Here is a 57,095-nt window from a genome sequence, read left to right as displayed (position 1 = left end):
TATGCAGCTGTTGGGTGATGCGGTTCCGCACGCGGGCGGCGAACGTCGCGGCGGTGGTCGTAGCTTCAGTGGCGAACGTCGTGAAGGCGGTCGTAATTTCAGCGGCGAACGTCGTGAAGGTGGTCGTGGTGATGGTCGTCGCTTCAGCGGCGAGCGTCGTGAAAGCCGTGGTCCGCGTCGTGATGACTCTACCGGTCGCCGTCGTTTCGGCGGTGATGCGTAACTCACGCTGACCTGCGCATTCACAGCGTAAAGTAAAATATACAGCCCCGATCGTCACAATCGGGGCTTTTTTTATTTCTTTTGTACTCGTGTACTGGTACGGTGCGGCGTATTGAGAGATAGTCACACTATAAATGACTGGAGAGAGAGCTGAATGGCAACACTTACCACCACCCAAACGTCACCTTCGCTGCTTGGCGGCGTGGTGATTATCGGCGGCACCATCATTGGCGCGGGGATGTTCTCCCTGCCGGTGGTCATGTCCGGGGCGTGGTTCTTCTGGTCGATGGCGGCGCTGGTCTTTACCTGGTTTTGTATGCTGCACTCCGGGCTGATGATTCTCGAAGCCAACCTTAACTACCGCATTGGTTCGAGTTTCGACACCATCACCAAAGATCTGTTGGGGAAAGGCTGGAACGTGGTCAACGGCATTTCTATTGCCTTTGTGCTCTACATCCTGACTTACGCCTATATCTCGGCGAGCGGCTCAATTCTGCATCATACCTTTGCTGAGATGTCGCTGAACGTTCCGGCGCGAGCGGCAGGTTTTGCCTTTGCGCTGCTGGTGGCGTTTGTCGTGTGGCTGAGTACGAAGGCGGTCAGCCGGATGACGGCGATTGTGCTGGGCGCGAAAGTGATTACTTTCTTCCTGACCTTCGGCAGCCTGTTGGGGCACGTTCAGCCTGCCACGTTGTTTAACGTGGCTGAAAGCCACGCGTCATATACGCCGTACCTGCTGATGACGCTGCCATTTTGTCTGGCCTCTTTTGGTTATCACGGTAACGTACCGAGCCTGATGAAATATTACGGCAAAGATCCGCGTACCATCGTGAAGTGCCTGATTTATGGGACGTTACTGGCGCTGGCGCTCTATTCCGTCTGGCTGCTGGGGACGATGGGCAACATCCCGCGTCCGGAATTTATCGGCATTGCGCAGAAAGGCGGCAATATTGATGTGCTGGTACAGGCGTTGAGCGGCGTGCTGAACAGCCGCAGCCTGGATCTGCTGCTGGTGGTGTTCTCTAACTTTGCGGTCGCCAGTTCCTTCCTCGGCGTGACGCTGGGGCTGTTTGACTATCTGGCGGATCTGTTTGGTTTTGATGACTCGGCAATGGGGCGTTTTAAAACCGCGCTGCTGACGTTTGTGCCGCCAATTGTCGGTGGCCTGCTGTGGCCGAACGGTTTTCTGTACGCCATTGGCTATGCAGGTTTAGCTGCAACTATCTGGGCGGCCATTGTGCCTGCGCTGTTGGCGCGCAAATCTCGCGAACGTTTCGGCAGCCCAAAATTTCGCGTCTGGGGCGGTAAACCGATGATTGCCCTGATTCTGGTCTTCGGTGTCGGCAACGCGGTTATCCATATTCTGTCGAGCTTTAATTTGCTGCCGGTGTACCAGTAACGTTATTGTGCCGGATGGCGGTTGCACCTTATCCGGCCTACTTGATGCTGTAGGCCCGGTAAGCGAAGCGTCACCGGGCAAAACAACGCACTACCCCAACAATTCCTGCTTCACATCCATCGCTAAATCAAACGAATGCAGGCGTGCCTGGTGGTCGAAAATCTGCCCGTTTACCATAATTTCATCCGCCTGGGTTTCCCGCAGAATGGACACCAGCCCGTGGCGGACTTTCGCTTTATCGCCGACCAGCGACATACTCAGCGCCTGCTGCACGCCATACTGCTCGGATGGCGACCAGAAGGTCTCCATATTCTCAATCGGCGGCGGCAGTTGGCCGGTTTCCCCACGGCGTAGCTTCACGAAAGCCTGCTGCATGGAGGTAAACAGGAATTCGGCGTCGCGGTTGCTGTCGGCGGCGATAATATTGATACACACCATCGCGTACGGTTTTTCCAGCCGCGCTGAAGGTTTGAACTGGGAACGGTACAGATGCAGCGCCTGGAACAACATATCCGGCGCGAAATGCGAAGCAAAGGCGAACGGCAGGCCAAGCTGGGCCGCCAGTTGCGCGCTATACAGGCTGGAGCCCAGTAGCCAGACCGGGATCTGCTCGCCGTAGCCGGGCACCGGGCGCACATGCGGATTAGGATCGCGAGCGTCGAACCAGTCCACCAGCTCTGCGACATCGCGTGGAAAGTTATCGATATCGCCGCTCATATGGCGACGCAGCGCGCGCATCGTCGGCTGATCGCTACCCGGCGCGCGTCCCAACCCTAAGTCGATACGCCCCGGGTAGAGCGTATTCAGCGTGCCGAACTGCTCGGCAATCACCAGCGGTGAATGGTTAGGCAGCATCACGCCGCCGGAGCCAAGATGTAATGTTGTGGTATTGGCCGCCAGATAACCAATCAATACCGAGGTCGCCGCGCTGGCGATACCGGTCATGTTGTGATGTTCCGCCAGCCAGTAGCGGTGATAGCCGCGCTTTTCAGCCAGCCGTGCGAGATCAAGCGAGTGCGTGAAGGCTTCTTTTGCCGAAGCTCCTTCAGGGATCGGCGCCAGATCCAGCACCGAGAACGGAATAGAACGGCTCACTTTGTTACCGGTTAATCTTTTAATACTGCATTAAAGATTAGCGAATGTTGTTAACAAAGTGAGCTTTATGAGACTGACGGCAAAAACAATGCCCGATGGTACTGCGCTTATCGGGCCTACGGGATCGCTATTTATAGGCCGGATAAGGTCTTTATGCCGCCATCCGGCTAGGCCTGTAGCTCCAGCCCGGCCAGCCGCTTCCAGTAGCCGTTACAGTCGCTATGGGCGGCAAGCGGTAATGGTGCGCCGCCGTTTTCGTTAGCGCGAAAGGCATCAAGCATGGCAAATGTCTCCGTACCCAACGGCGACAGCCGCACGATATCGACCAATCCCTGCATCGACGTCAGTTCGTTGCCAAGGTTATAGACATAGCCGCTCATGGTCTGAATACCGTTAAGCACAAACACCTGCTGATTCTCTTGCGAGAACACGTCACGACCGTTTGGATACTTGATACAGCAGGTTTCGCACTCATCTTTCGGGCGGTCTTCCGAACGGGCGGTAAAGCAGCGAGCGGAGTAGGCCAGCGGCAGATGCCCGTAGCTCAACACTTCCACTTCAAACTGATTGCGGATGCCCAGTTCATCGCACTGATTAAGCAAATTCACCAGCCAGTCGCGGGACAGCTCCACTGGCATACACCAGCGTACCATGCCTTCTTTCAGCAACCGGCGCAGCGTGACCGCGTTGTAGCAGTTCAGCGCATGGCCGGCGACAAACGGCAGTTTGCGCTCGGCGCACAGATTCACCACGCCAAGATCGCTGGCTTCCAGCAGAAAATCGCCGTTGTCCACATAGCGTTTCAGCTCGCTTAATTCAGATGACGCCTGTACCAGCGCCAGGGTGGAGAGCACCACCTGCTTACCGCTGGCGGCGAGGGATTTCGCCATTTCCAGCCAGTCGCCGACTTTGGTTGCGCGACGCTTGCTGCACACCGCTTCGCCCAGATAAATGACATCAGCGCTGCTTTTTGCGGCCTGCTGATAAAAATCTTCCAGCGTCTCTTTCGGCCAGTAATAAAGCACCGGTCCTAAGGAATATTTCATAGCTCCTCTCACTGCCATTTACGGTGATATGCGCCAAGCGTGGTTTGGGTGCCTTCGGACATCGCGCCGAGCGTCTCCATCCAGTCGCGCTGTGGAACGAAGTTTTGCGGGGCGGCTTTGCAGCGATCGATTGCCTGGCGCCATACTTTCGCCACCTGGCTGACGTAGGCCGGGCTGCGCTGGCGGCCTTCGATCTTCACCGAAGCGATGTTCGCCGCCATGAGCTCCGGCAGCAGTTCCAGCGTGTTCAGGCTGGTTGGCTCCTCCAGCGCGTGATAGCGCTCGCCGTCCACTAAATAGCGGCCTTTACACAGCGTTGGGTAGCCTGCGTTTTCGCCATCCTGGTAACGGTCAATCAGGACATCATTCAGGCGCGATTCCAGCCCCTGCGGCGTTTGCTGCCAACGGACAAAGCGGGCGGGAGAGCAGGCGCCGACGGTATTGGGCGACTCCCCCGTCAGGTAGGAAGAAAGATAGCAGCGACCTTCCGCCATAATGCACAGGCTGCCAAACGCGAATACCTCCAGCGGCACCGGCGTGACGCGGGCTAGTTGTTTTACCTGGTGAATCGACAGTACACGCGGCAGTACTACACGGTGGACATCAAAGTTGCGGTGATAAAAGCGAATCGCCTCTTCGTTGGTTGCCGAGGCCTGAACGGAAACATGGCGCTCAATATGCGGGTAACGCTCTGCGGCATATTCCAGCATAGCGAGGTCGGCGAGAATCAACGCGTCGGCGCCAAGCTGCGCCGCCATATCCACGGCGCGCTGCCAGCGGGCATAGCCGTCCGGATGCGCAAAAGTATTAATGGCGATGTGTAATTTGCGGCGATGCTGGTGAACAAAACTCACCGCTTCCTGCAATTTTTTTTCGGTAAAGTTAAGGCCGGCAAAATGACGGGCATTGGTATCGTCTTTTAACCCGATATAAACGGCGTCAGCGCCGTTTTCGATGGCCGCCTTCAGCGCCGGGAGATTTCCGGCAGGGCAGAGCAGCTCCATAATTTATCCTGAGGGTTACGTCTGAGACGCAAAATTGTTAACGAACAGGGATTTTAGTTAACCTTGCTGCGACAATTTTTGATTTAAGGCAGTTAAAGGCGTATTGGTAACACCAATAATGGGGTAGAAAATCAGACCCAATTGTTGATTTACGCCGCCATGTGATTTATTGGATATGGCAAAATAACAGGACTATTGAAACAGGGAGTAAAGCTCGTGTTAGATAAACTGCGTTCACGCTTAGTCCATGCTGGCCCGTCTCTGATGAGTGTACCGGTTAAACTGACGCCCTTTGCGCTAAAGCGCCAGGTTCTGGAACAGGTTCTGAGCTGGCAGTTTCGTCAGGCGCTGGCCGATGGAGAGCTGGAATTCCTCGAAGGTCGTTGGTTAAGCATTCATGTTCGTGACATCGACTTAAAATGGTATACCACGGTTGAAAATGAAAAGCTGATCGTTAGCCAGCAGGCGGATGCTGACGTCAGTTTTAGCGCCGACGCCAGCGATCTGCTAATGATCGCCGCCCGTAAACAGGATCCGGATACGCTCTTTTTCCAGCGTCGACTGGTCATTGAAGGCGATACTGAGTTAGGGTTGTATGTGAAGAATCTGATGGACGCCATCGAACTGGAGCAGATGCCGAAAGCGTTACGCGTTATGCTGCTGCAACTGGCGGATTTTGTTGAGGCGGGAATGAAAAACTCGCCGGAAACCAAACAGACCTCGGTAGGTGAACCATGCTAATTCGAGTAGAAATTCCCATTGATGCGCCTGGTATTGATGCGCTGTTACGCCGTTCATTCGAAAGCGATGCGGAAGCGAAGCTGGTTCACGATTTGCGTGAAGATGGTTTTCTGACGCTCGGACTGGTGGCCACGGATGATGAAGGTCAGGTGGTGGGCTATGTCGCCTTTAGCCCGGTTGATGTGCAGGGCGAAGATTTACAGTGGGTCGGCATGGCGCCGCTGGCGGTCGATGAAAAGTATCGCGGGCAAGGGCTGGCGCGCCAGTTAGTGTATGAAGGGCTGGATTCGCTCAACGAGTTCGGCTACGCGGCGGTCGTGACGCTGGGCGATCCGGCGTTATATAGCCGCTTCGGTTTTGAACTGGCCGCACATTACGATCTTCACTGCCGTTGGCCCGGTACGGAAAGCGCTTTCCAGGTACACCGTTTGGCTGAGGATGCGCTGGAGGGCGTGACGGGGCTGGTGGAGTATCACGACCACTTCAATCGTTTTTAAGCACCGGCGTTTGCAGGCTGGACAGCAGCGCCTCAAACGCTTCGCGTTCCGTCACAAGGCGCTCCTTCTGGCGCTTTGTGAGCTGTTTGATGCGATACTCTATGCGCAGGGCCAGCGAGCGATTGCCGACCTGCGCCGCAAACGCCAGCGTTAACTCGCCTTTTCCCCGTAATGCTTTTGCGCCTTTTCCCGTTTGATGCTGCCTGTAACGACGCGCCACATCGGTGGTTATTCCGGTGTAAAGCGCATTGTCTGCAGTACGAATCAGATACAGATACCAGGGTGTCATTGTCGCCATCAGCATGATAATTTTCAGGTTCCCAGTATAAGCGAGAATAAAGATGGACACACTTACCGCTATTGGCCGTTGGCTGGCGAAACAACACGTGGTGACCTGGTGCGTACACCATGAGGGAGAGCTGTGGTGCGCCAATGCGTTTTATTTGTTCGATGCGCAAAACGTCGCGCTGTATCTGTTAACGGATGATAAAACCCGCCATGCGCAAATGTCCGGCGCGTGCGCGCCAGTTGCGGGAACGGTCAATGGTCAGCCGAAAACGGTGGCGCGCATTCGCGGCGTGCAGTTTAAAGGGGAAATTCGCCGTCTGGAGGGGCAGGAGAGCGACGCCGCGCGTAAAGCTTACCTTCGTCGCTTCCCGGTCGCCAGGGTGCTGCCAGCGCCGGTATGGGAAATCCGGCTGGATGAAATTAAATTCACCGACAACACGCTGGGGTTTGGTAAAAAACTGCACTGGTTACGTGACTCACGCGCCCAGCAGGCGTAGCGCCTCGCGGTTAAATGCCGGCAGGTCGTCAGGCGTGCGGCTGGTCACCAGCTGATCTTTATCGACGACGACTTCCTGATCGTAAAATTCCGCGCCCGCGTTCTTCACATCGATAATAATCGGTTTCACCGCCGTGAGTTTGCGGCCACGAATGACATCGGCGCTGATCAACAACTGCGGGCCGTGGCAAATGGCAAAAACCGGTTTACCGCTGTTAACGAAATCGCGGGTAAAATCCACGAAACGGCTGTCGCCGCGCAGGTAGTCCGGCGAATGACCTCCCGGCAATAGCAAGGCGTCGAACTCGTCGGGACGAACGTCATCAATAGCCTTATCAATGGTGACGCTGGCCTCGCCTTTTTTTCCTTTCACCGTTTTACCCGCCTCTTTTTCGATGGTGATGACCTCATGGCCGGCCTGACGGAATTCTGCTGCCGGCGAGGTAAATTCTGAATCTTCAAATTCATCGGTAATCAAAACGGCAATTTTCTTACTCATGCGTTTCCTCCGCAGTGGTGGCGTCGGGTAAGGCAAATTTTCCACAATGATGGATACTTACCTCGTAGACTATTAAGCCTGGTCGATAGGGCCGAGAGTGCAAGGTGGACAAATCTGTAAAGGAGCGAGGATGAGTCAGGTACTGATTACCGGCGCGACCGGACTGGTCGGCGGACATCTGCTGAGAATGTTAATCAACACGCCGCAGGTGAGCGCTATCGCCGCGCCGACGCGTCGCCCGCTGACGGATATTGTCGGCGTTTATAACCCTCACGATCCGCAGCTTACCGACGCGTTAGCTCAGGTGACCGACCCGGTGGATATTGTTTTTTGCTGCCTGGGCACGACCCGGCGTGAAGCGGGAAGTAAAGCGGCGTTTATTCATGCGGATTATACGCTGGTGGTTGATACCGCGCTGACCGGGCGTCGACTGGGTGCGCAGCACATGGTGGTGGTCAGCGCAATGGGAGCAAACGCGCACTCTCCGTTTTTCTACAATCGGGTGAAAGGAGAAATGGAAGAGGCGTTAATCGCGCAAAATTGGCCTCGTTTGACGATTGCCCGGCCTTCTATGCTGCTCGGCGACAGAACAACGCGGCGGGTGAATGAAACGCTTTTCGCTCCGCTATTCCGGCTGCTGCCCGGAAACTGGAAATCGATTGATGTGCGGGATGTGGCGCGGGCCATGCTGGCGGAAGCGCTGGCGCCAGCACAAGAAGGCGTGACGATTCTGACCTCATCGCAACTGCGGGAAAAAGCGGAATAGCGAAGCCGGATGATTTACCGGATGGCGACGCGGTTTACACATTTTTATCGCCACCCGGCACACCGGTTACTTAATATACGTAAAGGCGGTGGTCACGCGTTTCACGCCGCTCACCCGGCTGGCGATGTCCGCTGCCGCTTTACCTTCACGTTCAGTCACCAGGCCCAGCAGGAACACTTCGCCATTTTCGGTGGTGACTTTCACGTTTGACGATTTTACCTGATCGCTGGTCAGTAGCTGTGAGCGAACTTTCGTGGTGATCCAGGTATCGTTAGAGGCGGTCCCCAGGCCGATAGGCTGACCCTGGCGAATCTCGTTATAGACCTCGGTGGTGCCTTCAACGCCCATCGCTATCTGTTTCGCGCGTGCGGAGAGTTCGCTGTTTGGCGACTGGCCCACTAACAAAACTTTGCCCTGATAAGCCGTGACATTGATGCGCGTCTCTTTTTTGATTTGCTCATCTTTCGACAGCGCGCTGCTGACACGCAGTTCCAGCGTTCCGTCATCCACCTGGGTGCCCACGCTACGCGGGTCGGTTGCGGCTTTGGTGCCGACGGCTGCCGTACCCACTACCGCGGCGGCGACGCAACCTTGCAATAGCAACGCAGAAATAAGGACTGCGAGCGGCGAAAATGCCTTCATGTGTACTCCTTAATCATCCTGGTGAGGAAAAAGCGTGTTATCGATCAAATCGCACAGGCAGTTTACCGTCAGCATATGCATTTCCTGAATGCGCGCGCTGTGGTGTGAAGGGATACGAATTTCGACATCCTGCGGCCCTAATAGTCCGGCCAGCTCACCCCCGTCATACCCGGTTAGCGCCACAATGGTCATGTCACGTGTGACGGCTGCTTCAACGGCTTTTACGATATCGCGACTATTACCACGCGTAGAGATCGCCAATAAAACATCGCCTGCATGTCCCAGCGCCCGGACTTGTTTTGCATAAACTTCATCGTGCAGGCGATCGTTAGCGATCGCAGTTAAGACCACATTATCGGTATTTAGTGCAATGGCGGGTAAACTGGGTCGCTCCGTTTCAAAGCGGTTAATCATGCTGGCAGCAAAATGCTGTGCGTTGGCCGCGGACGTCCCGTTTCCACAACAGAGGATTTTGTTGCCGTTAAGCAGGGAATGAACCAGCGTCATGGCGGCGCGGGAAATGGCATCCGGAAGTGCTTCCGCCGCAGCAATTTGAGTTTGAATGCTTTCTGTAAAGCAAACTTTGATTCTTTCGAGCACGCTAATCCTTAAAATCTTCAATTATGAGTGGTCGTTAAACGCATCCCGAAACCACTCAATCTCATTTCCGGTGAAGGCTAACACATCGAACCGACAATCCACAGTATCAAAACTCCCATTCTGGCGGGCGAGCCACAAGCGGGCAGTATGTAATAATTTGTGTTGCTTGCTGCGGGTCACACTAGCCGCCGCGCCGCCATAAAGCCCGGAGCGCCGATAGCGGACCTCAACAAAAACCGTCGTTTTTCCGTCGCGCATGATCAGATCGATTTCGCCGCCGCGCTCGCGCACGTTGGCGGCGATAAACCGCAGTCCTTTGCTTTCCAGCCAGCGACGCGCGGCAGCTTCCCACGCGTCGCCAGCCTGTTTACGCGTTAGCTGGCGGGAACAATCTCCCCTTGCTGGTATTTGAGCCATGATAACTTCCTGTTAATCACACAATCCGGGCTGGCGGTTAATGCGCCGGTATTACCATTGATCTCAAATCCCTGCACCTGACGCATCTGCGAAAAGTGGTTCGCCAGCGTCCAGGCATCCACGCCCATGGCGTACATCCGCGCCAGAGAATAGTCGTTATGTACAGCGCTCAGCGCCTGCTGCATCAACGGCATATTGCCGCCTGCCAGCATAGGAATTTCACTGTATTGTAAACCCTCCATTTCCAGACGGAAGTCGGGGCCGGAGGTGCCTTGCGCGCTGCGGGAGCTGGCATACAGCGTCGCGCCGCTCTGGGTGCCGTTACGCATGGCGATCATCGGTTTGATAAAGCCAATCTCTTCCGGCGTAGCCAGAATATAGACCGCGTCTACGCGTCCGCCACCGGTGATTTGCGCGTCGGTCGGCGGCGCAGGGATAGTCAGACCGCCAATGGTGACGCCAGGCTGCGCAGGCACGCTGGCGGCGACCGGACTGCCCGTCAACGCGATACCCGCGCCGCCGTTCACGCCCATTTTCAGCTCGGCTACGGAGCCGAATTTTTGCTGTAACACGATGCCGCCGCCCAGTTTTTGCCACTCCTGGGTGAAGGCGTTCGCCACGCGATCGCCAAGCGCGCTGCGTGGGATCAACAGCAGCGGCGACTGCTTGCCCTGGTCATAAATATGATGCGCCGCGTCACGGGCTTCATCTTCCGGAGAGAGCGCGAAATAGCAGATATTAGGGAAGCTACGTACCGTTTCCGGCTGGTTGAGCGCCAGCACGTTGAGCGGCGTGTTGCTTTTCATCAGCGCTTCCACATTGTTTTTCAACAACGGCCCGACCACGATACTGGCGCCGTCTTGCTGAACCTGAGCGAGCACCTGATCCAACGGCTGGGAAGAGGTATCATAGATTTTTAATTCAGCGGAGGGATCCGCCGGCGCGCTTGCTGTAGCAGGGGGAGTCTGTGGCGCGCTGACTGGCGTAGCGGACTGGGCTGGAGCGTCATCAGTCAGATCGCTCACCGAGGCCTGCGACGGACTGGCGACGCCGTTGGTCATTTGTGGTTGCGTCTCCTCCACGCCAGGTTCGACCGGCGCGTCAGGCGCGGCGGCAGGCTGCATCTCTACCGCCTGGGTGCCGAGGTTTTTCGCGGCTTCGAAACCTTGCTGGATGGTACGGCCAAACACGGCAGCCTGACCGTTCAGCGGCAGCAGCAGAGCGATTTTGCTGGTGGAAGCTGGTTTAAAACGTTGTACATTGACGAGCTGCGTCGGCAGCATTTTCGCCCCCGGATTTTGCGGGTAGCGTTTTTGCCAGTCGGCGATCCCGGCTTTCAGCATGTCTGGATCGTTGCGGTTGTCAAACCAGACGCGTTGCAGATCCAGCCAGCCCTGAAGCACATTTTCATCAGCGTTGATAACTAACGTCCTGGCCTGATCCGGCGTCATGGCGGAGAGCGCCTGCCAGGTGGCGTCGATATTTTTTTGTTTATCTTTCGCCGCCAGTAGCGGTTCCTGGGCGATTAACGCCCGCAACAAGGTAAGCGACGGGCGTCCCTGGCTGGCAACGATCTGCGCCTGCCAGTAACGCGCTTGCTGATGTGGCGCAAAGTCGGCGGGTTTTAGTTTATCCAGCAAGGCCTGCGCGCCTGCGACATCTTTTTGCGCCAGTTTGATTTCTACCGCTAATAAAGATTGTTCGCGACGCTGGGCATCGTTCAGATTTTGCGGGAGTTGATTGAACAACTCGACGGCCTGCTGGCTTTTTCCTTCTTTCAGCAGTGCATGAATGGCGAGTAATTGCCAGTTGGTCTTGCTATCATCTGCGCTTTGCTGCATCTGATGCAGGTAAAAGGCGGAGTCAGCTTGCGCTGAACCCTGCATATAGGCTGCGCTTTGATCTGGCGCCTGGGTGCCGCACCCGGCGAAAAGTAGCGCAGCCAGGACGACAGGCAGCGCGCGCGCGGCGTTCAAACGAGAAAATGTTGAGGGTACCATACTGTATCCAGTGATATTTTTTTACGCAATGCTCAATATTAAATCGGCAATACGGACGACACAATGAAACAAAACGAATCGGCGGATAATTCTCAGGGCCAACTCTTTATTGTACCTACTCCTATCGGTAATCTGGCGGATATTACCCAGCGTGCGTTGGAGGTGTTACAGGCTGTAGATCTGATTGCCGCCGAGGATACTCGTCACACCGGTTTATTGCTGCAACATTTTGGGATTAATGCCCGGTTGTTTGCGCTGCACGACCATAACGAACAACAAAAAGCGGAAACGCTGGTCGCGAAGCTAAAAGAAGGGCAGAACATTGCGCTGGTTTCCGACGCCGGTACGCCGCTGATTAATGACCCCGGCTACCACCTGGTGCGTACTTGTCGCGAAGCGGGGATTCGCGTGGTGCCGCTACCGGGGCCGTGTGCGGCGATTGCCGCCCTGAGCGCCGCTGGCCTGCCATCCGACCGTTTCTGCTATGAAGGCTTTTTACCGGCGAAATCCAAAGGCCGCCGTGATGCGCTAAAAGCCATTGAAACGGAACCGCGAACGCTGATTTTTTATGAGTCAACCCACCGCCTGTTAGATAGCCTGGAAGATATCGTCGCGGTATTGGGAGAATCCCGTTATGTGGTGCTGGCGCGTGAGCTGACCAAAACCTGGGAAACCATTCACGGCGCGCCGGTCGGCGAGCTGCTGGCGTGGGTCAAAGAAGATGAAAACCGTCGCAAAGGCGAAATGGTGCTGATTGTCGAAGGCCATAAAGCGCAAGAAGACGACCTGCCCGCCGACGCGCTGCGCACGCTGGCGCTGCTACAGGCAGAACTGCCGCTGAAAAAAGCGGCGGCGCTGGCAGCAGAAATTCACGGCGTGAAGAAAAATGCGCTGTATAAGTATGCGCTGGAGCAGCAGGAAGAATAAAAGCGAGCGCCCGGGAACCGCCTTTTATCGCCATCGTGTTAATACTCAATCAGGTGATTGATGTGGGTAAATTGATGGGGGCATTGGGCGGTGATAGCGGGCCGGACCTTTCCTTCGGGCTTACTCTCGCGATCAGCAACGCATAACCGACTCCTTTTTAGACGATCATTAATTCCACGCCTGTTTTCGCTAATGCCGCTTTATCCTGTTTGCTGATGGTGTCATCGGTTATCACACAGTCGATCTTGTCCATCGGCAATACCTGGTTAAAGCCGCGACGGTTAAATTTGGTCGCGTCCAGTACCGCGATAACTTTGTGTGCCGCCGCCGCCATGACGCCGCTAATGGAATAACCTTCGTTAAACGTGGTAATACCGTTTGTCGCATCAATACCATCCGCCCCGACAAACATGACATCGGCGCTGATGCCGTGTAGCGATCGTTCCGCAATCGTGCCGTGCATTGAGTGGGTTTTATGCCGTACCGTACCGCCGCAGACCACCAGCGTGAGATCTTTATTTTCTGATAGCGTAAAAGCGGCAGGCAAGCTGTTAGTGATCACCGTAATATTGCTTTTTCGCGCGAGCGCTTCCGCAATCAGTAATGTTGTGCTCCCGCTATCCAGAATGATGGTCATTCCTTCTTCAACCATTGCCGCAGCCGCCTGGGCAATCCGCTTTTTCGGATCGCTGGCGAGTTGATACCGATCTTCCAGAATGACTTCCTGATTGTCGCCTTCCGCCAGATGACTTCCCGGTTTTGCCGCGCCGCCATGAAAACGGGTGACAAGGCCTTTCTCTTCCAGCAGACGCAGGTCAGCACGGATAGTTACTTCAGAAATACCAAAGGTATTTGAAAGGTCCATCACCAGCACGCTGCCTTGCGTATTAATCAGGTCGACAATTTTATTTCTTCGCTCAAATGAGTTCATATTGATTTGCCTGATAATTAACTGTAACTAGTTTAAACGAAGGATTGCGAAAGGTGAACGCTAAATTTCGAAAGGAAATGTGAGCCAGCGCAGGTTGCTGGCTCGTACCATCAGGAAAGTTGAAGTAAGATTTTGCCCTGCATGGGCGCGCCATTAAGCGCTTTGACTGCTTCTGCAAAGCTTTCCGCATCGCCGCGATGGGCAATGAGAGGGGCCAGTTGAAGACGTTTTTCAGCCAACAGGCGCGCTGCGGTTTCCCATTCCTCTCCTGGCCATGGCGCGGAGTAGTTCATCCAACTGCCGAGGAGCGTGAGCTCTTTACGCAAAATTAACCCGAATGTACGCGTTGTCAGGGTGAGATCGTGATGTAACGTCCCCACCAGCGCCAGCTGCGCGCGCGGCCCGGCGATATCGATAGCCAGCGAGACGGTCTGGGGAGTTCCTGCCGTTTCGAGAACCAGTTGATCAAACTGAATGTCGGACAACGCGGTCTGGATGTCGTCGGCGGTCATTTCCCGGCTATTACAGGTATGCGTTGCGCCGAGCGCTTTCGCAAGTTCCAGTTTCTGCGGATTGATATCAATCGCCGTTACGCTTCGCGCGCCCAGTTCCCGCGCGCACTGTAAGGCCAACAGGCCAATTGTCCCGGCCCCGACGATAATTACGTTTTTCCCCTCGCAGCCCTGCGCCAGATGAAAGGCGTGTAAGCCCACGGTAATCGGTTCGATAAACGCGCCATCTTCAATTGGCATATCAGACGGCAAGCGGAAAAGATTGGCCCGTTTGACCACCACATACTCCGCATTACCGCCTTCGCTGCGCGATCCTACAAACTGATACTGTTTGCATAAAGAAAAGTAACCGCGTTCGCATTGCGGACAGTGAAAGCAGGGAAGAAGCGGGACACAAGCGACGGCATCGCCGGGCTGCATATCCGTTACGCCTGTGCCGTAGGATTCAACGTAGCCGCTGAATTCATGACCTAACGTAATAGGATAATAATGGGCGCCCTGCGCGAAAATACGCGGGATATCCGACCCGCAAAGCCCTGAGCTAACGACCTTGACCAACACATCGTCCTCGGCTTGCAGTTGTGGTAAGGGACGTTCTTCAACGCGCACGTCTCCCTCAGCGTGAATAACCACTGATTTCATAACATTCTCCAGGAAGGTGAGGGGAGCGATTGCTCCCCTAAAATTAAGAGGCGATTTGACTTTGCTGTAGCGCCGTGGCTTTCTCAGCCGCGACAAACTGTCGGGCGCGACGCCAGGTCAGCAGTACGCCGGCCAGATAGATAATGGCAATGACGGCGAAGCCGACGATATTCTGCCAGGTAAAAAGTTGAATCAGCAGCCAGGTGATGGGAGAACCGCCCTGATCCAGCGAGGCGACTTGTCCGCCTGCTTTTAGCGCTCCGGCATTGGCAGCCAGTTGGGTATGCAGGCCAATCGTCTGGGTGGCTATCCACAGGGTGATACCCATAATAATGACACCTGAAATCAGCGTGCGGAACAGGTTGCCCTGGTGTACCGCAACCGCCATCGCAATAAAGAAACCGATGGTGGCGAGGTCGCCGAACGGCAGCACCTGGTTCCCCGGTACTAAGACGGCAATCAGGATGGTCAGCGGAATGAATATCAGGCTCGCGGAGACAACAGAGGTATGACCGAGCAGTAGCGCTGGATCAAGGCCTATCAGGAACTCCTGCCCGCCAAATTTGGCCTGTAGACGTTTACGCGCATGTTTCGCGATAGGCGTTAGGCCATCCATAATAGGTTTAATGACGCGTGGCATAAGCAGCATCACCGCTGCAGTTTTGACCGCCAGTTGCAGAACGGCTTTAGCGTCGTAGCCTGCCAGTACACCAATCACCAGCCCCATCACGAAGCCGACAGTCACCGGCTCGCCAAACGGTCCGAAGCGTTTCTGGACATCATCTGCGCTAAAGTGAATACGATTGAGGCCCGGAATTTTTTCGATAATGGTATCAACGAGCACCGCCACGGGGCCCAGGTACGCGGATGAGCCGTGTGGGATAGCAATCCCCTCGAGGCCAAAATAGTCGCGGGTATCTTTGGCAAACCAGTCCCCCAGTTTGTAGACAAAGGCGGCATGAACCACAACGCCCAGAATCCCCAGCCAGTATGAACCGGTCGCCAGATGCAGCATGGCGCCCGTGAAGGTCATGTGCCAGATATTCCAGATATCGACATTCACCACGCGGGTCATGCGGGTCACCAGCATCAGGACGTTAACCCCGATGGCGACAGGGATCGCGACCAGCGCGATTTGTGACGCCCAGGTCATGGGCGATGAACCTGGCCAGCCGACGTCAATAACGTGGAGATTGATTTGGAAATGTTCCGCCATGGCTTTCGCCGCGGGGCCGATAGAATCCAGCATCAGGCCGATGACCAGACCAATACCCACGAAGCCGATACCAATATGCAAACCCGATTTAAAACAATCCCCAAGCTTCATTCCCAGCAGTTTAGAGAACACGATGATCACCAGAGGCAACATCACCGTTGGGCCTAAGTCGAGGATATAACGCATTATTTCGCTAAACATACGTTACCCCATGAGAATGGACAGAATTTTTTGCTGTAATGCTTCAATACCCACGCCGGAAACAAAAGGCATACCGTGAACGACGGGAATATCGCCGAAGGCGCGATCGACCCTGGCAGTGGTACAGATAAGATCGGCGCCGTCCATATAGGTTTCGATTTCGGTGACCCGGCATTGCACTAAGTCGAGCTCAATATGGTTGGCATCACATAGCTCTTTAATTTCTTCCGCAGCCATCGTTGAGGTTGCAACCGCACCGCCACAGGCCACAATTACTTTACGTTTCATAGGGTATTCCTCATTATTATCAATTTATTATCAAACCTGGACGCACTGCTCAGGCTCAAGGATGGTTTCCTGAAAGCGTATCGCCAGTTCGGCATCCGGCGCGCTTAACAGGGCATCGAGGGTGCTTGGGTTCTGTAGCTCACTAAACAGGCGGCGCAGAAGTTTTAGCTGTGCCGCCGGGTTTTCAACGATTAAGGCGATGATTAACGAAACGGCAATCTCTTCGTCATCATCCGCCTGTTGAAACATGACCGGCTTATCTGGACGAATCAGATAGATAGCGGGTGATTTCGCATGAACCGCCTCGCAATGAGGGATAGCGACGGCGTGACGCTCCAGCGCAATGCCGGTAGGAAAAGACGCTTCACGTTCCACCAGCGCCTGCGGATAACTATCATGTACCACGCCTTTCGCCAGCATCTCTTTGCCAATGTGCGCCAGCGCCTGTTGGCTCGAGTCGAATGTGATTCCGGTTCGGACAAATAGTTGGCTCATAAATTCTCCATTATTCAGGCGACATCCGGCGTGCAACCGAAGCGATAAGCGCGCAGAACATCCTGAATTTTGTCAATAATCAGGTTATGCGGCGTAGGGGTGAGCACGCCCTCAGACAGGCGTTCAAACTGTACGGGCATAAACTGGCTAATTAATCCCAGCGGCAATGTGACGTTGTTCAGATTGGCGATTAACTTCTCTACGCTTTGACGAATACGCGGGTGCGGCCAGTAATAGCGAATACGGTCAGACAAACTAAAGTGGATGTCGACCATCGCCTGGCTCCAGGTTGGACGGTAGTATTTTTTCCAGTAGCCCGGTTCGTTTAGCATAACTTCATCAATGACCTCCAGTACCCGACTACGTTGTTCCGGGGAGATCAGCTCGTTTTCCATTTGCGCAAGTGCGAAAATGGCTTCGCGCAGCGCGAAAGTGAGCGCCGGGCCGACCTTCAGAATGGCGTAATGATCGCGTACCAGCGCACGGTAGGCCTGTCGCGTCTGATAATCAGTCGAATGCGCTTCATAGACCATCGGCGTTTCTTTTATCCATGCGGAGAGCGCCTGTGCCGCCTGCGGCTGATAATGAATAATCTGGGTATGATCAAATTCAACGCCCGGCTGTACGACAATCGCGATAACCCGGTTCAATGCCTCATCCAGCCCCAGGGCGCGAAAAGCAGCCTGATGCGTTTGCAGCGTGCGGGCCGCATCCTGTTCGCGGGTAACATGCACGGCGTTAATGGCGCTGGCTTCCCCGCCAGGAACCGGAACTTCAGTGCCGATAACATAGGTTAAATGGCGTTTTTGTTCGTTGGTCGCCGTCGTTTCCGCTGCCTGGCAAAGCAGGGCGGCGCGTTTAGCGACAACCATTGGGTCCAGCGGCGTCGGGTCGTCAGCGCAGGACATAGAGGCATCAAGATGGATTTTGCTAAACCCAGCAGCGACGTAAGCCTTAATGAGTTCGACGGATTTTTCCATCGCCGTATCCGCAGGTTCGTTTTGCCAGCAGTTAGGTCCCAGGTGATCGCCGCCTAAAATAAGCCGTTCGCGTGGAAAACCCACTTCCTGGGCGATGCCATAGACAAAATCACGAAAGTCAGCCGGTTTCATTCCGGTATAACCGCCAAACTGATTAACCTGGTTAGAGGTCGCTTCGATCAGAACTTTGTTCCCGCTATTCAGGTCAAAACGTAATGCGGATTCAATCACCAGCGGGTGTGCTGAACATACGGAACAGATCCCTATCTGTTCCCCTGCTTTGTGACGAGAAATTATTTCTTTCACTTCTGGCTCCGATATCTTTTGTTTATCTTCATAATATTTTGGGTTTGAAGGCAAAGGATAATAATGGCTTTCGTGATCCAGCTATGAAAACGCCCTTTGCCGTGCTAAATCCGGGGGCTTTAGAGCTTCCCTTCACAACCGCAGTCGGCAATCACTTTACGTACAACCTCTTTCATGGCCGCTTTCGCCGGGATCATGTAATGGCGGGGATCGCTGGCCTCTGCGTGTTGCGTTAAATAGTTTTTAAGCGCGCCAGAAAAGGCGATTTTAAGCTCGGTGGCGACGTTAACTTTGCAGATGCCCAGCGAAATAGCGCGGGTAATATCGCGGGTCGGCAGGCCAGAGGCGCCGTGAAGGACTAAGGGGACATCAACCCGCTGACGAATTTCCGTCAGTCGTTCAAAATCAAGTTTTGGTTCAGCGGTGTAGAGGCCGTGAGCGGTGCCGATAGCAATGGCTAACGAGTCGATACCCGTTTTTTCTACAAATTCCCGGGCCTGTTCCGGATGGGTATAAAGCGCATCTTTACCGTCAACGATAAGATCGTCTTCCTGCCCGCCGAGACGCCCAAGTTCAGCTTCAACGCTGACATCGTAGCGATGACAGTAATCAACCACGCTTTTCACCAGCGCAATATTGTCGGCAAAGGGGAAATGCGACCCGTCGATCATGACCGAGCGTACCCCGGCGGCGACTTTCATTTTGATGTCGGCCAGTTTTTCATGATGATCGAGATGTACCGCGAGAGGATGGTTCCAGCTTTTCGCCAGTTCTGCGGCGATGGCCACGATATTACCGACGCCTGCGTAGCTAAAGGTGCCTGGCGTACCGGCGACAATCAGCGGAGAGCGCAATTCTGCGGCGGTTTCCACCACCACTTGCAATGTCTCCAGGTTGTGGATGTTAAACGCCGGCACAGCATAACCTTCCTGCTGCGCCTTCTTTAGCATTGTTCTGCCTGAAATGATAAACATCCTTCCTCCGAAATCTTTCGTTTGTTTTCTGTGAAAGAATTTATAGGCTTTCGGAATGTTTTTTTGTGATTTTGATCTGATAAATGAAAGTTTCGAAATAAAGTGGAAGTTATCGAAAGTCAGGTATAAAAAAAGCATGTCGGGCAGACGTGCTTCAGACTACAGACTAAGGGCGAAAAAATACCGGGTAGCGCTGGCGCTTACCCGGTCTACAGATTATGCGGTTATACCCTGGTCGGAGAAGGGTACTGACTGGATCAGGTCACAGGTGCCGGGTTAAACACTGCCAGCTGGTTATGCAATCCCCATTGATCTGAGAAAGTCTTTTTCCGGCCGCTGGCGACATCGAGAATAAAGTGAAATAGCTTCCAGCCCACATCTTCGATTGTCTCTTCACCCGTGGCGATGGTGCCTGCATTGATATCCATTAAGTCATACCAGCGGTTCGCCAGCTCGGTACGCGTCGCCATTTTAATGACCGGCACCGCCATCAGCCCGTACGGCGTGCCGCGTCCGGTGGTAAAGACCTGTACGGTAATGCCGGAAGCGACCTGCTGCGTGCCGCAGACGAAATCGCTGGCGGGCGTCGCGGCGTAAATCAGGCCGCGTTTGGTGGGGCGCTGGCCCGGCGACAATACTTCGACAATGGCGCTCTTACCCGATTTAGCGATAGAGCCCAGCGCTTTTTCCACGACGTTCGCCAGGCCGCCTTTTTTGTTGCCGGGGGACGGGTTAGCGCTGCGATCGGTTTTCCCCATATCAAGGTAGTTATCGTACCAGGCCATTTCATCCAGTAGGCGTTTACCCACGGCTTCGTTGATGGCGCGCGGCGTCAGAAGATGAATGGCATCGCGCACTTCGGTGACCTCCGAGAACATGACGGTCGCGCCGCAGCGTACCAGCAGATCGGAAGCATAACCCACCGCCGGGTTTGCCGTGACGCCAGAAAACGCATCGCTGCCGCCGCATTGCATCCCGACGACCAGCTCGGAGGCCGGGCAGGTTTCGCGCTGGCGCTGGTTCAGTTTCGTCAGATGGCGTTCGGCGACCCGCAAAATATCGTCGACCATTGATTTAAAGCCGACATGCTGCTCGTCCTGTAAACGCACAATACTGGCGCTTTCAACGGCGATGGCGGGAACATCCTCGGTGCCTTCCAGCAGCCGTTCCGGCTGCAGTTTTTCGCAACCGAGGCCAATCACCATCACTTCGCCGCCAAAATTGGGGTTGAGCGCGATATTATGAATCGTGCGAATCGGCACGACCGCCGCCGGCGCGTTGATTGCCACGCCGCAGCCGTACAGATGGTTTAGCCCTACAACGCCATCGACATTCGGGTATTTGGGCAGGAGATCGCGCTCAATCACTTTCACCACATAATCGACCACGCCCGCCACACAGTGCACGCTGGTGGTAATGCCAAGCAGATTTTTGGTGCCGACGCTGCCATCGGCGTTACGATAGCCCTCAAACGTATAGCCTTCCAGCGGCGGCAGCGGTTCCGGTACTTTGGTCGCCAGCGGTAGCGTATTCAGCGGCGGCGCTTTTGGCAGTTCAACCAGCGACTCGTCGATCCAGCTTCCGCGCGGGATGTCGCGTACCGCATAACCGATGACTTCGCCATAACGGATGATTTCGCCGTGAGCGGGGATATCCGTCAGAGCGACTTTATGGCCTTGCGGAATATGTTCAGTCAGTTCCAGGCCATCCGGAAAACGTGTTCCGGCTTTAAGGCCGTGGTCATTAACAATAATTGCGACATTATCGGTTTCATGTACTTTTATATAAAACGCCGATGGCGATTCCTGGCGAATTTCGATATTGGCCATTGTTCAACATTCTCCAGCCTGGATGATAGAAATAGGATTATCTATTTTGGTTATGGTTAAATCGTTAAATCTCAATATAAGAAATAAAGTTCATGCATAATGAAATAAGAATGACAGGAGTATAAATATAAGAATGTGATCCAGATCACCGCAAATTATGAAATTTTTTATGTAGGCCGGGTAAAGCGTAAATGTGTGCATTAGCGCCCAGTATCATGGGCGTATGCTCAAAAATAAGCGTTAAATAATCCCTTTTTAATGAGCGTTTGCACAATGATTATCCGACATAGGCTGTTTATACTGAATGGCGAATTCAGTGTATCTGACGAGTTATTTGAAAATACCATGATAATAATAAAAGACGATAAAGATATCAGAACGGTATATTGTGCTACAGGATGTGTACCACATTAGAAATAGAATGCGGAGACCCATTCTGATTTCAGATAAGCATTTTATTGTCGTTGCTATAAGTTATGGTGGCGGCATCACATGTAGAGAATTAAAGAAATAAGCGAAGGTATAAGCGATGAATAACGCTATTTTCCCGAATAAGTTTAAAGCGGCGCTGGCGGCGCAACAGGTGCAGATTGGCTGCTGGTCTGCACTGGCAAGCCCAATCACCACCGAAGTTCTTGGTCTGGCGGGATTTGACTGGCTGGTGCTGGATGGCGAACATGCGCCGAACGATGTGACCACCTTAATTCCGCAGTTAATGGCATTGAAAGGCAGCGCCAGCGCGCCTGTGGTACGTGTGCCAACCAATGAACCGGTCATTATCAAACGGATGCTGGATATTGGGTTTTATAATTTCCTGATCCCCTTTGTTGAAACGCAAGAGGAAGCGGCTCGCGCCGTCGCCTCGACGCGTTACCCGCCGGAAGGCATTCGCGGCGTTTCCGTTTCTCACCGCGCGAATATGTTCGGTACGGTGCCTGATTACTTTGCGCAGTCGAACAAAAACATCACCATTATTGTTCAAATCGAAAGCCAGTTGGGTGTCGACAATGTTGATGCCATCGCCGCAACGGAAGGCGTTGATGGCATTTTTGTCGGCCCAAGCGATCTGGCCGCCGCGCTGGGTCATCTCGGCAATGCTTCTCACCCTGACGTGCAGCAGACGATTCAACATATTTTCGCCCGCGCTAAAGCGCACGGTAAACCGTGCGGCATTCTGGCGCCGGTAGAGGCGGATGCCCGCCGTTATCTGGAATGGGGCGCGACCTTTGTCGCCGTTGGCAGCGATTTAGGCGCATTCCGCGCCAGCACGCAGAAGCTTGCCGACACCTTTAAAAAATAATCCTGGTATGGAAAGAGAGAACGCTATGACGATGAAAGTTGGCTTTATTGGCTTAGGCATCATGGGTAAGCCCATGAGCAAAAACTTACTGAAAGCAGGGTATTCGCTGGTGGTGTCCGATCGTAATCCTGAAGCGATTGCTGACGTCATTGCCGCAGGCGCGGAAACGGCCTCTACGGCGAAGGCGATCGCTGAACAGTGTGACGTCATCATCACGATGCTGCCTAACTCTCCGCATGTGAAAGAGGTTGCGCTGGGCGAGAACGGTATCATCGAAGGCGCGAAGCCAGGAACCGTATTGATTGATATGAGTTCTATCGCGCCGCTGGCAAGCCGTGAAATCAGCGATGCGCTGAAGGCGAAGGGCGTTGAGATGTTGGATGCGCCGGTCAGCGGCGGCGAGCCGAAGGCGATTGATGGCACGCTGTCGGTGATGGTGGGGGGCGATAAAGCCATTTTCGACAAGTACTACGACCTGATGAAAGCGATGGCGGGTTCCGTGGTGCATACCGGCGATATCGGCGCAGGCAACGTCACAAAACTGGCTAACCAGGTGATCGTGGCGTTGAATATCGCCGCCATGTCTGAAGCGCTGACGCTGGCGACTAAAGCGGGCGTCAACCCGGATCTGGTCTATCAGGCGATTCGCGGCGGTCTGGCTGGCAGCACGGTACTGGATGCGAAAGCGCCGATGGTCATGGACCGAAACTTTAAACCAGGTTTCCGTATCGATCTGCACATTAAAGATCTGGCGAATGCGCTGGATACCTCCCACGGCGTTGGCGCGCAGCTCCCGCTGACCGCCGCCGTTATGGAAATGATGCAGGCGTTACGCGCGGATGGACACGGTAATGACGACCATAGCGCGCTGGCGTGCTACTACGAAAAACTGGCGAAAGTGGAAGTCACTCGCTAACGACGTTGTGCCCGGATGGCGTGTAGCGATCCGGGCCTGAATTTCAGGCTGGATAAGTGAAACGCCATCCGGCGTTGTGCAGTAACAGGCTACCACTATGAAAATCGTAATTGCCCCCGACTCCTATAAAGAAAGCCTTTCTGCCGCCGAGGTAGCGCAGGCGATAGAAAAAGGATTTCGGGAAATTTTCCCCGATGCGCAATATGTCTCTGTTCCGGTTGCCGATGGCGGCGAAGGAACGGTCGAAGCCATGATTGCCGCGACGCAGGGCGTTGAACGCACCGCATGGGTGACCGGGCCGTTGGGTGAAAAAGTGAAAGCCTGCTGGGGAATGTCCGGGGATGGTAAAACCGCGTTTATTGAAATGGCGGCGGCCAGCGGACTGGCGCTGGTTCCACCAGAAAAACGCAACCCTTTGATTACTACCTCGCGGGGAACGGGGGAGCTGATATTGCAGGCGCTGGAAAGCGGCGCAAGCAATATCATTATCGGCATTGGCGGCAGCGCGACAAATGACGGCGGCGCAGGGATGATGCAGGCGTTAGGCGCAAAACTGCGCGATGCAAACGGCGCGGATATCGGTTACGGTGGCGGAAGCCTTCATTGTCTAAGCGACATTGATATTTCAGAGCTCGATCCCCGTTTAAAACTCTGCGCGATTCGTGTCGCTTGCGATGTCTCTAATCCTCTGATCGGCGACAACGGCGCATCACGAATTTTTGGGCCGCAGAAAGGCGCGACCGAAGAGAACATTGTTGAGCTGGACAGAAATCTTGCTCACTATGCCGACATCATAAAAAAATCGCTGAATGTCGACGTAAAGGCGGCGCCCGGCGCAGGCGCGGCAGGCGGTATGGGGGCGGCGTTAATGGCTTTTCTCGGTGCGGAATTACGCAGCGGGATCGAAATTGTCACGGCGGCACTGAACCTGGAGGAGCATATCCACGACTGTACGCTGGTGGTGACGGGAGAAGGGCGGATTGATAGCCAAAGTATTCGCGGTAAAGTGCCGATTGGCGTCGCGAATGTGGCGAAAAAATATCATAAGCCAGTGATTTGCATTGCCGGCAGCCTGACGCACGATGTAGGGATAGTACATCATTATGGCATCGACGCTGTCTTTAGCGTACTCACGCGCATCGTGACGCTGGAGGAGGCTTTTCGGGGCGCTTTTGACAATATTTATCGGGCATCCAGAAATGTTGCTGCCGCTCTGGCGATAGGAATGCGCAGCGCAGGGTGACAAAGTCGCGCGAACCCTCTATACTGCGCGCCGAAGCTGACCAGACAGTCGCCGCTTCGTCGTCGTCCTTTCGGGGAGACGGGCGGAGGGGAGGAAAGTCCGGGCTCCATAGGGCAGGGTGCCAGGTAACGCCTGGGGGGGAAACCCACGACCAGTGCAACAGAGAGCAAACCGCCGATGGCCCACGTAAGTGGGATCAGGTAAGGGTGAAAGGGTGCGGTAAGAGCGCACCGCGCGGCTGGTAACAGTCCGTGGCACGGTAAACTCCACCCGGAGCAAGGCCAAATAGGGGTTCATAAGGTACGGCCCGTACTGAACCCGGGTAGGCTGCTTGAGCCAGTGAGCGATTGCTGGCCTAGATGAATGACTGTCCACGACAGAACCCGGCTTATCGGTCAGTTTCACTTCTTCATAAAACCCGCTTCGGCGGGTTTTTGCTTATCAGGCCGGTGAAGGGTATAGAGGTTGCAGAAGACGCCAGCGTCACCATCCGGCAATTAATTGACAGCCATGGTGACATAATATTATTCGTTTTTGTGATGAGAAACACAAAACGCTATGGATTGCGCTCTTTTTAGTTGAAGTGAAAAGTAATCGATTTCTTTCACAAAATTACATCCTGAAAAACAGCAAGAAAGCGGTGTAAATTATTTGTTGTAAATGAAAATTAAGTGTATGAAATATTTTGGTTAAAATTTTATTAAATGTTTCTTTACAAACAAATAAGGTAAAAAAATGTGACGCGTAACGGTTTTTAAGCGCATTTACCTTCGGTTTATACTTAAATTTGAGAAATTACGTTTTAAATTTAATGCTGGAATTGTCGATAAAATGTCCCGTAATTGATTGAAATATCGTCTTCATAGGATGTCGAAAATAGGAGGTAAAATAGACTGGTTATCGCCATAATATATCGTTATCCCGACCTTATTTTTTGATTGAAATCAGACTAAGTTGCTGTTTTATTTTTGTAACTTATTGAAATAATAGGTTTTATTTATTTAGTAAAGACCATGTGAAAATTGCAGTAAGTTAATTTGTGAGTGGTCGCACATAACCTTTAAGATTTAATTTGCTACACTTCCTGCCGTTCACAATGTTATTTCAGAGCGGTAGATATGAATACTCTTGTTCTCCCTAAAACACAGCATTTGGTGGTCTTTCAGGAAGTCATTAGAAGTGGTTCTATCGGTTCTGCCGCAAAATCGTTAGGGTTAACCCAACCCGCCGTCAGTAAAATCATTAGCGATGTTGAGGCCTATTTTGGCGTTGAGCTAATTGTACGCAAAAATACCGGCGTTACGTTGACCGAAGCGGGACAGGTACTGCTTTCCTGGTCTGAATCTATCACCCGCGAAATGAAAAACATGATCAACGAGATGAACAGTATGACGTGCAATACCGTTGTCGACGTCTCGTTTGGCTTTCCTTCGCTGATTGGCTTTACCTTCATGTCCGATATGATTCATAAGTTCAAAGAGGTATTTCCAAAAGCGCAGGTATCCATGTACGAAGCCCAGCTCTCTTCATTCCTGCCGGCCCTGCGCGACGGGCGGCTGGACTTTGCTATCGGTACGCTCAGTAATGAAATGCAACTACAGGATCTGCATGTCGAGCCGCTGTTTGAATCAGAGTTTGTCCTGGTAGCCAGCAAGTCCCGAACATGCACCGGCACCATCACACTGGAATCGTTAAAAGACGAACAGTGGGTGTTGCCGCAAACGAATATGGGCTACTACAGCGAATTACTCACCACTCTACAACGAAATGGCATCAGCATCGAAAACATTGTTAAAACAGATTCCGTTGTCACAATATATAATCTTGTTCTCAATGCTGATTTCTTAACTGTTATTCCCTGCGATATGACCACGCCTTTTGGCTCTAATCAATTTATCACGATACCCATAAAAGACACGTTACCCGTCGCACGTTATGCGGCGGTATGGTCTAAAAATTATCGTATCAAAAAAGCCGCTTCAGTATTAGTAGAATTGGCTAAACAATATTCATCATATAATGGATGCAGACGCAGGCAGTTAATAGAAATTGAATGATATGGAATAAACATATTTAGCGAAATTGACGTCACCTGTTTCTTTTGAACAGTGGGCAACGGTAACTTATTTTTAATACCCAGGTTAAGAGGTTATAATGCACATTACATACGATCTCCCGGTTGCAATTGAAGATATCCTCGAAGCGAAAAAAAGACTGGCGGGGAAGATATATAAAACGGGAATGCCTCGCTCTAACTATTTTAGTGAACGTTGCAAAGGCGAAATATTTCTCAAGTTTGAAAATATGCAGCGTACGGGTTCATTTAAAATTCGTGGCGCTTTTAACAAACTTAGCTCGTTAACGGAGGCGGAAAAACGTAAAGGCGTCGTGGCCTGTTCCGCAGGTAATCATGCACAGGGCGTTTCTCTTTCTTGCGCAATGCTGGGTATTGACGGCAAAGTCGTGATGCCGAAGGGCGCGCCAAAGTCAAAAGTGGCGGCCACCTGTGATTATTCGGCGGAAGTGGTGCTCCACGGTGACAACTTCAATGACACCATTGCTAAGGTGAGTGAAATTGTCGAAACCGAAGGCCGCATTTTTATTCCGCCTTACGACGATCCAAAAGTCATTGCCGGGCAGGGCACTATTGGTCTGGAAATTATGGAAGATCTGTACGATGTCGATAATGTCATCGTGCCTATTGGCGGCGGCGGTTTAATTGCAGGTATTGCCATTGCGATTAAATCGATTAACCCGACCATTAAAGTTATCGGCGTACAGGCCGAAAATGTTCACGGTATGGCGGCGTCTTATTACACTGGCGAAATAACCACGCACCGAACGACCGGCACCCTGGCGGATGGTTGTGATGTCTCCCGCCCGGGTAATTTAACCTATGAAATCGTTCGTGAATTAGTCGATGACATTGTTCTGGTTAGCGAAGATGAAATTCGTAACAGCATGATCGCTTTAATTCAGCGCAATAAGGTTATTACTGAAGGCGCTGGCGCTCTGGCCTGCGCCGCACTATTAAGCGGGAAATTAGATAGCCATATTCAGAACAGAAAAACGGTCAATATTATTTCTGGCGGCAATATCGATCTTTCTCGTGTATCACAAATTACGGGTTTAGTTGACGCTTAATCTTTTCGTGAGGATAGGATATGAGTACTACTGATAGCATTGTATCCAGCCAGGCAAAACAGTCGTCATGGCGTAAATCGGACACGACGTGGACGCTGGGTTTATTTGGTACCGCCATCGGCGCCGGGGTGCTGTTTTTCCCTATCCGCGCCGGGTTTGGCGGGCTTATCCCCATTCTGCTGATGCTGGTTTTAGCTTACCCCATTGCGTTCTATTGTCACCGGGCGCTGGCGCGTCTGTGTTTATCCGGGTCTAATCCGTCCGGCAATATTACGGAAACGGTCGAAGAGCACTTTGGTAAAACGGGCGGGGTAGTTATCACGTTCCTTTACTTCTTTGCGATTTGTCCGCTGCTGTGGATTTATGGCGTCACCATTACTAACACGTTCATGACGTTTTGGGAAAACCAGTTGCAGATGCCAGCGTTGAACCGCGGTTTCGTGGCGCTGTTCTTGCTGCTGCTGATGGCCTTTGTGATCTGGTTTGGTAAGGATCTGATGGTTAAGGTGATGAGTTACCTGGTATGGCCATTTATCGCCAGCCTGGTGCTAATCTCATTATCGCTGATTCCTTACTGGAACTCGGCGGTTATCGATCAGGTTGATCTCAGTAATATCGCGCTGACCGGGCACGATGGCATACTGGTTACGGTGTGGCTGGGAATCTCTATCATGGTGTTCTCCTTTAACTTTTCGCCCATCGTCTCTTCCTTCGTGGTGTCTAAGCGTGAAGGGTATGAGAAAGAGTTTGGCCGCGAATTTACCGAGCGTAAATGTTCACAGATCATCTCGCGCGCCAGTATGCTGATGGTCGCCGTGGTGATGTTCTTCGCCTTTAGCTGCCTGTTTACGCTCTCTCCGCAGAACATGGCGGATGCGAAAGCGCAGAACATTCCGGTACTTTCCTACCTGGCCAACCATTTCGCCTCTTTGTCGGGGACAAAATCCACTTTTGCAACGGTGCTGGAGTATGGCGCGTCTATCATCGCGCTGGTTGCTATTTTCAAATCTTTCTTCGGTCACTACCTGGGGACGCTGGAAGGGCTGAACGGCCTGGTGCTGAAATTCGGTTATAAAGGCGATAAAACCAAAGTCTCTATGGGCAAGCTTAACACCATCAGCATGATCTTCATTATGGGGTCTACCTGGGTCGTAGCTTACGCAAACCCGAACATTCTGGACCTGATTGAAGCGATGGGCGCGCCGATTATCGCCTCGCTGTTATGTCTGCTGCCGATGTACGCCATTCGTAAAGCGCCGTCGCTGGCGAAGTACCGTGGTCGTCTGGATAACGTGTTCGTCACCCTGATTGGTCTGCTGACCATCCTGAATATTGTCTACAAATTGTTCTAATCCTCACGTTTAGCCTGCGTTCCGCCCCAGGGCGCGGACGCAGGCTGACATCGACGGAGGCACTACATGAATGAATTTCCGGTCGTTCTGGTCATTAATTGCGGATCATCTTCTATCAAATTCTCTGTACTGGATGTCGCTACCTGTGATGTTTTAATGGCGGGAATAGCAGATGGAATGAATACTGAAAACGCCTTTTTATCTATTAATGGCGATAAGCCGATAAACCTCTCGCACTCTAATTATGAGGACGCGTTAAAAGCCATTGCCTTTGAGCTGGAAAAACGTGATTTAACGGATAGCGTGGCATTAATTGGTCACCGTATCGCGCACGGTGGAGAGCTATTTACGCAGTCCGTCATTATTACCGATGAGATTATCGATAATATTCGTCGGGTATCACCTTTAGCGCCGCTGCATAATTACGCTAATTTAAGCGGCATTGACGCGGCGCGGCACCTTTTCCCGGCCGTGCGTCAGGTGGCGGTATTTGATACCAGTTTCCACCAGACGCTGGCGCCGGAAGCCTATTTGTACGGATTGCCGTGGGAATATTTTTCCAGCCTGGGTGTGCGTCGCTACGGCTTTCACGGTACGTCGCATCGCTATGTTTCGCGGCGCGCGTATGAACTGCTTGACCTCGATGAAAAAAACTCGGGTCTGATTGTCGCGCATCTGGGCAATGGGGCGTCTATCTGCGCGGTACGCAATGGTCAGAGCGTGGATACCTCAATGGGGATGACGCCGCTTGAGGGGCTGATGATGGGCACTCGCAGCGGCGACGTTGATTTCGGCGCGATGGCGTGGATAGCTAAAGAAACCGGGCAGACGTTGAGCGATCTGGAGCGAGTGGTGAATAAAGAGTCCGGTTTGCTCGGCATCTCCGGGTTGTCATCCGACCTTAGAGTCCTGGAAAAAGCCTGGCACGAAGGACATGAGCGCGCCCGGTTAGCGATAAAAACGTTTGTCCACCGTATCGCCCGTCACATTGCCGGACACGCGGCATCGTTACATCGGCTGGATGGCATTATTTTTACCGGCGGTATTGGTGAAAATTCAGTATTAATTCGCCAGTTGGTCATTGAACATCTGGGCGTGCTGGGGCTTACGTTAGACGTTGAAATGAATAAGCAGCCGAATTCTCACGGCGAGCGCATTATTTCCGCTAACCCTTCTCAGGTTATTTGCGCTGTTATTCCCACGAATGAAGAGAAAATGATTGCCCTTGATGCCATTCATTTAGGCAACGTGAAAGCACCAGTGGAATTTGCATAACTTAACGGCTGTTCTGTAGAGAGATTATTTTTCATGAAGGTAAATATCGATACCAGCGATATGCTGTATGCCGAAGCATGGCGTGATTTTAAAGGTACGGACTGGAAAGAAGAAATTAATGTCCGTGATTTTATTCAGCATAACTATACGCCCTATGAGGGGGATGAATCTTTTCTCGCCGACGCGACGCCAGCGACCACGGCGTTGTGGGAAAAGGTGATGGCGGGAATACGTATCGAGAACGCGACCCATGCGCCGGTGGGTTTCGATACCAACATCGCGACGACGATTACCGCGCACGATGCGGGGTATATTGAAAAAGATCTGGAAAAAATCGTCGGTTTACAAACGGATAAGCCGCTTAAACGCGCTTTGCATCCGTTTGGCGGCGTTAACATGATCAAAAGTTCATTCCACGCTTATGGCCGCGAAATGGACGCCGATTTTGAATATACCTTTACCGACCTGCGGAAAACCCATAATCAGGGCGTATTCGATGTTTACTCGCCGGATATGCTGCGCTGCCGTAAATCCGGCGTATTAACCGGTTTGCCGGATGGTTATGGTCGCGGGCGCATTATTGGCGATTATCGCCGCGTCGCGCTGTATGGCATCCGTTATCTGGTGCGCGAACGCGAGCTGCAATTCGCCGACCTGCAGTCGAATCTGGAGCGGGGACAGAATCTTGAGGCGACGATTCGCCTGCGTGAGGAGTTGGCGGAGCATCGTCGCGCGCTGCTGCAAATGCAAGAGATGGCGGCGAAATACGGCTACGATATCTCCCGCCCGGCGCGAAACGCGCAGGAAGCGGTACAGTGGCTCTACTTCGCTTATCTGGCGGCGGTAAAATCGCAAAATGGCGGTGCAATGTCGCTGGGAAGAACCGCCTCGTTCCTTGATATCTACATTGAGCGCGATTTCAACGCGGGCCTTCTGACAGAGCAGCAGGCGCAAGAACTGATCGACCATTTCATCATGAAGATCCGCATGGTGCGCTTCCTGCGCACGCCGGAATTTGATTCGCTCTTTTCCGGCGATCCGATCTGGGCCACCGAAGTTATTGGCGGGATGGGGCTCGATGGCCGCACGCTGGTGACGAAGAACTCCTTCCGTTATCTGCATACCCTGCACACGATGGGGCCAGCGCCGGAGCCGAACCTGACCATACTGTGGTCTGAAGTGTTGCCGGTGGCATTCAAAAAATATGCTGCGCAGGTCTCCATCGTGACCTCATCTTTGCAGTATGAAAACGACGATTTAATGCGTACCGACTTTAACAGCGACGATTACGCCATCGCTTGTTGCGTCAGCCCGATGGTCATCGGTAAGCAGATGCAGTTCTTCGGCGCGCGCGCCAACCTTGCCAAAACGTTGCTGTACGCTATCAATGGCGGCGTTGATGAGAAACTGAAAATCCAGGTTGGGCCGAAAACCGCGCCGTTAACGGATGAGGTGCTGGATTACGACGCGGTAATGGAGAGCCTCGACCATTTTATGGACTGGCTGGCGGTGCAGTACATTAGCGCGCTGAACATCATTCACTACATGCACGATAAGTACAGCTATGAAGCTTCGCTGATGGCGCTGCACGACCGTGATGTGTATCGGACGATGGCGTGCGGCATCGCCGGACTGTCGGTGGCGGCGGATTCCCTGTCCGCCATCAGGTACGCTCAGGTGAAGCCGATCCGCGACGAAAACGGCCTTGCCATCGACTTTGCTATTGAAGGCGAGTATCCGCAGTACGGCAACAACGATGAGCGCGTGGACAGCATCGCCTGCGACCTGGTGAAACGCTTTATGCAAAAAATTAGCGTGTTGCCGACGTATCGCAATGCGGTGCCGACGCAGTCCATTTTGACCATCACCTCGAACGTCGTGTACGGGCAGAAGACCGGCAATACGCCGGATGGACGCCGCGCCGGAACGCCGTTCGCGCCGGGGGCGAACCCGATGCATGGTCGTGACCGCAAAGGGGCGGTGGCCTCGCTGACGTCGGTGGCGAAACTGCCGTTTACCTACGCCAAAGACGGTATTTCGTACACCTTCTCGATTGTGCCTGCGGCGCTCGGGAAAGAAGATGCGGTGCGGAAAACCAATCTTGTCGGCCTGCTGGACGGTTATTTCCATCATGAAGCACAGGTAGAAGGCGGGCAGCATCTGAACGTCAATGTCATGAACCGTGAAATGTTGCTGGATGCGATTGAACATCCGGAAAACTACCCGAACCTGACGATCCGCGTTTCCGGCTATGCCGTGCGCTTCAATGCGCTGACTCGTGAGCAGCAACAGGACGTTATTTCGCGCACCTTTACTCAGGCGATGTAACGTGAACGGGGCGATCGTGTGGATCGCCCCGCGACGGATCTTCACTGAACGGTAATCTTAGGGGGAGATATGATTAGCGCATTTGATATTTTTAAGATTGGCATTGGACCTTCAAGCTCCCATACCGTAGGGCCAATGAATGCAGGAAAATGTTTTATCGATCGGCTGATCGACAGCGGCGACCTGCCGCGAACGACGCGCATCACGGTTGATCTTTACGGATCGCTATCGCTGACGGGCAAAGGCCACGCGACCGATACCGCCGTCATTATGGGCCTGGCGGGCAATACGCCGCAGGATGTCAATATTGATAGCATTCCGGCGTTTATCCAGGAGGTTGCCCGCAGCAGCCGTTTATCGGTGGCGGGTGGCGCGCATGTGGTGGATTTTCCCGTCGCCGACAGTATTTTCTTTCACGCTGAAACCCTGGCGCGCCATGAAAACGGTATGCGTATTACCGCCTGGCACGGACAAACGCCGCTTTTACACAAAACGTATTACTCTATTGGCGGCGGCTTTATTGTCGAAGAGGAACGCTTTGGCCAGTCGCACGACGTAGAAAAATCGGTGCCGTATGATTTTCATTCCGCCAGCGAACTGTTGACGCTGTGTGAAAGGCAGGGGCTCTCGGTTTCCGGCCTGATGATGCAAAATGAACTGGCGTTGCGGAGCAAAGAGCAGATTGACGCTGGCTTTGCCCGCATCTGGCAGGTGATGGCGACCGGAATTGAACGTGGCATGAATACTGAGGGCGTGCTGCCGGGGCCGCTGAACGTTCCACGCCGCGCGGTAGCGTTACGGCGTCTGCTGGTCTCCAGCGATAATCTCTCCCGCGATCCGATGAACGTCATCGACTGGATTAACATGTTCGCCCTGGCCGTGAGCGAAGAGAACGCGGCGGGCGGGCGAGTGGTCACCGCGCCGACCAACGGCGCGTGCGGCATTATTCCCGCGGTGCTGGCCTATTACGACAAATTCCGTCGTCCGGTCAATGCCAACTCTATCGCCCGCTATCTGCTGTCGGCGGGGGCGATTGGCATGCTGTACAAGATGAACGCCTCGATATCCGGCGCGGAAGTGGGGTGTCAGGGCGAGGTTGGCGTCGCGTGTTCGATGGCGGCGGCGGGGCTGACAGAACTGCTGGGCGGCAGCCCGGCGCAGGTCTGTATTGCGGCGGAAATTGCGATGGAGCATAACCTTGGCCTCACCTGTGACCCGGTGGCGGGTCAGGTACAAATCCCTTGTATTGAACGTAATGCGATTAACGCCGTTAAAGCGGTGAATGCGGCGCGAATGGCGCTACGCCGTACCTCTGAGCCGCGGGTTTCGCTCGATAAAGTGATCGAAACCATGTACGAAACGGGTAAAGACATGAACGACAAATATCGCGAGACGTCGCGCGGCGGTCTGGCGATTAAAGTCGTTTGTGGATAGGCCCGACAGGCGCAGAGTGAGCAGGCTATGGGATAACGCAGAAGACAGAAGCTGAGAAAAGGGCGCACCAAAGTGCGACCTTTTTTGTTGTGATACGCGTCAAATAGAGAAAATAACAATATTAAATAAATAGTAAATAGAAAATAATTCTTAACCCACAAGAAATGCAGGCGTTTTATTGGTAAGTTTTTCTCTTATCGTGCGCGTATGATTTTCTTATTACAAGAAAGTACCTGCACCTCACGTTCTGCATATCGCCTTGCTGCGGCACGAAAAATAAAAAAACCTCTACCTACACATTGAGCGAGAATTCTATGGAATCGGCTAGTAATACCAGCGTAATCCTCGACGCATCAGCCCCGGCGCGTCGGGCAGGGATGACAGAAAGCGAATGGCGTGAAGCCATCAAATTTGATAGTACCGACACCGGTTGGGTTATTATGAGTATCGGGATGGCGATCGGCGCAGGGATCGTTTTTCTTCCTGTCTAGGTTGGCCTGATGGGACTTTGGGTCTTTTTACTCTCTTCTATTATTGGCTATCCGGCCATGTACCTGTTCCAGCGGCTGTTTATTAATACGCTGGCGGAATCCCCGGAATGTAAAGACTACCCCAGCGTGATCAGCGGCTATCTGGGCAAAAACTGGGGTATTTTATTAGGCGCGCTGTACTTTGTGATGCTCGTCATCTGGATGTTCGTCTATTCTACGGCGATTACTAACGACAGCGCCTCTTATCTGCATACTTTCGGCGTAACGGAAGGATTGCTTTCCGATAGTCCATTTTATGGTCTGGTGCTGATCTGCATCCTGGTAGCGATTTCCTCACGCGGTGAAAAATTACTGTTCAAAATCTCCACCGGCATGGTGCTGACCAAGCTACTGGTAGTGGCGGCGCTGGGCGTCTCTATGGTGGGTATGTGGCATCTGTATAACATTGGCGCGCTGCCGCCGATGGCCCTGCTGATTAAAAACGCCATTATTACCCTGCCATTTACGCTGACCTCGATTTTATTTATCCAGACGTTAAGCCCAATGGTGATCTCTTACCGTTCACGCGAAAAATCTATTGAGGTCGCACGCCATAAAGCGCTGCGTGCCATGAATATCGCGTTTGGCATCCTGTTCGTTACCGTATTTTTCTATGCGGTTTCCTTCACCCTGGCGATGGGGCATGACGAAGCGGTGAAAGCCTACGAGCAGAATATTTCCGCCCTGGCGATCGCCGCGCAATTTATTAGCGGCGATGGCGCTGGCTGGGTCAAAGTGGTTAGCGTAATTCTGAACATCTTTGCCGTCATGACCGCCTTCTTTGGCGTTTATTTAGGATTCCGCGAAGCGACGCAAGGCATTGTGATGAATATCCTGCGCCGCAAAATGCCCGCCGAGAAGATTAAGGAAAATCTGGTACAGCGCGGCATTATGATTTTCGCTATTTTGCTGGCCTGGAGCGCCATTGTGCTCAATGCGCCGGTACTGAGCTTCACCTCTATTTGTAGCCCTATCTTCGGTATGGTGGGCTGTTTAATTCCGGCATGGTTGGTCTACAAGGTTCCCGCATTGCACAAATATAAAGGCGCTTCGTTGTACCTGATTATTATTACCGGTCTGCTGCTATGCGTTTCTCCGTTCCTGGCATTCTCTTGATATACCTGAGATTAAGGTTGTTGTTATGTTTGAATCTAAAATAAATCCATTGTGGCAAAGTTTTATCCTGGCCGTACAGGAAGAAGTAAAACCGGCGCTGGGGTGTACTGAGCCAATTTCACTGGCGCTGGCGGCAGCGGCGGCGGCGGCTGAACTTGACGGCACAGTTGAACGCATTGACGCGTGGGTTTCGCCTAATCTGATGAAAAATGGTATGGGCGTTACCGTTCCAGGAACGGGAATGGTAGGGCTACCGATCGCCGCGGCGCTTGGCGCGTTGGGCGGTGATGCGAAAGCCGGGTTGGAGGTGTTAAAAGACGCTTCCGCTAAAGCCGTTGCCGATGCAAAAGCGATGCTGGCCGCCGGACATGTCGCAGTGATGTTGCAGGAGCCATGTAACGATATCCTGTTTTCACGGGCGAAAGTGTATAGCGGCGATAGCTGGGCATGTGTCACGATCGTCGGCGATCATACAAACATTGTGCGGATAGAAACCGACAAGGGCGTGGTATTTACCCAGGCCGATAATGCGCAGGAAGAAGAAAAAACCTCGCCACTGGGAGTGCTGTCTCATACCTCGCTGGAAGAGATCCTGGCGTTTGTGAATGCGGTGCCCTTTGACGCTATCCGCTTTATTCTCGATGCGGCCAGGCTAAACGGCGCGTTGTCGCAGGAGGGACTGCGTGGTTCCTGGGGGCTGCATATTGGTTCGACGCTGGCCAAACAGTGCGATCGCGGTCTGCTGGCGAAAGATCTCTCCACGGCGATTTTGATCCGTACCAGCGCGGCGTCAGACGCCAGAATGGGCGGCGCCACGTTGCCCGCGATGAGCAACTCCGGCTCCGGCAACCAGGGGATTACCGCCACGGTGCCAGTCATGGTGGTTGCTGAACATGTCGGCGCCGATGACGAACGCCTGGCGCGCGCGCTAATGTTATCGCATTTGAGCGCTATCTATATTCACCATCAGCTTCCGCGTTTGTCGGCGCTGTGCGCGGCAACTACGGCGGCGATGGGCGCGGCAGCGGGTATGGCGTGGCTGATAGATGGTCGTTACGACACTATCGCAATGGCTATCAGCAGTATGATTGGTGATGTCAGCGGGATGATTTGCGATGGCGCGTCGAATAGCTGCGCGATGAAAGTCTCTACCAGCGCGTCGGCGGCGTGGAAAGCCGTACTGATGGCGTTGGATGATACGGCGGTGACCGGAAACGAAGGGATTGTGGCGCACAATGTCGAACAATCTATTGCGAATTTGTGTTCGCTGGCGTGTCGCTCAATGCAGCAGACCGACAAGCAGATCATCGAGATTATGGCCAGTAAAGCGCATTAATAATCACGCCCCGGCATGACGTCGGGGCAGCGTGTTGCCCGATGGCGCTGCGCTTATCGGGTCTACCTGTTATCAGCCGGAGCGGGCGCTTGCGCCGCCATCCGGCATGATTTCAGGCTGCGGCCTCTTCTTCTGCCAGCCGGGCTTCGGCGTCCGCCACGATGGCTTCCAGTTCGGTTAGCATCTCTTCATAGCCCAGCGGCACAGTGGCGCTCATCGCCTCCTGTACGGCAGGTTTTACCACGGGCTGACGTTTCTTCGCCGATTTTTTGCTCATCTTGCGACTCCTTTTCTGGCTGGCTACACCGGTAAATCTACCAGTAATGCGCGCAGCGGCGTATCGGCAACCAGCGTAATGTTAGGTTCATCACGAATAAATGCGCCATCTCCGCAGGTTAATGTCTCGCGTTCTTCGTTGTGCGTCATCGCGTGGAACGTACCGTGAATCGACTGCAAATAGGCGCGCGGCCCGTGAAGCTGGAAGTTAAGCGATTCGCCTTTCTCCAGCGTAATATGATGTACCCAGACCTGTTGGCGCAGTTGTAAGCTGTTTTGCTCACCGTCGGGCGAGGCAAGAAGCTGTTGTTGCGCCGCCAGGAGTGGGATTTTTTGTACCAGCGTGTTTTCCCGTTCAGGACAGGCGTCAAGCCACAGTTGCATTCGGGTTAACGGCTTAACTTTGCTGATATTATGTTCGCTGTAGCTAATGCCCGGCTGCGCGGCGAACAGTAACGCTTCGCCCGCTTTAGCCTGTACATGGTTGCCGTCGCTGTCGCGGTATTCCGCTTCGCCGTCCAGAATCAGGTTTAAAATATCCACCTTTGGATAAGTTCGAGGCTGAAAAGAGGCGCCCGGCGCCAGCACTTCCTGGTTCAGTACGCGCAACGACGCGTAGCCCAGCAGTGTAGGGTCGAAATAGTGTCCAAAGGAGAAGGTATAGCGGGCCTGTAGCCATCCGTAGTCTGCCTGTCCACATTGTTTGGCGGTTCGGGTCGTAATCATCGTTATTAACCTCTCTTTACTTCCTTTTATGTTAAGGGGCTGGACGCTGCATTGTTAGCCAGATATTCTGCCCGGTATGTTCAAATTTCCTGAATGAGAACGTTATGGCTAAAGAGAGAGCGCTGACGCTTGAAGCATTGCGTGTGATGGACGCCATTGACCGCCGGGGCAGTTTTGCCGCAGCGGCTGATGAGTTGGGGCGGGTGCCCTCCGCGCTGAGTTACACCATGCAGAAGCTGGAAGAAGAGTTGGACGTTGTACTGTTCGATCGCTCCGGCCATCGTACAAAATTCACCAACGTCGGACGTATGCTGCTGGAACGCGGGCGGGTATTGCTGGAAGCGGCAGACAAGTTAACGACGGATGCTGAAGCGTTGGCCCGCGGTTGGGAAACGCATCTGACGCTGGTCACTGAAGCTCTGGTACCGACGCCTGCTTTTTTTCCGCTGATCGACCGGCTGGCCGCTAAAGCCAATACGCAGCTTTCATTGATTACCGAAGTACTGGCTGGCGCATGGGAGCGGCTTGAGCAGGGGCGGGCGGATATCGTTATCGCCCCGGATATGCATTTTCGATCGTCGTCGGAAATTAACTCCCGTAAGTTGTATACGTTAATGAATGTGTATGTCGCCGCGCCTGACCACCCTATTCATCAGGAGCCGGAGCCGCTTTCGGAAGTGACGCGGGTTAAATACCGCGGCGTAGCGGTAGCGGATACCGCGCGCGAGCGGCCAGTATTAACGGTGCAACTGCTGGATAAGCAGCCACGTCTGACGGTAAGCACGATTGAAGATAAACGTCAGGCGCTGCTGGCCGGGCTTGGCGTCGCGACCATGCCATATTCGATGGTGGAACAGGATATTGCCGAAGGGCGGCTACGCGTGGTCAGCCCGGAATCGACCAGCGAAATCGATATTATTATGGCCTGGCGGCGCGACAGTATGGGGGAGGCAAAAGCCTGGTGCCTGCGGGAAATACCTAAGCTATTCGCCGGAAAATAAATAGCGCGCGGCGCTTTAAAAGCGGCGCCGCGCCGCCATCAGGAAAAACGTTTCGGATCGGGGCCGAAGCGGTTGTCGCCCGGCGTACCATTCTGGCAGTTGAACGCGATGATGATAAGCCAGCCGATAATGGGGATAAGTAGCAACAGTAGCCACCATGCGGAGCGGTCAGTGTCATGCAGACGACGGAACTGCACGGCCCACCACGGTAAAAAGATCAGAACGCCGTAAATGGTGGTCAGAACGCCTTCACCCCCGGCGCGTTGCCAGCCAAGCATGGCGTCCAGCAGGCCCAACACAAAGGTAAAGATGATATTGACCAGAATAAACATCCAGTACTCTTTGCGTCGCGCGCGGCCGCCAAATCCCAGATAATTTTTTAAAACCTTTAAATACCAATCCATTTTCGCCTCAATAATGGTTCAATCACTTGTTTTTAAAGTAATCAAACTAAGAATAGCCGCGAATGAAATGTTGGTAAATATTTGTGGTATTTATTAATAAGGCGTCCCGAAGGACGCCTGAAATTAGCCAAAGCGTACGTCGCGCCCGTGAGGTTCGAGCAGATCCTGCCACGGTCCGATGGAAATGATGCCTGTGGGGTTAATCGTTTTATGGCTACGGAAATAGTGGTGACGAATATGGTCAAGATTAACGGTTTCAGCAATGCCCGGTATTTGATAGATATCGCGCAGGAAACCGTACAGATTCAGGTAGTCGCTGATTCGGTATTTGTCGCATTTGAAATGAGTCACGTAAACCGGATCAAAGCGTACCAGGGTCGTCCATAAGCGGATATCCGCCTCGGTCAACTGGTCGCCCGTCAGATAGCGGTGCTGTCCGAGAATCTGTTCCAGGCGCGCCAGCGCAGTAAATACCTTGTCTACCGCTTCATCATACGCTTGCTGGCTGGTGGCGAAGCCTGCTTTATAAACGCCGTTATTAACGTTGTCATAAATCCAGCCGTTTAACTCGTCAATTTTGCTTTGCAGCGCGGGGGGATAGTAATCCCCGGCTTTAGCGCCCAGCCCATCGAAGGCGGAGTTAAACATACGAATGATTTCGGCGGACTCGTTGCTGACGATAGTATGATTTTTTTTATCCCATAAGACCGGTACGGTGACGCGGCCGCTGTAGTGTGGATCGGCGTGCAGATACAACTGGTAGAGAAATTCATGCTGATAGAGGGTATCGCCGGTGGCCGCCGGAAAAGTATCATCAAACGTCCAGCCGTTTTCCAGCATCAATGGATTCACGACGGAAACCGGAATAAACGGCTCCAGACCTTTCAGTTTACGGAAAATGAGCGTGCGATGCGCCCAGGGACAGGCAAGGGAAACGTACAGATGGTAACGATCTTTTTCTGCGGCGAATCCGCCTTCGCCGGAAGGTCCGGGCGCGCCGTCAGCGGTAAGCCAGTTGCGGAAAGCCGACGCTGAACGCTGAAATTTCCCCCCGGAAGATTTGGTGTCATACCAGGTATCGTGCCAGACGCCATCGATCAGTTGTCCCATGTCTCTCTCCTTCAGATGACAAAAGCGAGGCGCTATTCCCTCGCTTTTTTAATTGAGTATAGATTGCTTACCACTTTTTATTCAGCAGACGGTCAAGGCTGAACGCGCCAGGCCCGGTTAACGCCAGTAATAAGAATCCGCCGGCAATGGTCAGGTTTTTCATAAACATCAGCGAGTTTACACCTTCTGCAAAATTGCTATGGAAGATCAATGCCGTCAGCAACGTAAAACCAGCGGTGAAAAGCGCAGTGGTGCGGGTGAGGAACCCCAGCAGAATCGCCAGACCGCCGCCGAACTCAAGCAGTATGGTGAGCGGCAGCAGGAATCCTGGTACGCCCATCGCTTCCATATACTGCTGTGTGCCCGCATAGCCGCTAATTTTTCCCCATCCTGCGGTAATAAACAGAACTGGCATTAAAATACGCGCTATTAGTACACCAACATCTTCTAATTTTTTCATTTTATTCTCCAGGGGGCCGATTCGGCGGCTGCTGCTATTTTCATGAGCAATGACGCGGTTTGGCGCATCATTGTTATCGCTGGAGAGAATCATAAACGTGGCGTGCAGGAATTGTTAGCAAGGAAAATTGCCAAATTTTTTCAAAAAATTTGAGTGATTGCTAAAGAGACGATATGCATAAAAGTATCGCGCCACCAGGTGATAACCTGATGGCGCGATGCTATAAAAGAAAAGATATTAACCGCGGAGCTGTTGTTGACGGAGGGTAGTTTTTACCAGGCGCCAGGCGCTCCAGATACCCAGGCCGCGTTTCGCCCAGCGTACCAACATATTAGGATGACGGATGGTCCAGATGGCCATTACGCTGCTACCGACCAGCGCCCAGGAGCGCAGGCTTAACACCGTATTCCAGCCGCGATCGTACGCGCCGGTGGTCTCCAGCCAGTCGCGACGGCTGGTGGACAGATCCAGCCGTTGCTGCTGGATCTGACTGAGAAGCAGCGCTTTACGTTTTTCGCGTTCGCCTTTGCTGCTCACGACTGATCGTCCTCCAGAATTTGCCGATCGTTAGCCAGTTCGTGCCGCGTATGGCGCAATAGCGTGGACTGACGCGCTTTGCGCAAAGTCCAGATGCCGCCGATTAGCGCAAGCACTAACAGCACAACTGTGGTAGCGATCATCGCGTTCAAACGGTACTGAGGATCGATAGCCCAGATGACCAGAACCATCAGGCTCATTAAGCCAAACGCCGCGAAGAGCATGGTAAGACCTACCATCAGCAAAAGCTGAAAGAGGTTCGCTTTCTCTTCTTCCAGTTCTACTACCGCCAGTCGCAGCCGGGTTTCCACCATCTCAACGATAATGGTGACAATCCGCTGCCCGATACCCAGTACGCTTTTGCCTGGTCCTTGTGCCTGTCGAGAGTCCGCCATAATTAACGACGCGTCAGCAGTACGCCCAACACCAGACCGACAGCGGCGCCAATGCCTACGCCTGTCCAGGGATTTTCGCGCACATAATCATCGGCGCGGGCGGCGGCGACGCGAGTCTGTTTGGCAATCACATCACCCGTTTCGCCCAGGCGGTAACGGCTCTCTTTCAGCGCGCGCTCGGCTTTGCTACGAATCTTACTCAACTCTTCTTTCGACTTTTCGCCCGAAGAGCTCAGCACTTCTTCAAGCGTATCGGTCAGGGATTTCAACTCAGCGCGCAGATGTTCCGTAGTGTTATCTTTCGACATAGTTTTCTCCAGGTGAGTGAGTATTTACATTCGGCGTTAATTTAGTAGTCTCTGGCCTCAAGTTTTTTTAGCTCATCCTGAGCCTCGGCCAGCTTACGTTCACGTTTGTCTATTTTATCCGCATCGCCTTTTGCTTTTGCCTCGGCTAAATCACGTTGGCGTTCGGCTACCTCTTCTTTTTGCTCAGCGATCTTTTTCTGATGCTCGGCGCGCAGCTTGCTGTCAGTACAATTGGCGCGTACTTCGCTGAGCGCCTTGTTCAGACCCTCAATACGGCGCTGATTGTTGTGCTTTTCAGCGTGGCTAATTTCCTTTTGTATATCCTGCTCTTTTTCCTGACAAAGCGAATTAGCGTAGCTACCGGCGCTAAGTGTAAAAAGCGTGATAGCCAAAGCGATGCGGTATTTCATTCCTGAACTTTCCCTTATGTTCGGACCCGTTGTCCGGGGCGGTGATCCCGATAATAACGCGGTGGGTTAAACACCGCTTTATTAATCATAGTCATTAAACAATGAAATCACCAAAGTGAGTGATATGATTCGGATTCCTGGAGGTTAGCCAAAGCGGTGTGAGCTTTCCCGTAAGCGGGACAGCCACTGTACCGTTTCGTTGTCATCGTCCTGCTGAGCGACGACATAACCGTGTGGTAACGTTTGATCAAGCACTGTTTTTGCTGCGGCGCTTTGCGCAGGGGAATCGAAGGTAATGAGCAACATGTCATTTTTAGGCGTAATGCTTTTAAAATGAATGCCGTTCGCATCCAGATGATGCAGAACTGAGAAGCCGTCTGGCATACTGGCGCCCTGGTTAACCGCGCGAATGGCCAGCGTCGACTCTTGCTGACGCAGCGTTGACCACGTCATCATGAGTATGGTCAGCATCAGTAGAAAAGCGCTGATCCAAATGAGTTGTCGGGCAGTTATGCGTGGTTTAAGCATAAGTTATCCCCGGCTCCCATACTTCTTTTTCCACAGCATGACCAGTGAACCCGCCAGGCCAAAAAAGAGCAGCACCACGGGCAGCAGCATCAGGCATGACATTAACTGATCTTCATATTTCATAAAGACGGGCGTTTTGCCCAGCAGATAGCCCAGCGACGTCAGGATAAGCACCCACAACAAGCCGCTCATCCAGTTGAAGAACTGAAAGCGCGCGTTATTCAGGCCGGATATGCCGGCAATGGTGGGCAGCAGCGTTCTGACAAACGCGATAAAACGGCCTATCAATAATGCCGACAGACCGTGTTTATGGAAAAGGTGATGGGCGCGTTGATGATAATGTGCGGGGAGATGAGAGAGCCAGTTTTGCACGGTGCGGGTATTCCCCAGCCAGCGGCCCTGAATATAGCTCACCCAGCAACCCAGGCTGGCCGCGACGGTAAGCAGCAAAATGGTTTGTGGAAAACCCATCGCGCCTTTGGCGATCAGCACGCCGACCAGGATCAACAGGCTGTCGCCAGGCAAAAAGGCGGCAGGGAGCAGCCCATTTTCCAGAAACAAAATCATAAATAACACAAAATATAACATGCCAATCATGGAAGGATTGGCCAGTGTTTCAAAGTCCTGAGCCCACAGGGCATTCAGCAATTGAGTCAGTAGTTCCATTCAGTATTCCTGGAGAATCGGTTAACGTCACGCCGGTGATCTGAGGTTTGCACTGCCGCAACAGAGTTGGAGTTTTTATCAGCGTTGCGGAAACGGCAAATTCGCGGCCTGAACTATTCCTTGTTAAGTTGTGAAGTAAGCAAGCACTAACACACAAAAATTCAAAATGCATCTAATTGTAACAAAGGTCGACGAAGTCCGTTATAGAAATTACGCGTCGTTGAGCTTTGATTTTGCTTATCGCAAGGGAGGGTGGCGAGAGGATTTACACAGGCTGACACTTTATACTTTACGCTGACCGAGCGCCGCGGCAGACGCCATCTACATATAACGTTACGCGAGGATGTTGCGTGTGGATATAAATTCGCTTTACGTCACAGCCTACGGATTGGGAGATTCAGATCTATCGTTACGCCGGATGGCATACGCCATCCGGCATCGATAATCACTTAGCTACGCAAGGCGTTATTCGCCAGACGTTCGTCCTCTGCCTGGCAGGCTGCCGCAGTGAACAGAACATCGGTAGATGAGTTCAGCGCCGTTTCACACGAATCCTGCAATACGCCGATAATAAAGCCGACCGCTACTACCTGCATCGCGATATCGTTCGGGATGCCAAACATGTTGCACGCCAGCGGGATCAGCAGCAATGAACCGCCTGCCACGCCGGAGGCGCCGCAAGCACACAGCGAGGCCACCACGCTCAGCAGCAGCGCTGTAGGCAGATCCACCGGGACGCCTAACGTATGAACTGCCGCCAACGTCAGAACCGTAATGGTAATTGCCGCGCCGGCCATATTGATGGTGGCGCCCAGCGGAATGGAAACGGAGTAAGTATCCCTGTCCAGATTCAGTTTTTCGCACAGCGCCATATTCACTGGAATATTGGCGGCAGAGCTGCGGGTAAAGAAGGCATAAACGCCGCTTTCACGCAGGCAGGCGAACACCAGCGGATAAGGGTTGCGACGAATTTTCCAGAATACCAACAGCGGGTTGACCACCAGCGCGACCAGCAGCATACAGCCAATCAAGACGACCAGCAGGTGCGCATAGCCCCACAGGGTGGAGAAGCCGGTGGTTGCAAGCGTTGATGAAACCAGACCAAAAATACCGACTGGCGCGAAACGGATCACCAGTTTCACCATAAAGGTCACGGCGTTAGACATATCGTTCACGAGGTTTTTGGTGGTTTCATTGCCATGACGCAGGGCAAATCCCAGACCGACGGCCCACACCAGAATCCCGATATAGTTAGCGTTCAGCAGCGCGTCGATGGGGTTCGACACCATACTCATCAGCAGACCGCGCAAGACTTCTACAATGCCGGACGGCGGCACGATATCCTGGGCGCTACTGGACAGATGCAGCGTTGAAGGGAAGGCGAAGCTGAACACAACGGCCGCCAGCGCGGCTGAAAAGGTGCCTAGCAGGTAAAGAAAGAGAATAGGGCGAATATTGGTTTTTTGGCCGTGCTGGTGGTTGGCGATCGAGGCCATTACCAGCATCAGCACCAGAACGGGGGCGACCGCTTTTAAGGCGCCGACGAACAGGGTGCCAAGCAAGCCAACCGCTTCTGCCGCAGGCTTAGAAATCCATGCCAGTAAAATCCCCAGTACCAGACCCACTAAAATTTGTTTAACCAGACTGCCTTGCGCTAAACGCTGCAGTAGCCCTGATGCTCGTTGCGTAGCCATTTCATATTCCTTGTATTGTGTTGCTGGTCATCCCCTGCACGCTCTTACGGCGCATCTTTCAGGATGTAACAAAGTGTTTGCCTGGTTGAGTATAAGGAAAGTTGAAGGTTCGGGAAGCGAAATATCCTGGATTTTTTGCTGTGATCATGTTTTATAACTTTATATTAACAGTATTGTGACATGTTAAACAAAAACGCCCGACAGGTGTGCGCTGCCGGGCGTTTTTGACGGGGCAGGTTTACCCCGATAAAAGATTATTGCGCTCGTAGTTTCTTATCGCGCTGATGGTTAACCCAGGCGTTAATCACCAGCGTAATGGTCAGAATACCAAACACTACGCCCAGCGAAATCGCGATAGGAATATGGTAGAAGTCGACGATCAGCATCTTAATGCCGATAAAGACCAGAATGACCGCCAGACCATATTTCAGCATCGAGAAGCGTTCCGCCACGCCGGACAGCAGGAAGTACATCGCGCGCAGTCCTAAGATGGCAAACAGGTTAGAGGTCAGTACGATGAACGGGTCGGTGGTGACCGCAAAGATCGCCGGAATACTGTCAACGGCGAAGATCACATCGCTGAACTCAACCATAATCAGCACCAGCAGCAGCGGCGTGGCATACAGCAGGCCGTTTTTACGTACGAAAAAGTGCTCGTTCTCGATCGTATCAGTCATGCGCAGATGCCCGCGCAGCCAACGCACCATCGGTTTTTCGCCAATGCCGGATTCGTCTTCCTTCGCCAGCGCCATTTTTACGCCGGTAAACAGCAGGAAGGCACCGAACACATACAGCAGCCATTCGAACTGAGTGATAAGCCAGGTACCGGCGAAAATCATGATAGTACGCAACACGATCGCGCCAAGAACCCCATACACCAACACCCGGCGTTGCAGAGCCGGAGGGACGGAGAAATAGCTAAACAGCATCAGCCAGACAAAGACGTTATCTACGGCCAGCGACTTTTCAATCAGATAGCCGGTAAGGAACGCTAATGCCTGCGGGTCAGCAACTTCGCGCCCTTGCGTTTCAGCCAGATACCACCAGAAAGCGGCGTTAAACAGTAGCGAGAGCGTTACCCACAGGATTGACCATCCTGCCGCTTGTTTCATCGACATAGCATGTGCGCCACGGCGTCCCTGCAACAACAGGTCGATGGATAGCATTATCACCACAACAACCGCGAATCCACCCCATAATAATGGCGTACCAACAGTATTCATTATTTCTCCCCATGCAAAAAAAAACGGCTAACGCCGAATGGCATTAGCCGTTGCTTTTATGCATAGACCTTGCCATTCGGCAAGGTCTCACTTACAACAATAAAGGAATACGCTGACGCATTCCTTTATGGCTGCCCGGTGACCGGATGTGGTTTTGCACACATCGTAATGACGATCGACCGGCAATGAAGTTACTCCCCTTTGCGCGTAACAAAGTATGACAGGCCACGCGTAGAGTCAATGACCTGTAACATACGATTTACATAATTTTACGCAGTAAGGGGATAAGTCAGATCGTCCGCCGGGAAGATGACCCCGGTTTGACGGCGTATTTCTGTCAGCCATTTTGCCGTGGCGCGACTTAGCGACAACCCCGGATGTTCCACGGCGTGGTTTTCAATAAGCTGGGCAAACGCCCCGGCTTCATACAGCATGGTATTAATATGCTGAGGCTGTGTCAGATCCTGCATCAGCGCGCCGCGCGGCGCAAAACACACTTTCTGGCATTCCGACAGCTTTTCAATGACCAGCGATCCCCTCTCGCCCTGAATTTCACTGGCCAGTACCGAGTCGCTGACTTTGGAATGCTGTAGCGTGACGCTAAAATCGCCGTAATCCATAACCACGACGCCGTGCGCATCTACTCCGCTTTCCAATAAATTCGCCGACGCCTGAACACTGCGCGGCTCGCCCCATAGCGCGATCGCCGACGCCAGACAGTAATACCCGATATCCATAATCGAACCATTGGAGAAGGCCGGATTAAACGTATTCGGATTTTCACCGTTCAGATAGCGCTGATAACGTGAAGAGTACTGGCAGTAATTTAGGAATGCTTTATGCATTCTGCCGATTTTCGGCAACGATTCCCGCAGCAGCAGGAAATTGGGCAGGCAGGCGGTTTTAAAGGCTTCAAACAGTACCCGCTGATTATCGCGCGCGCAGGCGATAGCGGCATCAACCTCCGCCAGGTTAGAAGCCAGCGGCTTTTCGCACATGACATGCTTTTTATGCTGCAAAAAGCGCTGCGTCTGGGAGAAATGCAGGGAATTCGGGCTGGCGATATAAACCGCCTCAATCGCGTCGCTTTGCGCCATCGCTTCCAGCGAGGTAAACAGATGCTCGACGGGATAATCATTTGCGAAAGACTGCGCCTGTTCAAGACTACGGGAGTAAACGGCGGCGAGCCTGAATTTGCCGGTTTCATGGGCGGCGTCGACAAACTGGCGCGTGATCCAGTTAGTCCCAATTACAGCGAAACGTATCATAAACGTCAGCGGACTCCAGAAAGGGATTTTTCGTCAATGTAGCACGCCTTTCCGCCCTTGCCAGTGCGCTGCGACGCACTCTGGCATTTTACTGGCGAGAAGGGCACCCGTGTGCGCTATCAGCCCCAATAGTGACGCCAGCGCCCAGATATTTAGGCTGACGGTGCAAAATTTTGGCATCCAGCACCGCGCTAACCCGCGCCAGCTTTTCCCGAAGTCGTGTGTAGGTTCCGTGCCTTTTATTCAGATCCGGCGCGTTAACGCCGATAGCGTCAATGCCATATTGTTGCGCCAGCCAGATCGCCCGTTGATTATGGAATGCTTGCGAGATAATCGTAATGCGGCTTTCGCCAAACACTTTCCGGGCGCGAACTACGGAGTCCAGCGTGGAGAATCCGGCATAATCACAAAAAATGGCCGCTTCCGGCACACCTTTCGCTATCAGCGCCTGCTGCATCGCCGAAGGTTCATCGTACTCTTTTTTGCCGTTATCGCCGCTGACTAACAGCCACTTCACTTTACCGGCGTGATACAACGCGGCGGCAGTATTAATCCGCCGGGTAAAATACCGATTGCCGGGTTTGGCGCCTAACACCAGCCCGACGTTGCGGGCGGGAACGGTCTGAATATCATTCCATGTCAGATGCTGCGAGGCGTTGACGATAAGCCAGTTGGAATAGAAAAGCGCGACGCCTGCTGCGACAAGCAGAAAACACGCCACTGTTAACGCCCGGCGTGTAAAACAGAGGCGGCGGATAAAACGGGCACATTGTGAGAGCATGGTTGTTGCGCGGTTCCGTTGGCGGTGGATAAAAAATACCCTCTACAGATCGTCATCCTTGACGTGGCGGCAGGCAATGAGCGAAATGTGAACGCGCCGATTTTATGCCCACGCCGTTAAAAAGATACGGGGGAAGGGGCATTTTCAGAATTTATTGTGCCGACAGCGCCTGATGCGTCAGCCACAGTCGCGTATCAAACTCCAGTTGATGGTACTGCGGCTCCATATGGCAGCAGAGCTGATAAAACGCTTTGTTATGATCTTTCTCTTTCAGGTGCGCCAGCTCGTGAACCACAATCATCCGTAAGAATGGCTCCGGGGCGTTACGAAACACGGTGGCGACGCGGATCTCCGCCTTTGCCTTGAGCTTGCCGCCCTGAACGCGCGAGACAGCGGTATGCAGTCCCAGCGCATTTTTCAGCACATGGATCTTGCTGTCATACATCACTTTATTAATGGGCGGCGCATTGCGCAGAAACTGACTTTTCAGTTCCTGAGTATAGTGATATAGCGCTTTGTCAGTGGCGTAATCATGCGCGCCGGGATAACGTTTTTCCAGCACTGCTCCCAGGCGCTGCTCGGCGATTAAGGCGCGCACCTGGGCAAGGAGATGTTCAGGATACCCCTGAAGGTAAGTTAGTGAGGTCATCAAAGCTCCATGTTGCTGATAAAAAGTGTATACTCACGCACCCTTTTCAGGGATAACGCCGCAATTTTACCATTCAGGAGGCCTAATGAGCCACGTAGACGACGGTTTCCGTTCACTGACGCTGAAACGTTTTCCGCAAACGGATGATGTTAACCCGCTTCTGGCGTGGGAGGCGGCCGATGAGTATCTGCTGCAACAGTTGGATGAGACGGAAATTCGCGGCCCGGTGCTGATCCTGAATGATACGTTTGGCGCGCTAAGCTGTGCGCTGGCGGAGCATTCGCCATACAGTATTGGCGATTCGTATTTAAGCGAACTGGGTACGCGAGAGAATTTACGCCATAACGGCATCGCGGAGTCCAGCGTAACGTTTCTCGACAGTACCGCTGACTACCCGCAGGCGCCGGGCGTGGTATTGATTAAGGTACCGAAAACACTGGCATTGCTGGAACAGCAGTTACGCGCTTTGCGTAAGGTCGTTACGGCGCAAACGCGTATTATCGCCGGCGCGAAAGCGCGTGATATTCATACCTCTACGCTGGAACTGTTTGAAAAAGTGCTGGGCCCAACCACGACGACGCTGGCGTGGAAGAAAGCGCGCCTGATTAACTGTACCTTCAGTCATCCGCAACTGGCCGACGCGCCGCAAACGCTAAGCTGGAAACTGGAAGATACAGGCTGGACGATTCACAACCACGCGAATGTGTTTTCTCGTACCGGATTGGATATCGGCGCGCGCTTCTTTATGCAGCATTTGCCGGAAAACCTCGACGGGGAGATTGTCGATCTCGGCTGCGGCAATGGGGTGATTGGCCTGAGCTTACTGGCGAAAAATCCGCAGGCGAACGTGGTATTTGTCGATGAATCGCCGATGGCGGTAGATTCCAGCCGTTTGAATGTAGAAACGAACCTGCCGGAAGCGTTCGAACGCTGCGAATTTATGATCAACAACGCGCTCTCCGGCGTGGAGCCGTTCCGTTTTAACGCGGTGTTCTGCAATCCGCCGTTCCACCAGAAACATGCGCTGACGGATAATATCGCCTGGGAGATGTTCCATCATGCCCGCCGCTGCCTGAAAATCAACGGCGAACTGTATATTGTGGCGAACCGCCATCTGGACTATTTCCACAAGCTGAAGAAGATTTTCGGTAATTGCGCGACGATAGCAACCAACAATAAGTTTGTTATTTTGAAAGCGGTGAAGCAGGGGCGCCGTCGATAAGGCGCTCAAGCGTCATACCGGCCTATAAAACCGGTATGACGGCATAGGCCCGATAAGTGCAGCGCCATCAGGCAAAGTCGTTAAATCTCCAGCGCCAGTCGGGTGCCCTGGGCAATCGCCCGTCGGGCATCCAGCTCCATCGCGACATCGCATCCGCCGATAAGATGTACCGTTTTACCTGCGGCGCGTAACGGGTCCGCCAGCTCGCGGCGGGGTTCCTGTCCGGCGCAGATCACCACATGATCCACTTCCAGCAACTGCGGTTCGCCGCCGATCAAGAGATGTAATCCGTCGTCGTCGATCTTCTGGTAACTGACCGCCGGGATCATCTTCACGCCGCGCGCCAGTAACGTCGCGCGATGGATCCAGCCGGTGGTTTTACCTAACCCTTCGCCCGGCTTGCTGGCTTTGCGTTGCAGCATGACGATTTGCCGTGGACTACGTGCCAGGCGCGGGCCTTCCGGGCGCAGACCGCCTGCCTGTTGCAGGCTGGTATCAATTCCCCATTCCGTACAAAATTCAGCAATATTTTGGCTGGTGGATTCGCCGTGCTGGCTCAGATACATGGCCGTGTCAAAACCGATCCCGCCGCAGCCGATGATCGCCACTCGCTTACCAACCGGCGCTTTATCGCGTAATACCTCCAGGTAGGTCAATACTTTTGGATGATCGATACCGTCTATCGGCGGGCGGCGCGGTACTATTCCGCAGGCGAGGATTGCTTCGTCAAACGGCTGAAGATCCTCTGCGTGCACCTGTTGGTTTAGTTTCAGCGTAACGCCAGTAACATCGATCATTCGACGGTAGTAGCGCAGCGTTTCGTAAAACTCCTCTTTACCCGGGATCTGCCTGGCGATAGTAAACTGACCGCCAATTTCACTCTGGGCGTCAAACAGCGTGACATGATGGCCGCGCGACGCGGCGTTAATCGCGAAAGCCAGCCCCGCCGGGCCTGCGCCGACAACGGCCAGGTTCTTTTTGCGTATGGCCGGCGTTATCGGCATGTGGGTTTCGTGACAGGCGCGTGGGTTCACCAGACAGGAGGTCACTTTGCCGATGAAGATCCGATCCAGACAGGACTGATTACAGCCGATACAGGTGTTGATCTCATCTGCGCGTCCGGATTGCGCTTTAGTCAGGAATTCGGCATCGGCAAGGAAGGGACGCGCCATCGACACCATATCGGCATCGCCGCGCGTCAGGATCGTCTCGGCGACCTGCGGATCGTTAATGCGATTGGTCGCGATCAGCGGAACCGACACATGACCTTTGAGTTTCCGCGTCACCCAGCTAAAGGCGCCACGCGGTACTGGCGTGGCGATGGTCGGGATTCGCGCCTCATGCCAGCCAATGCCGGTATTAATTAGGCTTGCGCCTGCGGCTTCAATGGCTTGCGCCAGTTGTACCGTTTCGTCGAACGTGCCGCCATTTTCCACCAGATCGAGCATCGACAGGCGATAGATAATAATAAAGTCGTTCCCTACCCGCTGGCGTACCGCGCGTACTACCTCAACCGCGAAGCGCATACGATTGGCATAGTCGCCGCCCCATTCGTCATCGCGATGGTTAGTTCGCCGGGTGAGAAATTCATTAATCAGATAGCCCTCTGATCCCATCACCTCTACGCCGTCGTAGCCTGCTTCCCGCGCCAGCTGCGCGCAATGCGCGAAGTCGTCGATTAACTGCAAGATTTCATCATGCGTCAGTTCATGTGGCATAAAGCGGTTGATTGGCGCCTGAATTGCCGACGGCGCGACCAGGTGCGGCTGATAGCTGTAACGCCCGGTGTGCAGAATTTGCAGCGCGATTTTACCGCCTTCCGCATGTACGGCATCGGTCACCACGCGGTGAGGCGTTAATTGGCTGGCGTCGTTCAGCATCGCGCCGCCGGTCATCACGACCCCGGAGGGAACGGGCGCAATACCGCCGGTGACGATTAACGCTACGCCGTGTCGTGCGCGCTCGGCATAAAATGCCGCCAGGCGCTCAGCGCCATCAGGATGTTCTTCCAGACCCGTGTGCATCGATCCCATCAGCACGCGGTTTCTGAGAGTAGTAAAGCCCAGATCGAGCGGGGCGAACAGCGATGGGTAGCTCATAAGCGTATCCAGTATGTAAAATTATTGTTATGTGGTCGGATGAGTTACTACTGTAGCCGTCGCGAGGTAAAAGGGAAAAGGGGAATGTGGTGATTGTGATGGGATTCAAAAAAGAGGCCGCGACCCGGGGAAAACAGGCCGGATAAGCACAGCGCCATCCGGCATCGTTTTTAAACCTCTTCAACGCTCACCTGCATTGCCGCCAGCGCATTACGCGCTGATTTCAATACCTGTTCGCACAGTTCAATGGTTAGCGTGAGCGGTGGCTCAATACGAATTGTTTTCGCATTATTCAGCGTACCAGCGACCAGCACGCGTTGACGGAACATCTCACTGGCAAAACGGTAGCCCGTTTCGTTGTCGACAAATTCAATGGCCATCAACATACCTTTGCCGCGCGCATCGTGTACCAGATTGGGATACTCACGCGCAAGTTGTCGAAAACCATCCAGGAGCGTATCGCCTTTTTGTTCCGCCTGGGCCGGGAGATTTTGTTCCAGCAGGACGTTAATGGTCGCCAGCGCGGCAGCACAAGCCAGCGGATTACCGCCAAAAGTGGTGGTATGCAGGAAGGGGTTGTCGAACAGAACCGAAAACACCTCTTCAGTCGCGATGGTGGCGCCAATCGGCATCACGCCGCCGCCCAGGGCTTTCGCCAGACACAGAATATCAGGCTGCACATTTTCGTGCTCACAGGCAAACATCTTGCCGGTACGCCCCATGCCGGTTTGTACTTCATCCAGAATCATCAGCGCGCCGAATTCGTCACAGAGCTTACGTACCTCTGTCAGGTATCCCTGCGGCGGCAGGATCACGCCGCCTTCACCCTGAATAGGCTCCAAAATCACGGCTGCTATCTCGTCGCCCGTTTTTTTGCCTTCGCTAAATGCCATGCTCATCGCGTCGATATTGCCAAACGGCACATGGCGGAAGCCCGGCAGTAAAGGCATAAAGGGTCTGCGGAAGGTGGATTTGGCCGTGGCGGAGAGCGCGCCCAATGATTTGCCATGAAATGCGCCGCTGGTGGCGATAAAGGTAAACTTGCCGCGCGGCGACTGATACGCTTTTGCCAGTTTTAGCGCCGCTTCGACGGATTCGGTGCCGCTGTTACAGAAAAAGCTGTACTTGAGTTTCCCCGGTGTCAGCGCCGCCAGCGTTTTTGCCAGCATCGCCCGCAAGGGGTCAAGTAACTCCTGGCTGTGGAGAGGTTGTTTTGCGAGTTGATTCTGGACGGCGGATACCACAACAGGATTACGGTGCCCCACGTTAAAGATGCCAAACCCCCCAAGACAGTCGATAAACTCCTGCCCCTGGGTGTCGACAAGCGTATTCAAACTGCCCGCTTGCCACTCTACGGCTCCGTAATCCCCGCCGGCGGTAACAGATTTCCGGTATTCCAGAAATCCTGGATTTACATGCTCTTTAAAGTAGTCAATGACCTCTCGGTTTAGTGCTTTCATTTCCTCATGGTTTAGCGTTCGCTTCTCGATGAGATTCAGTGCGTGCGCGCTACAGGCCAAAGCCGATGCGCTGGAAGGTAACCTGTTCAAAATGAGCTCCAGAGGGCCGTGTATCACATGATACTGAATTAAGTATTGCAGGGATTAGCGGGGGTCTAAGCCCATAGTGAAAATCGGGATAAACACCAGGAACAATCACATTTACACAACATTTAATGTCATGTGTTAACAATTGGATGCATTTTGAGCAGATCTTGTTTTACGGTTTACGGTGTGTTGCGTTAGAGGCGGCGTGAGAAAAAGGTGAGCCAGGGCAGATTTTAAAGAAAAAGGTTGTCCACGCTAAACAATTTCATAATGAAAATAAGGCGCAGGATGAGGTGAAAATCGTACAAATATTAAGGATTAATCGCAAATTGCGATCCAGAGCAATTTTAACAACTAAAGATAAATAGATTAGCGCCGAAATAACATCTGAGCGAAAAATTAACATCCAGATAACCTGCACAGGACGCTATCATGTCTTCTCATCCCTACGTCAGCCAGCTAAATACCCCGCTGGATGATGATACCACTCTGATGTCTACGACCGACCTGGAAAGCTATATCACTCACGCCAATGACACTTTTGTCCAGGTGAGCGGCTATCAGTTAAACGAGTTACTGGCGCAGCCACATAATCTGGTGCGTCATCCGGATATGCCGAAAGCTGCCTTCGCAGATATGTGGTACACCCTAAAACAGGGCGAACCGTGGAGCGGCATTGTGAAAAACCGGCGTAAAAACGGCGACCATTATTGGGTGCGGGCCAACGCGGTACCGATGATACGTGAAGGGCGTGTGACGGGATATATGTCGATCCGTACCCGCGCCACGGATGATGAGATTGCCGCCGTCGAGCCTTTATATCAGGCGCTAAATGAAGGGCGGTGTAGTAAACGTATTCATAAAGGCCTGGTGGTTCGTCAGGGCTTGCTGGGCAAACTGCCCGCTATGCCTGTTCGCTGGCGAGTGCGTAGCATTATGGGGCTAATGGCCGTAATGCTGGCGTTGGCGCTGTTCGGTACGGATGCCTCATGGCAGGCGTTGTTGTTGGGCGCGTTGGCGATGCTGGCAGGTACGGCGCTATTTGAATGGCAAATTGTGCGTCCCATTGAAAATGTGGCGACGCAGGCGCTGAAAGTGGCGACCGGCGAACGCAACAGCGTACAACACCTTAATCGTAGCGATGAGTTGGGGCTGACGCTGAGGGCCGTGGGGCAGCTTGGCTTGATGTGCCGCTGGCTGATCAATGACGTATCAAGTCAGGTTTCCAGCGTCAGAAACGGCAGTGAAAGGCTGGCGAAGGGTAACAATGATCTGAACGAACACACCCGTCAGACCGTGGAGAATGTTCAGGAAACGGTAACGACCATGAACCAGATGGCGGAGTCCGTGAAGCTCAATTCCGAGACGGCTTCCGCTGCGGATAAGCTTTCCATGGCGGCCAGTAGCGCGGCGACTCAGGGAGGTGAGGCGATGGATACGGTGATTAAAACGATGGATGATATCGCTCACAGTACGCAACGTATCGGGACGATCACCACGCTAATTAACGATATCGCTTTTCAGACGAATATCCTGGCGCTGAATGCGGCGGTAGAAGCGGCGAGAGCGGGCGAGCAGGGGAAAGGGTTTGCCGTGGTTGCTGGCGAGGTACGTCATCTTGCCAGCCGTAGCGCTAATGCGGCGAACGATATTCGTAAATTAATTGACGCCAGCGCAACAAAGGTGCAGTCAGGCTCCGAGCAGGTTCACGCCGCAGGCCGTACCATGGATGACATTGTAGCCCAGGTGCAAAATGTCACCCTGCTTATCGCACGGATCAGCCAGTCGACGCAGGAACAGACAGATGGGCTTTCCAGCCTGACTCGCGCCGTGGACGAGTTGAACCGCATAACCCAGAAGAATGCGGCGCTGGTGGAAGAGAGCGCACAAGTCTCCGCGATGGTAAAACACCGTGCCAGCCGGCTGGAGGATGCGGTCACGGTACTGCATTAAATTTATTTGTAGGTCGCAACGGTAATGACGTCCGCCCGGTAGCAACAAGCTTACCGGGCGGATGCGCTCTGATAGAAGGCGGTGCCTGCCATCATAGAGAGTATCAGTGGCCTGTGATGTTAAAAATAATGTGATATTTATTCCTTCTCCCTTGTCTACCTATTAATAGGTATAAACTCAGTTAATAAATAAGAAATGGTTAACCTTTTAGCGTATTTCTTTCATTATTAGTGCCAATTTATGTCACTTTTGGTTCATCTTTCTGTGAACAATAAATATTACTTACTAATAATGCTCCGAAATAAAAAGCGATCAATATCATAAAGTTAGTAACATTATTGCCGATAAATCTTCCTGTATGAGGATATGCAATCCCAGGGAGAAAATATGTTTTTGCATAACATTAAAATACGTTCAAAATTATTTATGGCCTTTGGCTTATTCATTGTTCTCATGGTGGTGAGTTCCGCTCTGTCTTTGTTTAGCCTTGATCGGGCTAATACGGGTATGCAGAACATTATTACCAATGATTATCCCACCACGGTAAAAGCCAATCTGTTAATCGATAATTTTAATGATTTCATCATCGCGCAGCAGCTCATGTTACTGGATGAAGAGGGGCGCTGGAGCCAGAGTTCGCAGAAAGAGCTGGATGAAATAAGCCAGCGTATTACGGCGTTACTGGATGAGCTTTCCAGCAATCGTCACGATGCGGCTTCGCAGAAAATCATTACCGAGATCCGTGAAGCGCGCCAGCAATACCTGGAGTCCAGATTCCGTATTTTGCAAGATATTCAAAGCCATAATCGTCAGGCGGCCATTCAGGAGATGATGACCAGAACGGTGCAAGT

Annotated in this window: 56 protein-coding genes, 1 other RNA gene and 1 pseudogene (2 of these 58 cut by a window edge); 23 read left to right on the top strand and 35 right to left on the bottom strand. The window is 53.1% G+C overall.

The genetic code is table 11. The features are described from left to right. Window positions 1-223, top strand: partial view of an ATP-dependent RNA helicase DeaD gene (gene deaD / locus J4728_RS12130; protein WP_000807248.1) — the 3' portion only. Its footprint begins 1,667 nt before the window's first position; the window shows 223 of its 1,890 coding nt (coding positions 1,668-1,890); its start codon lies beyond the left edge, outside the window; the stop codon is at window positions 221-223. 153 nt (window positions 224-376) lie between these two features. Then, a complete protein-coding gene (gene mtr, locus J4728_RS12125) occupies window positions 377-1,621 on the top strand; it encodes a tryptophan permease (protein ID WP_000224387.1) in 1,245 nt (414 codons plus the stop codon). A gap of 90 nt (window positions 1,622-1,711) precedes the next feature. Here mtr and J4728_RS12120 read toward each other — a convergent pair whose 3' ends face one another. The 3 genes from J4728_RS12120 to J4728_RS12110 all read right to left on the bottom strand — a co-directional run bounded on the left by J4728_RS12120 (window position 1,712) and on the right by J4728_RS12110 (window position 4,766). Beyond that, complete coding sequence (locus J4728_RS12120) at window positions 1,712-2,716, bottom strand: luciferase-like monooxygenase (protein WP_208211810.1); 1,005 nt, start codon at window positions 2,714-2,716, stop codon at window positions 1,712-1,714. 167 nt (window positions 2,717-2,883) lie between these two features. Beyond that, window positions 2,884-3,780 (bottom strand): U32 family peptidase, encoded by an 897-nt coding sequence (locus tag J4728_RS12115; protein ID WP_077905101.1) that lies wholly within the window; start codon window positions 3,778-3,780, stop codon window positions 2,884-2,886. Then, window positions 3,771-4,766 carry a peptidase U32 family protein gene (locus J4728_RS12110; protein WP_000421309.1) on the bottom strand — a complete coding sequence of 332 codons (996 nt, stop codon included), beginning with the start codon at window positions 4,764-4,766 and terminating at the stop codon, window positions 3,771-3,773. Before J4728_RS12110 ends, J4728_RS12115 begins: the two co-directional genes overlap by 10 nt. A 216-nt stretch (window positions 4,767-4,982) precedes the next feature. On the opposite strand from J4728_RS12110, the gene J4728_RS12105 reads away from it, so the two are divergent. Together J4728_RS12105 and J4728_RS12100 are read left to right on the top strand one after the other, a co-directional pair. After that, the gene (locus J4728_RS12105; protein ID WP_000884721.1) at window positions 4,983-5,507 is read left to right on the top strand and encodes an SCP2 domain-containing protein; all 525 of its coding nucleotides are present in this window, start codon (window positions 4,983-4,985) and stop codon (window positions 5,505-5,507) included. Next, entirely contained in the window at window positions 5,501-6,004 is a 504-nt protein-coding gene (locus tag J4728_RS12100; RefSeq protein ID WP_000908562.1) for a GNAT family N-acetyltransferase, read from the top strand. Before J4728_RS12105 ends, J4728_RS12100 begins: the two co-directional genes overlap by 7 nt. On the opposite strand, the gene J4728_RS12095 is transcribed toward J4728_RS12100, so the two are convergent. Then, window positions 5,991-6,308 (bottom strand): GIY-YIG nuclease family protein, encoded by a 318-nt coding sequence (locus J4728_RS12095; protein WP_000928383.1) that lies wholly within the window; start codon window positions 6,306-6,308, stop codon window positions 5,991-5,993. The genes J4728_RS12100 and J4728_RS12095 overlap by 14 nt on opposite strands. 37 nt (window positions 6,309-6,345) lie before the next feature. Here J4728_RS12095 and J4728_RS12090 point away from each other — a divergent pair, with 37 nt between their 5' ends. Continuing rightward, window positions 6,346-6,789, top strand: a complete 444-nt coding sequence (locus tag J4728_RS12090; RefSeq protein ID WP_000380404.1) for a YhbP family protein — start codon at window positions 6,346-6,348, stop codon at window positions 6,787-6,789. On the opposite strand, the gene yhbO is transcribed toward J4728_RS12090, so the two are convergent. After that, window positions 6,769-7,287 (bottom strand): protein/nucleic acid deglycase, encoded by a 519-nt coding sequence (gene yhbO, locus J4728_RS12085; RefSeq protein ID WP_000037599.1) that lies wholly within the window; start codon window positions 7,285-7,287, stop codon window positions 6,769-6,771. The genes J4728_RS12090 and yhbO overlap by 21 nt on opposite strands. A 130-nt stretch (window positions 7,288-7,417) precedes the next feature. Here yhbO and J4728_RS12080 point away from each other — a divergent pair, with 130 nt between their 5' ends. Next, complete coding sequence (locus J4728_RS12080; RefSeq protein WP_058144884.1) at window positions 7,418-8,053, top strand: NAD(P)H-binding protein; 636 nt, start codon at window positions 7,418-7,420, stop codon at window positions 8,051-8,053. 66 nt (window positions 8,054-8,119) lie between these two features. Here the strand turns inward: J4728_RS12080 and dolP are convergent, their stop codons facing one another. The 4 genes from dolP to J4728_RS12060 are packed head-to-tail and all read right to left on the bottom strand — an operon-like array spanning window position 8,120 to window position 11,712. Then, window positions 8,120-8,695: a division/outer membrane stress-associated lipid-binding lipoprotein gene (gene dolP, locus J4728_RS12075; RefSeq protein WP_000643280.1), complete on the bottom strand. Its 576-nt coding sequence runs from the start codon at window positions 8,693-8,695 to the stop codon at window positions 8,120-8,122. Between the two features lie 9 nt (window positions 8,696-8,704). After that, on the bottom strand, window positions 8,705-9,295 hold the full coding sequence (gene diaA / locus J4728_RS12070) for a DnaA initiator-associating protein DiaA (RefSeq protein WP_000893481.1): 591 nt from the start codon (window positions 9,293-9,295) through the stop codon (window positions 8,705-8,707). Between the two features lie 21 nt (window positions 9,296-9,316). Continuing rightward, on the bottom strand, window positions 9,317-9,712 hold the full coding sequence (locus J4728_RS12065) for a YraN family protein (RefSeq protein ID WP_000057285.1): 396 nt from the start codon (window positions 9,710-9,712) through the stop codon (window positions 9,317-9,319). Next, window positions 9,670-11,712, bottom strand: coding sequence for a penicillin-binding protein activator (locus J4728_RS12060; protein ID WP_080092561.1), 2,043 nt, complete (start codon window positions 11,710-11,712; stop codon window positions 9,670-9,672). The genes J4728_RS12065 and J4728_RS12060 overlap by 43 nt, the downstream gene beginning before the upstream one ends. 63 nt (window positions 11,713-11,775) lie before the next feature. On the opposite strand from J4728_RS12060, the gene rsmI reads away from it, so the two are divergent. Beyond that, window positions 11,776-12,639, top strand: a complete 864-nt coding sequence (gene rsmI / locus J4728_RS12055) for a 16S rRNA (cytidine(1402)-2'-O)-methyltransferase (RefSeq protein ID WP_000812288.1) — start codon at window positions 11,776-11,778, stop codon at window positions 12,637-12,639. A gap of 157 nt (window positions 12,640-12,796) precedes the next feature. On the opposite strand, the gene J4728_RS12050 is transcribed toward rsmI, so the two are convergent. From J4728_RS12050 to garD, 8 genes are all read right to left on the bottom strand, one after another. Continuing rightward, complete coding sequence (locus J4728_RS12050; protein ID WP_001083899.1) at window positions 12,797-13,570, bottom strand: DeoR/GlpR family DNA-binding transcription regulator; 774 nt, start codon at window positions 13,568-13,570, stop codon at window positions 12,797-12,799. Between the two features lie 110 nt (window positions 13,571-13,680). Next, the gene (gene gatD, locus J4728_RS12045; RefSeq protein ID WP_000844173.1) at window positions 13,681-14,724 is read right to left on the bottom strand and encodes a galactitol-1-phosphate 5-dehydrogenase; all 1,044 of its coding nucleotides are present in this window, start codon (window positions 14,722-14,724) and stop codon (window positions 13,681-13,683) included. 43 nt (window positions 14,725-14,767) lie between these two features. Next, window positions 14,768-16,141, bottom strand: coding sequence for a galactitol-specific PTS transporter subunit IIC (locus J4728_RS12040; protein WP_000490601.1), 1,374 nt, complete (start codon window positions 16,139-16,141; stop codon window positions 14,768-14,770). 3 nt (window positions 16,142-16,144) lie between these two features. After that, the gene (gene gatB / locus J4728_RS12035) at window positions 16,145-16,429 is read right to left on the bottom strand and encodes a PTS galactitol transporter subunit IIB (protein ID WP_000824293.1); all 285 of its coding nucleotides are present in this window, start codon (window positions 16,427-16,429) and stop codon (window positions 16,145-16,147) included. A 30-nt stretch (window positions 16,430-16,459) separates the two neighbouring features. Beyond that, complete coding sequence (gatA, locus tag J4728_RS12030; RefSeq protein ID WP_000080445.1) at window positions 16,460-16,924, bottom strand: PTS galactitol transporter subunit IIA; 465 nt, start codon at window positions 16,922-16,924, stop codon at window positions 16,460-16,462. A 14-nt stretch (window positions 16,925-16,938) separates the two neighbouring features. Continuing rightward, entirely contained in the window at window positions 16,939-18,210 is a 1,272-nt protein-coding gene (gatZ, locus tag J4728_RS12025) for a tagatose-bisphosphate aldolase subunit GatZ (RefSeq protein WP_208211808.1), read from the bottom strand. Window positions 18,211-18,329: 119 nt separating this feature from the next. After that, window positions 18,330-19,184: a tagatose bisphosphate family class II aldolase gene (locus J4728_RS12020; RefSeq protein WP_000469979.1), complete on the bottom strand. Its 855-nt coding sequence runs from the start codon at window positions 19,182-19,184 to the stop codon at window positions 18,330-18,332. A gap of 257 nt (window positions 19,185-19,441) precedes the next feature. Next, window positions 19,442-21,013 carry a galactarate dehydratase gene (gene garD / locus J4728_RS12015; protein ID WP_001273723.1) on the bottom strand — a complete coding sequence of 524 codons (1,572 nt, stop codon included), beginning with the start codon at window positions 21,011-21,013 and terminating at the stop codon, window positions 19,442-19,444. A gap of 529 nt (window positions 21,014-21,542) precedes the next feature. Here garD and garL point away from each other — a divergent pair. From garL to J4728_RS11955, 12 genes and pseudogenes are all read left to right on the top strand, one after another. Next, a complete protein-coding gene (gene garL, locus J4728_RS12010; protein WP_001057715.1) occupies window positions 21,543-22,313 on the top strand; it encodes a 2-dehydro-3-deoxyglucarate aldolase in 771 nt (256 codons plus the stop codon). A 25-nt stretch (window positions 22,314-22,338) separates the two neighbouring features. Next, window positions 22,339-23,229 carry a 2-hydroxy-3-oxopropionate reductase gene (garR, locus tag J4728_RS12005; protein ID WP_000178106.1) on the top strand — a complete coding sequence of 297 codons (891 nt, stop codon included), beginning with the start codon at window positions 22,339-22,341 and terminating at the stop codon, window positions 23,227-23,229. A 97-nt stretch (window positions 23,230-23,326) separates the two neighbouring features. Next, entirely contained in the window at window positions 23,327-24,472 is a 1,146-nt protein-coding gene (garK, locus tag J4728_RS12000) for a glycerate 2-kinase (RefSeq protein WP_208211806.1), read from the top strand. 32 nt (window positions 24,473-24,504) lie between these two features. Then, an RNA gene (rnpB, locus tag J4728_RS11995) (RNase P RNA component class A) lies at window positions 24,505-24,879 on the top strand. A gap of 711 nt (window positions 24,880-25,590) precedes the next feature. Continuing rightward, window positions 25,591-26,529, top strand: a complete 939-nt coding sequence (tdcA, locus tag J4728_RS11990) for a transcriptional regulator TdcA (protein WP_001094907.1) — start codon at window positions 25,591-25,593, stop codon at window positions 26,527-26,529. 97 nt (window positions 26,530-26,626) lie between these two features. Continuing rightward, window positions 26,627-27,616, top strand: a complete 990-nt coding sequence (gene tdcB / locus J4728_RS11985) for a bifunctional threonine ammonia-lyase/L-serine ammonia-lyase TdcB (protein WP_208211803.1) — start codon at window positions 26,627-26,629, stop codon at window positions 27,614-27,616. Between the two features lie 20 nt (window positions 27,617-27,636). After that, complete coding sequence (gene tdcC, locus J4728_RS11980; protein ID WP_208211801.1) at window positions 27,637-28,968, top strand: threonine/serine transporter TdcC; 1,332 nt, start codon at window positions 27,637-27,639, stop codon at window positions 28,966-28,968. A gap of 66 nt (window positions 28,969-29,034) precedes the next feature. Beyond that, the gene (tdcD, locus tag J4728_RS11975) at window positions 29,035-30,243 is read left to right on the top strand and encodes a propionate kinase (protein WP_021000800.1); all 1,209 of its coding nucleotides are present in this window, start codon (window positions 29,035-29,037) and stop codon (window positions 30,241-30,243) included. Window positions 30,244-30,276: 33 nt separating this feature from the next. Continuing rightward, the gene (gene pflB, locus J4728_RS11970; protein ID WP_208211799.1) at window positions 30,277-32,571 is read left to right on the top strand and encodes a formate C-acetyltransferase; all 2,295 of its coding nucleotides are present in this window, start codon (window positions 30,277-30,279) and stop codon (window positions 32,569-32,571) included. A 69-nt stretch (window positions 32,572-32,640) separates the two neighbouring features. Beyond that, the gene (tdcG, locus tag J4728_RS11965) at window positions 32,641-34,005 is read left to right on the top strand and encodes an L-serine ammonia-lyase (RefSeq protein ID WP_000622079.1); all 1,365 of its coding nucleotides are present in this window, start codon (window positions 32,641-32,643) and stop codon (window positions 34,003-34,005) included. 314 nt (window positions 34,006-34,319) lie between these two features. Continuing rightward, a pseudogene (locus J4728_RS11960) lies at window positions 34,320-35,651 on the top strand (hypothetical protein). Between the two features lie 25 nt (window positions 35,652-35,676). After that, window positions 35,677-36,987, top strand: coding sequence for a serine dehydratase subunit alpha family protein (locus tag J4728_RS11955; RefSeq protein ID WP_000463070.1), 1,311 nt, complete (start codon window positions 35,677-35,679; stop codon window positions 36,985-36,987). Window positions 36,988-37,099: 112 nt separating this feature from the next. On the opposite strand, the gene J4728_RS11950 is transcribed toward J4728_RS11955, so the two are convergent. Together J4728_RS11950 and J4728_RS11945 are read right to left on the bottom strand one after the other, a co-directional pair. Continuing rightward, complete coding sequence (locus J4728_RS11950) at window positions 37,100-37,264, bottom strand: hypothetical protein (RefSeq protein ID WP_000039326.1); 165 nt, start codon at window positions 37,262-37,264, stop codon at window positions 37,100-37,102. A 23-nt stretch (window positions 37,265-37,287) separates the two neighbouring features. Next, window positions 37,288-37,989 (bottom strand): pirin family protein, encoded by a 702-nt coding sequence (locus J4728_RS11945; RefSeq protein ID WP_047606045.1) that lies wholly within the window; start codon window positions 37,987-37,989, stop codon window positions 37,288-37,290. Between the two features lie 104 nt (window positions 37,990-38,093). Here J4728_RS11945 and yhaJ point away from each other — a divergent pair, with 104 nt between their 5' ends. Beyond that, the gene (gene yhaJ, locus J4728_RS11940) at window positions 38,094-38,990 is read left to right on the top strand and encodes a DNA-binding transcriptional regulator YhaJ (RefSeq protein WP_001041026.1); all 897 of its coding nucleotides are present in this window, start codon (window positions 38,094-38,096) and stop codon (window positions 38,988-38,990) included. Between the two features lie 38 nt (window positions 38,991-39,028). On the opposite strand, the gene J4728_RS11935 is transcribed toward yhaJ, so the two are convergent. The 14 genes from J4728_RS11935 to J4728_RS11870 form a co-directional block, all read right to left on the bottom strand. Beyond that, window positions 39,029-39,394, bottom strand: a complete 366-nt coding sequence (locus J4728_RS11935) for a DUF805 domain-containing protein (protein ID WP_000384139.1) — start codon at window positions 39,392-39,394, stop codon at window positions 39,029-39,031. A gap of 123 nt (window positions 39,395-39,517) precedes the next feature. Then, complete coding sequence (locus tag J4728_RS11930) at window positions 39,518-40,504, bottom strand: glutathione S-transferase family protein (protein WP_000531159.1); 987 nt, start codon at window positions 40,502-40,504, stop codon at window positions 39,518-39,520. Window positions 40,505-40,571: 67 nt separating this feature from the next. Next, window positions 40,572-40,964 (bottom strand): DoxX family protein, encoded by a 393-nt coding sequence (locus J4728_RS11925; RefSeq protein ID WP_001592732.1) that lies wholly within the window; start codon window positions 40,962-40,964, stop codon window positions 40,572-40,574. 237 nt (window positions 40,965-41,201) lie between these two features. Further along, entirely contained in the window at window positions 41,202-41,501 is a 300-nt protein-coding gene (locus tag J4728_RS11920; RefSeq protein WP_208211797.1) for a YqjK-like family protein, read from the bottom strand. Further along, complete coding sequence (locus J4728_RS11915; protein ID WP_000785626.1) at window positions 41,498-41,896, bottom strand: phage holin family protein; 399 nt, start codon at window positions 41,894-41,896, stop codon at window positions 41,498-41,500. Before J4728_RS11915 ends, J4728_RS11920 begins: the two co-directional genes overlap by 4 nt. A gap of 2 nt (window positions 41,897-41,898) precedes the next feature. Continuing rightward, window positions 41,899-42,204, bottom strand: a complete 306-nt coding sequence (locus J4728_RS11910; protein WP_000031219.1) for a YqjD family protein — start codon at window positions 42,202-42,204, stop codon at window positions 41,899-41,901. A 41-nt stretch (window positions 42,205-42,245) separates the two neighbouring features. Then, the gene (locus J4728_RS11905) at window positions 42,246-42,614 is read right to left on the bottom strand and encodes a DUF1090 domain-containing protein (protein WP_208211795.1); all 369 of its coding nucleotides are present in this window, start codon (window positions 42,612-42,614) and stop codon (window positions 42,246-42,248) included. Between the two features lie 144 nt (window positions 42,615-42,758). Beyond that, window positions 42,759-43,142 carry an EnvZ/OmpR regulon moderator MzrA gene (gene mzrA / locus J4728_RS11900; protein ID WP_000917516.1) on the bottom strand — a complete coding sequence of 128 codons (384 nt, stop codon included), beginning with the start codon at window positions 43,140-43,142 and terminating at the stop codon, window positions 42,759-42,761. 3 nt (window positions 43,143-43,145) lie between these two features. Then, a complete protein-coding gene (yqjA, locus tag J4728_RS11895) occupies window positions 43,146-43,808 on the bottom strand; it encodes a DedA family general envelope maintenance protein YqjA (protein WP_000422141.1) in 663 nt (220 codons plus the stop codon). A 449-nt stretch (window positions 43,809-44,257) separates the two neighbouring features. Further along, the gene (sstT, locus tag J4728_RS11890) at window positions 44,258-45,502 is read right to left on the bottom strand and encodes a serine/threonine transporter SstT (protein ID WP_000235363.1); all 1,245 of its coding nucleotides are present in this window, start codon (window positions 45,500-45,502) and stop codon (window positions 44,258-44,260) included. A gap of 254 nt (window positions 45,503-45,756) precedes the next feature. After that, window positions 45,757-46,725, bottom strand: a complete 969-nt coding sequence (locus J4728_RS11885; RefSeq protein ID WP_001098833.1) for a TerC family protein — start codon at window positions 46,723-46,725, stop codon at window positions 45,757-45,759. A 269-nt stretch (window positions 46,726-46,994) separates the two neighbouring features. Next, window positions 46,995-47,993 carry a Gfo/Idh/MocA family protein gene (locus tag J4728_RS11880; protein WP_208211793.1) on the bottom strand — a complete coding sequence of 333 codons (999 nt, stop codon included), beginning with the start codon at window positions 47,991-47,993 and terminating at the stop codon, window positions 46,995-46,997. An 88-nt stretch (window positions 47,994-48,081) separates the two neighbouring features. Then, window positions 48,082-48,774 (bottom strand): vancomycin high temperature exclusion protein, encoded by a 693-nt coding sequence (locus J4728_RS11875; protein WP_000951045.1) that lies wholly within the window; start codon window positions 48,772-48,774, stop codon window positions 48,082-48,084. A gap of 151 nt (window positions 48,775-48,925) precedes the next feature. Next, window positions 48,926-49,423, bottom strand: coding sequence for a M48 family metallopeptidase (locus J4728_RS11870; RefSeq protein ID WP_000202966.1), 498 nt, complete (start codon window positions 49,421-49,423; stop codon window positions 48,926-48,928). A gap of 85 nt (window positions 49,424-49,508) precedes the next feature. On the opposite strand from J4728_RS11870, the gene rlmG reads away from it, so the two are divergent. Further along, window positions 49,509-50,645: a 23S rRNA (guanine(1835)-N(2))-methyltransferase RlmG gene (gene rlmG / locus J4728_RS11865; RefSeq protein WP_000019989.1), complete on the top strand. Its 1,137-nt coding sequence runs from the start codon at window positions 49,509-49,511 to the stop codon at window positions 50,643-50,645. 80 nt (window positions 50,646-50,725) lie between these two features. Here the strand turns inward: rlmG and J4728_RS11860 are convergent, their stop codons facing one another. Next, window positions 50,726-52,744 carry an NADPH-dependent 2,4-dienoyl-CoA reductase gene (locus tag J4728_RS11860; RefSeq protein ID WP_208211791.1) on the bottom strand — a complete coding sequence of 673 codons (2,019 nt, stop codon included), beginning with the start codon at window positions 52,742-52,744 and terminating at the stop codon, window positions 50,726-50,728. A gap of 170 nt (window positions 52,745-52,914) precedes the next feature. Further along, a complete protein-coding gene (gene ygjG, locus J4728_RS11855) occupies window positions 52,915-54,294 on the bottom strand; it encodes a putrescine aminotransferase (protein WP_001520281.1) in 1,380 nt (459 codons plus the stop codon). Window positions 54,295-54,723: 429 nt separating this feature from the next. Between ygjG and J4728_RS11850 the strand changes: the two genes are divergently transcribed. Next, entirely contained in the window at window positions 54,724-56,244 is a 1,521-nt protein-coding gene (locus tag J4728_RS11850) for a PAS domain-containing methyl-accepting chemotaxis protein (protein ID WP_000094645.1), read from the top strand. A gap of 387 nt (window positions 56,245-56,631) precedes the next feature. Continuing rightward, a protein-coding gene (locus J4728_RS11845) for a methyl-accepting chemotaxis protein (protein ID WP_000478471.1) crosses the window boundary here: on the top strand, window positions 56,632-57,095 show its 5' portion. Its footprint extends 1,102 nt past the window's final position; only the first 464 of its 1,566 coding nucleotides appear in the window; it begins with the start codon at window positions 56,632-56,634; the stop codon falls past the right edge of the window.

The sequence above is a fragment of the Salmonella sp. 32070601201500089SM genome (assembly GCF_017573605.1).
In the GTDB taxonomy this organism is placed as follows: domain Bacteria; phylum Pseudomonadota; class Gammaproteobacteria; order Enterobacterales; family Enterobacteriaceae; genus Salmonella; species Salmonella enterica.
This window is presented reverse-complemented; position numbering and strand designations above follow the sequence as displayed.

What these genes read in the sequence shown, in the direction of transcription:
- mtr (WP_000224387.1), top strand. Translation starts at nt 377, where the DNA reads ATGGCAACACTTACCACCACCCAAACGTCACCTTCGCTGCTTGGCGGC.
- J4728_RS12115 (WP_077905101.1), bottom strand. Translation starts at nt 3,780, where the DNA reads ATGGCAGTGAGAGGAGCTATGAAATATTCCTTAGGACCGGTGCTTTAT.
- J4728_RS12110 (WP_000421309.1), bottom strand. Translation starts at nt 4,766, where the DNA reads ATGGAGCTGCTCTGCCCTGCCGGAAATCTCCCGGCGCTGAAGGCGGCC.
- J4728_RS12100 (WP_000908562.1), top strand. Translation starts at nt 5,501, where the DNA reads ATGCTAATTCGAGTAGAAATTCCCATTGATGCGCCTGGTATTGATGCG.
- J4728_RS12095 (WP_000928383.1), bottom strand. Translation starts at nt 6,308, where the DNA reads ATGCTGATGGCGACAATGACACCCTGGTATCTGTATCTGATTCGTACT.
- J4728_RS12090 (WP_000380404.1), top strand. Translation starts at nt 6,346, where the DNA reads ATGGACACACTTACCGCTATTGGCCGTTGGCTGGCGAAACAACACGTG.
- yhbO (WP_000037599.1), bottom strand. Translation starts at nt 7,287, where the DNA reads ATGAGTAAGAAAATTGCCGTTTTGATTACCGATGAATTTGAAGATTCA.
- J4728_RS12080 (WP_058144884.1), top strand. Translation starts at nt 7,418, where the DNA reads ATGAGTCAGGTACTGATTACCGGCGCGACCGGACTGGTCGGCGGACAT.
- dolP (WP_000643280.1), bottom strand. Translation starts at nt 8,695, where the DNA reads ATGAAGGCATTTTCGCCGCTCGCAGTCCTTATTTCTGCGTTGCTATTG.
- J4728_RS12065 (WP_000057285.1), bottom strand. Translation starts at nt 9,712, where the DNA reads ATGGCTCAAATACCAGCAAGGGGAGATTGTTCCCGCCAGCTAACGCGT.
- J4728_RS12060 (WP_080092561.1), bottom strand. Translation starts at nt 11,712, where the DNA reads ATGGTACCCTCAACATTTTCTCGTTTGAACGCCGCGCGCGCGCTGCCT.
- rsmI (WP_000812288.1), top strand. Translation starts at nt 11,776, where the DNA reads ATGAAACAAAACGAATCGGCGGATAATTCTCAGGGCCAACTCTTTATT.
- J4728_RS12050 (WP_001083899.1), bottom strand. Translation starts at nt 13,570, where the DNA reads ATGAACTCATTTGAGCGAAGAAATAAAATTGTCGACCTGATTAATACG.
- gatD (WP_000844173.1), bottom strand. Translation starts at nt 14,724, where the DNA reads ATGAAATCAGTGGTTATTCACGCTGAGGGAGACGTGCGCGTTGAAGAA.
- J4728_RS12040 (WP_000490601.1), bottom strand. Translation starts at nt 16,141, where the DNA reads ATGTTTAGCGAAATAATGCGTTATATCCTCGACTTAGGCCCAACGGTG.
- gatB (WP_000824293.1), bottom strand. Translation starts at nt 16,429, where the DNA reads ATGAAACGTAAAGTAATTGTGGCCTGTGGCGGTGCGGTTGCAACCTCA.
- gatA (WP_000080445.1), bottom strand. Translation starts at nt 16,924, where the DNA reads ATGAGCCAACTATTTGTCCGAACCGGAATCACATTCGACTCGAGCCAA.
- J4728_RS12020 (WP_000469979.1), bottom strand. Translation starts at nt 19,184, where the DNA reads ATGTTTATCATTTCAGGCAGAACAATGCTAAAGAAGGCGCAGCAGGAA.
- garD (WP_001273723.1), bottom strand. Translation starts at nt 21,013, where the DNA reads ATGGCCAATATCGAAATTCGCCAGGAATCGCCATCGGCGTTTTATATA.
- garL (WP_001057715.1), top strand. Translation starts at nt 21,543, where the DNA reads ATGAATAACGCTATTTTCCCGAATAAGTTTAAAGCGGCGCTGGCGGCG.
- garR (WP_000178106.1), top strand. Translation starts at nt 22,339, where the DNA reads ATGACGATGAAAGTTGGCTTTATTGGCTTAGGCATCATGGGTAAGCCC.
- garK (WP_208211806.1), top strand. Translation starts at nt 23,327, where the DNA reads ATGAAAATCGTAATTGCCCCCGACTCCTATAAAGAAAGCCTTTCTGCC.
- tdcA (WP_001094907.1), top strand. Translation starts at nt 25,591, where the DNA reads ATGAATACTCTTGTTCTCCCTAAAACACAGCATTTGGTGGTCTTTCAG.
- tdcB (WP_208211803.1), top strand. Translation starts at nt 26,627, where the DNA reads ATGCACATTACATACGATCTCCCGGTTGCAATTGAAGATATCCTCGAA.
- tdcC (WP_208211801.1), top strand. Translation starts at nt 27,637, where the DNA reads ATGAGTACTACTGATAGCATTGTATCCAGCCAGGCAAAACAGTCGTCA.
- tdcD (WP_021000800.1), top strand. Translation starts at nt 29,035, where the DNA reads ATGAATGAATTTCCGGTCGTTCTGGTCATTAATTGCGGATCATCTTCT.
- pflB (WP_208211799.1), top strand. Translation starts at nt 30,277, where the DNA reads ATGAAGGTAAATATCGATACCAGCGATATGCTGTATGCCGAAGCATGG.
- tdcG (WP_000622079.1), top strand. Translation starts at nt 32,641, where the DNA reads ATGATTAGCGCATTTGATATTTTTAAGATTGGCATTGGACCTTCAAGC.
- J4728_RS11955 (WP_000463070.1), top strand. Translation starts at nt 35,677, where the DNA reads ATGTTTGAATCTAAAATAAATCCATTGTGGCAAAGTTTTATCCTGGCC.
- J4728_RS11950 (WP_000039326.1), bottom strand. Translation starts at nt 37,264, where the DNA reads ATGAGCAAAAAATCGGCGAAGAAACGTCAGCCCGTGGTAAAACCTGCC.
- J4728_RS11945 (WP_047606045.1), bottom strand. Translation starts at nt 37,989, where the DNA reads ATGATTACGACCCGAACCGCCAAACAATGTGGACAGGCAGACTACGGA.
- yhaJ (WP_001041026.1), top strand. Translation starts at nt 38,094, where the DNA reads ATGGCTAAAGAGAGAGCGCTGACGCTTGAAGCATTGCGTGTGATGGAC.
- J4728_RS11935 (WP_000384139.1), bottom strand. Translation starts at nt 39,394, where the DNA reads ATGGATTGGTATTTAAAGGTTTTAAAAAATTATCTGGGATTTGGCGGC.
- J4728_RS11930 (WP_000531159.1), bottom strand. Translation starts at nt 40,504, where the DNA reads ATGGGACAACTGATCGATGGCGTCTGGCACGATACCTGGTATGACACC.
- J4728_RS11925 (WP_001592732.1), bottom strand. Translation starts at nt 40,964, where the DNA reads ATGAAAAAATTAGAAGATGTTGGTGTACTAATAGCGCGTATTTTAATG.
- J4728_RS11915 (WP_000785626.1), bottom strand. Translation starts at nt 41,896, where the DNA reads ATGGCGGACTCTCGACAGGCACAAGGACCAGGCAAAAGCGTACTGGGT.
- J4728_RS11910 (WP_000031219.1), bottom strand. Translation starts at nt 42,204, where the DNA reads ATGTCGAAAGATAACACTACGGAACATCTGCGCGCTGAGTTGAAATCC.
- J4728_RS11905 (WP_208211795.1), bottom strand. Translation starts at nt 42,614, where the DNA reads ATGAAATACCGCATCGCTTTGGCTATCACGCTTTTTACACTTAGCGCC.
- mzrA (WP_000917516.1), bottom strand. Translation starts at nt 43,142, where the DNA reads ATGCTTAAACCACGCATAACTGCCCGACAACTCATTTGGATCAGCGCT.
- yqjA (WP_000422141.1), bottom strand. Translation starts at nt 43,808, where the DNA reads ATGGAACTACTGACTCAATTGCTGAATGCCCTGTGGGCTCAGGACTTT.
- sstT (WP_000235363.1), bottom strand. Translation starts at nt 45,502, where the DNA reads ATGGCTACGCAACGAGCATCAGGGCTACTGCAGCGTTTAGCGCAAGGC.
- J4728_RS11885 (WP_001098833.1), bottom strand. Translation starts at nt 46,725, where the DNA reads ATGAATACTGTTGGTACGCCATTATTATGGGGTGGATTCGCGGTTGTT.
- J4728_RS11880 (WP_208211793.1), bottom strand. Translation starts at nt 47,993, where the DNA reads ATGATACGTTTCGCTGTAATTGGGACTAACTGGATCACGCGCCAGTTT.
- J4728_RS11875 (WP_000951045.1), bottom strand. Translation starts at nt 48,774, where the DNA reads ATGCTCTCACAATGTGCCCGTTTTATCCGCCGCCTCTGTTTTACACGC.
- J4728_RS11870 (WP_000202966.1), bottom strand. Translation starts at nt 49,423, where the DNA reads ATGACCTCACTAACTTACCTTCAGGGGTATCCTGAACATCTCCTTGCC.
- rlmG (WP_000019989.1), top strand. Translation starts at nt 49,509, where the DNA reads ATGAGCCACGTAGACGACGGTTTCCGTTCACTGACGCTGAAACGTTTT.
- J4728_RS11860 (WP_208211791.1), bottom strand. Translation starts at nt 52,744, where the DNA reads ATGAGCTACCCATCGCTGTTCGCCCCGCTCGATCTGGGCTTTACTACT.
- J4728_RS11850 (WP_000094645.1), top strand. Translation starts at nt 54,724, where the DNA reads ATGTCTTCTCATCCCTACGTCAGCCAGCTAAATACCCCGCTGGATGAT.